Annotated in this window: 49 protein-coding genes, 1 tRNA gene and 1 pseudogene (1 of these 51 running past the window's edge); 36 read left to right on the top strand and 15 right to left on the bottom strand. The window is 69.5% G+C overall.

Going from position 1 to position 44670, the window contains the following annotated elements:
* From ACIPYT_RS16970 to ACIPYT_RS16890, 17 genes and pseudogenes are all read left to right on the top strand, one after another.
* Positions 1–227 (top strand): annotated as a pseudogene (locus tag ACIPYT_RS16970) (hypothetical protein); the annotation flags it as partial.
* On the top strand, positions 228–1265 hold the full coding sequence (locus tag ACIPYT_RS16965; RefSeq protein WP_401076965.1) for an HAD-IIA family hydrolase: 1038 nt from the start codon (positions 228–230) through the stop codon (positions 1263–1265).
* A gap of 57 nt (positions 1266–1322) precedes the next feature.
* On the top strand, positions 1323–1499 hold the full coding sequence (locus ACIPYT_RS16960; RefSeq protein ID WP_401076962.1) for a hypothetical protein: 177 nt from the start codon (positions 1323–1325) through the stop codon (positions 1497–1499).
* Positions 1496–2293: a TlyA family RNA methyltransferase gene (locus ACIPYT_RS16955; protein WP_401076959.1), complete on the top strand. Its 798-nt coding sequence runs from the start codon at positions 1496–1498 to the stop codon at positions 2291–2293. Before ACIPYT_RS16960 ends, ACIPYT_RS16955 begins: the two co-directional genes overlap by 4 nt.
* Positions 2290–3204: an NAD kinase gene (locus tag ACIPYT_RS16950; RefSeq protein WP_401076956.1), complete on the top strand. Its 915-nt coding sequence runs from the start codon at positions 2290–2292 to the stop codon at positions 3202–3204. The genes ACIPYT_RS16955 and ACIPYT_RS16950 overlap by 4 nt, the downstream gene beginning before the upstream one ends.
* Positions 3201–4889, top strand: a complete 1689-nt coding sequence (gene recN, locus ACIPYT_RS16945) for a DNA repair protein RecN (RefSeq protein WP_401076954.1) — start codon at positions 3201–3203, stop codon at positions 4887–4889. The genes ACIPYT_RS16950 and recN overlap by 4 nt, the downstream gene beginning before the upstream one ends.
* Before the next feature lie 17 nt (positions 4890–4906).
* Complete coding sequence (locus ACIPYT_RS16940) at positions 4907–6601, top strand: CTP synthase (protein WP_401076950.1); 1695 nt, start codon at positions 4907–4909, stop codon at positions 6599–6601.
* The gene (locus ACIPYT_RS16935) at positions 6582–7190 is read left to right on the top strand and encodes an NUDIX domain-containing protein (RefSeq protein WP_401076947.1); all 609 of its coding nucleotides are present in this window, start codon (positions 6582–6584) and stop codon (positions 7188–7190) included. Before ACIPYT_RS16940 ends, ACIPYT_RS16935 begins: the two co-directional genes overlap by 20 nt.
* Before the next feature lie 2 nt (positions 7191–7192).
* Positions 7193–8095: a site-specific tyrosine recombinase XerD gene (gene xerD, locus ACIPYT_RS16930; RefSeq protein WP_401076944.1), complete on the top strand. Its 903-nt coding sequence runs from the start codon at positions 7193–7195 to the stop codon at positions 8093–8095.
* 134 nt (positions 8096–8229) lie between these two features.
* On the top strand, positions 8230–9120 hold the full coding sequence (locus ACIPYT_RS16925; protein ID WP_401076942.1) for a ParA family protein: 891 nt from the start codon (positions 8230–8232) through the stop codon (positions 9118–9120).
* Positions 9104–9982, top strand: a complete 879-nt coding sequence (locus tag ACIPYT_RS16920) for a segregation and condensation protein A (protein WP_401076939.1) — start codon at positions 9104–9106, stop codon at positions 9980–9982. Before ACIPYT_RS16925 ends, ACIPYT_RS16920 begins: the two co-directional genes overlap by 17 nt.
* Positions 9972–10583: an SMC-Scp complex subunit ScpB gene (gene scpB / locus ACIPYT_RS16915; protein WP_401076935.1), complete on the top strand. Its 612-nt coding sequence runs from the start codon at positions 9972–9974 to the stop codon at positions 10581–10583. The genes ACIPYT_RS16920 and scpB overlap by 11 nt, the downstream gene beginning before the upstream one ends.
* A gap of 76 nt (positions 10584–10659) precedes the next feature.
* The gene (locus ACIPYT_RS16910; RefSeq protein WP_401076932.1) at positions 10660–11454 is read left to right on the top strand and encodes a pseudouridine synthase; all 795 of its coding nucleotides are present in this window, start codon (positions 10660–10662) and stop codon (positions 11452–11454) included.
* Entirely contained in the window at positions 11451–12620 is a 1170-nt protein-coding gene (locus ACIPYT_RS16905; protein ID WP_401076930.1) for a prephenate dehydrogenase, read from the top strand. The genes ACIPYT_RS16910 and ACIPYT_RS16905 overlap by 4 nt, the downstream gene beginning before the upstream one ends.
* Positions 12613–13332, top strand: a complete 720-nt coding sequence (gene cmk / locus ACIPYT_RS16900; protein ID WP_401076927.1) for a (d)CMP kinase — start codon at positions 12613–12615, stop codon at positions 13330–13332. The genes ACIPYT_RS16905 and cmk overlap by 8 nt, the downstream gene beginning before the upstream one ends.
* Positions 13325–14845, top strand: coding sequence for a ribosome biogenesis GTPase Der (gene der / locus ACIPYT_RS16895; RefSeq protein ID WP_401076924.1), 1521 nt, complete (start codon positions 13325–13327; stop codon positions 14843–14845). The genes cmk and der overlap by 8 nt, the downstream gene beginning before the upstream one ends.
* Before the next feature lie 88 nt (positions 14846–14933).
* The gene (locus ACIPYT_RS16890; protein WP_401076921.1) at positions 14934–15878 is read left to right on the top strand and encodes an NUDIX domain-containing protein; all 945 of its coding nucleotides are present in this window, start codon (positions 14934–14936) and stop codon (positions 15876–15878) included.
* A gap of 167 nt (positions 15879–16045) precedes the next feature.
* On the opposite strand, the gene ACIPYT_RS16885 is transcribed toward ACIPYT_RS16890, so the two are convergent.
* Genes ACIPYT_RS16885 through ACIPYT_RS16860 form a run of 6 tightly spaced genes read right to left on the bottom strand, consistent with a single transcriptional unit; the run spans position 16046 to position 19945 of the window.
* Positions 16046–17542: a DUF222 domain-containing protein gene (locus tag ACIPYT_RS16885; protein WP_401076918.1), complete on the bottom strand. Its 1497-nt coding sequence runs from the start codon at positions 17540–17542 to the stop codon at positions 16046–16048.
* 37 nt (positions 17543–17579) lie between these two features.
* Positions 17580–17966: an RNA-binding S4 domain-containing protein gene (locus ACIPYT_RS16880; RefSeq protein WP_401076915.1), complete on the bottom strand. Its 387-nt coding sequence runs from the start codon at positions 17964–17966 to the stop codon at positions 17580–17582.
* Entirely contained in the window at positions 17966–18652 is a 687-nt protein-coding gene (locus ACIPYT_RS16875) for a lysoplasmalogenase family protein (protein ID WP_401076912.1), read from the bottom strand. Before ACIPYT_RS16875 ends, ACIPYT_RS16880 begins: the two co-directional genes overlap by 1 nt.
* Before the next feature lie 38 nt (positions 18653–18690).
* Complete coding sequence (locus tag ACIPYT_RS16870; RefSeq protein WP_401076909.1) at positions 18691–19146, bottom strand: hypothetical protein; 456 nt, start codon at positions 19144–19146, stop codon at positions 18691–18693.
* Between the two features lie 20 nt (positions 19147–19166).
* Positions 19167–19364, bottom strand: coding sequence for a DNA-binding protein (locus ACIPYT_RS16865; RefSeq protein ID WP_401076906.1), 198 nt, complete (start codon positions 19362–19364; stop codon positions 19167–19169).
* Positions 19361–19945, bottom strand: a complete 585-nt coding sequence (locus tag ACIPYT_RS16860; protein ID WP_401076903.1) for a GNAT family N-acetyltransferase — start codon at positions 19943–19945, stop codon at positions 19361–19363. Before ACIPYT_RS16860 ends, ACIPYT_RS16865 begins: the two co-directional genes overlap by 4 nt.
* 140 nt (positions 19946–20085) lie before the next feature.
* Here ACIPYT_RS16860 and ACIPYT_RS16855 point away from each other — a divergent pair.
* Positions 20086–20162: transfer RNA gene (locus tag ACIPYT_RS16855), tRNA-Pro, on the top strand.
* A gap of 338 nt (positions 20163–20500) precedes the next feature.
* Positions 20501–21340, top strand: coding sequence for a DUF6602 domain-containing protein (locus ACIPYT_RS16850; RefSeq protein ID WP_401076901.1), 840 nt, complete (start codon positions 20501–20503; stop codon positions 21338–21340).
* A gap of 269 nt (positions 21341–21609) precedes the next feature.
* On the opposite strand, the gene ACIPYT_RS16845 is transcribed toward ACIPYT_RS16850, so the two are convergent.
* Together ACIPYT_RS16845 and ACIPYT_RS16840 are read right to left on the bottom strand one after the other, a co-directional pair.
* The gene (locus ACIPYT_RS16845; protein WP_401076899.1) at positions 21610–21996 is read right to left on the bottom strand and encodes a hypothetical protein; all 387 of its coding nucleotides are present in this window, start codon (positions 21994–21996) and stop codon (positions 21610–21612) included.
* 250 nt (positions 21997–22246) lie between these two features.
* Positions 22247–22576 (bottom strand): nuclear transport factor 2 family protein, encoded by a 330-nt coding sequence (locus ACIPYT_RS16840; protein ID WP_401076896.1) that lies wholly within the window; start codon positions 22574–22576, stop codon positions 22247–22249.
* 289 nt (positions 22577–22865) lie between these two features.
* Between ACIPYT_RS16840 and ACIPYT_RS16835 the strand changes: the two genes are divergently transcribed.
* Together ACIPYT_RS16835 and ACIPYT_RS16830 are read left to right on the top strand one after the other, a co-directional pair.
* The gene (locus ACIPYT_RS16835) at positions 22866–23873 is read left to right on the top strand and encodes a zinc-dependent alcohol dehydrogenase family protein (RefSeq protein ID WP_401076894.1); all 1008 of its coding nucleotides are present in this window, start codon (positions 22866–22868) and stop codon (positions 23871–23873) included.
* A gap of 64 nt (positions 23874–23937) precedes the next feature.
* Positions 23938–24270, top strand: coding sequence for a DUF1330 domain-containing protein (locus ACIPYT_RS16830; protein WP_401076891.1), 333 nt, complete (start codon positions 23938–23940; stop codon positions 24268–24270).
* 29 nt (positions 24271–24299) lie between these two features.
* On the opposite strand, the gene ACIPYT_RS16825 is transcribed toward ACIPYT_RS16830, so the two are convergent.
* Positions 24300–25247, bottom strand: coding sequence for a helix-turn-helix domain-containing protein (locus ACIPYT_RS16825; protein WP_401076888.1), 948 nt, complete (start codon positions 25245–25247; stop codon positions 24300–24302).
* On the bottom strand, positions 25244–25834 hold the full coding sequence (locus ACIPYT_RS16820; RefSeq protein ID WP_401076885.1) for a TetR/AcrR family transcriptional regulator: 591 nt from the start codon (positions 25832–25834) through the stop codon (positions 25244–25246). Before ACIPYT_RS16820 ends, ACIPYT_RS16825 begins: the two co-directional genes overlap by 4 nt.
* 93 nt (positions 25835–25927) lie before the next feature.
* Between ACIPYT_RS16820 and ACIPYT_RS16815 the strand changes: the two genes are divergently transcribed.
* Complete coding sequence (locus tag ACIPYT_RS16815; RefSeq protein WP_401076882.1) at positions 25928–26830, top strand: alpha/beta hydrolase family protein; 903 nt, start codon at positions 25928–25930, stop codon at positions 26828–26830.
* On the opposite strand, the gene ACIPYT_RS16810 is transcribed toward ACIPYT_RS16815, so the two are convergent.
* On the bottom strand, positions 26817–27107 hold the full coding sequence (locus ACIPYT_RS16810) for a hypothetical protein (RefSeq protein WP_401076879.1): 291 nt from the start codon (positions 27105–27107) through the stop codon (positions 26817–26819). The genes ACIPYT_RS16815 and ACIPYT_RS16810 overlap by 14 nt on opposite strands.
* 11 nt (positions 27108–27118) lie before the next feature.
* Positions 27119–27778 carry a type II CAAX prenyl endopeptidase Rce1 family protein gene (locus tag ACIPYT_RS16805; protein ID WP_401076877.1) on the bottom strand — a complete coding sequence of 220 codons (660 nt, stop codon included), beginning with the start codon at positions 27776–27778 and terminating at the stop codon, positions 27119–27121.
* A gap of 140 nt (positions 27779–27918) precedes the next feature.
* Here ACIPYT_RS16805 and ACIPYT_RS16800 point away from each other — a divergent pair, with 140 nt between their 5' ends.
* The 9 genes from ACIPYT_RS16800 (at position 27919) to ACIPYT_RS16760 (ending at position 37514) form a co-directional block, all read left to right on the top strand.
* The gene (locus ACIPYT_RS16800) at positions 27919–28497 is read left to right on the top strand and encodes a TetR/AcrR family transcriptional regulator (RefSeq protein ID WP_401076874.1); all 579 of its coding nucleotides are present in this window, start codon (positions 27919–27921) and stop codon (positions 28495–28497) included.
* Positions 28498–28683: 186 nt separating this feature from the next.
* Entirely contained in the window at positions 28684–30237 is a 1554-nt protein-coding gene (locus ACIPYT_RS16795; protein WP_401076871.1) for an MFS transporter, read from the top strand.
* A 62-nt stretch (positions 30238–30299) separates the two neighbouring features.
* The gene (locus tag ACIPYT_RS16790) at positions 30300–30695 is read left to right on the top strand and encodes an N-acetyltransferase (protein ID WP_401076869.1); all 396 of its coding nucleotides are present in this window, start codon (positions 30300–30302) and stop codon (positions 30693–30695) included.
* Between the two features lie 6 nt (positions 30696–30701).
* Positions 30702–31397, top strand: a complete 696-nt coding sequence (locus ACIPYT_RS16785) for a DUF1345 domain-containing protein (RefSeq protein ID WP_401076867.1) — start codon at positions 30702–30704, stop codon at positions 31395–31397.
* A 185-nt stretch (positions 31398–31582) separates the two neighbouring features.
* The gene (locus ACIPYT_RS16780; RefSeq protein WP_401076864.1) at positions 31583–32890 is read left to right on the top strand and encodes a glutaminase; all 1308 of its coding nucleotides are present in this window, start codon (positions 31583–31585) and stop codon (positions 32888–32890) included.
* A gap of 129 nt (positions 32891–33019) precedes the next feature.
* A complete protein-coding gene (locus ACIPYT_RS16775) occupies positions 33020–34819 on the top strand; it encodes an alpha/beta fold hydrolase (protein ID WP_401076861.1) in 1800 nt (599 codons plus the stop codon).
* Between the two features lie 126 nt (positions 34820–34945).
* Positions 34946–35788 (top strand): alpha/beta fold hydrolase, encoded by an 843-nt coding sequence (locus ACIPYT_RS16770; RefSeq protein WP_401076858.1) that lies wholly within the window; start codon positions 34946–34948, stop codon positions 35786–35788.
* 32 nt (positions 35789–35820) lie between these two features.
* Positions 35821–36585, top strand: coding sequence for a MerR family transcriptional regulator (locus ACIPYT_RS16765; protein WP_401076856.1), 765 nt, complete (start codon positions 35821–35823; stop codon positions 36583–36585).
* A gap of 68 nt (positions 36586–36653) precedes the next feature.
* The gene (locus ACIPYT_RS16760; RefSeq protein WP_401076853.1) at positions 36654–37514 is read left to right on the top strand and encodes an alpha/beta fold hydrolase; all 861 of its coding nucleotides are present in this window, start codon (positions 36654–36656) and stop codon (positions 37512–37514) included.
* 5 nt (positions 37515–37519) lie between these two features.
* On the opposite strand, the gene ACIPYT_RS16755 is transcribed toward ACIPYT_RS16760, so the two are convergent.
* Positions 37520–38269 (bottom strand): SDR family NAD(P)-dependent oxidoreductase, encoded by a 750-nt coding sequence (locus ACIPYT_RS16755; protein WP_401076851.1) that lies wholly within the window; start codon positions 38267–38269, stop codon positions 37520–37522.
* Between the two features lie 92 nt (positions 38270–38361).
* Here ACIPYT_RS16755 and ACIPYT_RS16750 point away from each other — a divergent pair, with 92 nt between their 5' ends.
* Positions 38362–38961, top strand: a complete 600-nt coding sequence (locus ACIPYT_RS16750) for a TetR/AcrR family transcriptional regulator (RefSeq protein ID WP_401076848.1) — start codon at positions 38362–38364, stop codon at positions 38959–38961.
* 12 nt (positions 38962–38973) lie between these two features.
* Here the strand turns inward: ACIPYT_RS16750 and ACIPYT_RS16745 are convergent, their stop codons facing one another.
* Complete coding sequence (locus tag ACIPYT_RS16745) at positions 38974–40779, bottom strand: carboxylesterase/lipase family protein (protein ID WP_401076845.1); 1806 nt, start codon at positions 40777–40779, stop codon at positions 38974–38976.
* Positions 40780–40943: 164 nt separating this feature from the next.
* Here ACIPYT_RS16745 and ACIPYT_RS16740 point away from each other — a divergent pair, with 164 nt between their 5' ends.
* From ACIPYT_RS16740 to ACIPYT_RS16725, 4 genes are all read left to right on the top strand, one after another.
* Complete coding sequence (locus ACIPYT_RS16740; RefSeq protein WP_401076842.1) at positions 40944–41417, top strand: carboxymuconolactone decarboxylase family protein; 474 nt, start codon at positions 40944–40946, stop codon at positions 41415–41417.
* A gap of 121 nt (positions 41418–41538) precedes the next feature.
* Positions 41539–42096, top strand: a complete 558-nt coding sequence (locus ACIPYT_RS16735) for a small multidrug efflux protein (RefSeq protein ID WP_401076839.1) — start codon at positions 41539–41541, stop codon at positions 42094–42096.
* 107 nt (positions 42097–42203) lie between these two features.
* Positions 42204–42752: a hypothetical protein gene (locus ACIPYT_RS16730; RefSeq protein WP_401076836.1), complete on the top strand. Its 549-nt coding sequence runs from the start codon at positions 42204–42206 to the stop codon at positions 42750–42752.
* Between the two features lie 362 nt (positions 42753–43114).
* A complete protein-coding gene (locus ACIPYT_RS16725; protein WP_401076834.1) occupies positions 43115–44407 on the top strand; it encodes a sodium:proton exchanger in 1293 nt (430 codons plus the stop codon).
* Positions 44408–44425: 18 nt separating this feature from the next.
* Here ACIPYT_RS16725 and ACIPYT_RS16720 read toward each other — a convergent pair whose 3' ends face one another.
* Positions 44426–44670: the 3' end of a hypothetical protein gene (locus ACIPYT_RS16720; RefSeq protein ID WP_401076831.1), read on the bottom strand. It continues 259 nt past the right edge of the window; 245 of the gene's 504 nt are visible here — the last part of the coding sequence; the start codon falls outside the window, past its right edge; the stop codon is at positions 44426–44428.

The raw sequence follows: 44670 nt of genomic DNA, 5'->3' as shown, positions 1-44670 counted from the left end.
ATGCTGATGCTGATGCTGATGCTGATGCTGATGCTGATGCTGATGCTGATGCTGATGCTGATGCTGATGCTGATGCTGATGCTGATGCTGATGCTGACGCTGTGCGCGAGCCGTCTGTCGAGGACGAGGTGCGCGAGCTTCTCGGCGAGGACGATGAGGTCGCGGACGCGTCCGATGACATCGACCCCGCCGGCTCCACGGAGAGCTCGAGCGAGAAGGACGCCTGAATGGGCCTGTTCTCCAAGAAGCGCGCGTCGCGCACGCCTCTCGACGGAGCGGATGCGGTGCTCGCAGACCTCGACGGGGTGGTGTACGCCGGACCGGGAGCTCTGCCCCACGCGATCGACAGCCTCAACGAGGCCGCCAAGACCGTTCGTCTCGGATACATCACCAACAACGCGTCGCGCACGGACGCGTCGGTGGCGGCGCACCTCAGCAGCCTCGGGCTCGAGGTCGCGCCCGCTGACGTGATCACGAGCCCGCAGGCGGCCATGCGCCTCCTCGCGGGCCTCGTGACGCCTCCGGCGACGCTCCTGATCGTCGGCGGAGACGGGCTGGTCGACGAAGCCGAGAAGGCGGGATACACGGTCACGCGCTCCGCCGAGGATGGCCCCGCGGCGGTCGTGCAGGGCTTCGCGCCCGAGGTCGCCTGGACCGATCTCGCCGAGGCGGCATACGCGCTCAAGGTGCCCGAAGACGAGGGCGGCATCCCGTGGATCGCCACCAACACCGACTGGACCATCCCGCGCGAGCGCGGCGTCGCGCCCGGCAACGGGACCCTGGTCTCCGCCGTGCACACCGCGATCGGTCGTCTCGCGACCGTCGCCGGCAAGCCCGAGGTGCCGATCTTCGAGGAGGCCATGTCACGTTTCGGCGCCATGAAGCCTCTCTTCATCGGCGACCGGCTGGATACCGACATCCTGGGCGCCGTGCGCGCCGGCATCGACTCGGCGCTCGTGCTCACCGGTATCGACCGCCCGAAGCACGTGCTCGCGGCGCCCGAAGGCTCGCGGCCGACGTACATCCTCAGCGATCTCCGCGAGCTGCACGAACCCTATCCCGACGCCACGGTCGCCGACGGCGTGCACACCGTGAACGGCGCCTCGGTGCGTGTGACCGGGGCCGACGTCGAGATCGTCGCCGAGGGCGAGCGGCAGATCGACCTGCTGCGTGCCGGCGCCGCGGCGATCTGGGCCTCGGGAACGCCGGTGTTCGTGCTCCGCGTCCCCGAGCGGCTGTACGACGATCCGTTCCATCGTCCCTGAGCCTCGGGCACGCCGTGGCTCTGCGGCGCTGTCCGCCATGCCGCGTACAGTAGAACCGTGAGCGAAGAGACGACGAACGCACCGACCGACGGTCTGTGGAGTCGCCTGCGCCTGATCGAAGGGCAGCCCCTCGCTGCCAGAGCAGACGCCTACTCCGGCCTGCACGACGAGCTCTCCCGTCGCCTCGACAGCGGCACGAAGCTCGATCAGCGCGACGCGCCGGGCGCCCGATGACGCGGCTCGACGCCGCGCTCGCCTCTCGCGGTCTAGCCCGCTCCCGCACGCATGCGGCGGCGCTGATCGCCGACGGACTCGTGAGCGTCGACGGCCGTCCGGTCGTGAAGGCCTCCACTGCGGTCGACGACGCGGCCGACATCACGGTCGCCGGGGCCGATCACTACGTGGGGCGAGGCGCCCATAAGCTCATCGCCGCCCTCGACGGCTTCTCGATCCCCGTCGACGGGCGGCTCGCACTCGACATGGGCGCATCGACAGGCGGGTTCACCCAGGTGCTCCGCGAGCGCGGCGCCGGCAGGGTGCTCGCGGTCGACGTCGGCCATGACCAGATGGCCCCGTCCGTCGCCGCCGACCCCGGGGTCGTGCTGGTCGAGGGCTACAACGTACGGCACATGACGCCGGCCGGTCTCGCCGAGGCCACGGGGGAGGAGCGAGCCCCTGACCTCCTCGTCGGGGATCTGTCCTTCATCTCGCTCGAGCTCGTGCTGCCGGCGATCGCCGCGGTGGCGGCGCCGGATGCGGATGTCGTGCTGCTCGTGAAGCCGCAGTTCGAGGTCGGCCGCACAGCGGTGCGCGGCGGTCTCGTGACCGATCCGGCAACGCGCGCGGATGCTGTCGCCCGCACCGTGTGGAGCGCCTGGGATGTCGGTCTCGGCATGCTCGGCATCCTTCCCTCCCCAATCCTCGGAACGCACGGCAATGCCGAATATCTCGTGCATCTCGCCCCGGGCCGGGGATCGGATCCGTCAGAATGGTCGGAACGCATCAACGCACTGGCAGGGGGACGATGAACGAGCGCAACATCCTGGTCGTCGCCCACGCGCGTCGTGATGACACCGTCGCCGCGGCACGGCGCGTGATCGACGCTCTCCGCGACGCGGGCGCTCGTCCGGTGCTCGCGCCCGACGAGAGCCTCGACCTGAGCGCCGTCGATCCGTGGTTCTCCGATGTCAGCGTGCTCGGCGAGGCCGTGCGGCAAGAGGACCTCGAGCTCGCGATCGTACTGGGCGGCGACGGCACGATCCTGCGTGCCGCCGAGCTGGTGCGCGGCTGCTCGGCCCCGGTGCTCGGCATCAACATGGGACATGTCGGCTTCCTCGCCGAGATCGATCGCGACGACATGGACGACGCCGTGCGTCGGGTGATCGCCCGCGACTACGAGGTCGAGGAGCGTCTCGCGCTCTCGGTGCGGGTCAAGGACGCCGACGGGGCCGTCGTGTACGAGACGTTCGCCCTGAACGAGGCGACGGTCGAGAAGGCCAGTCGCGAACGGATGATCGAGGTGGTGCTCGAGATCGACGGGCTTCCTCTGTCGAGCTTCGGATGCGACGGCATGGTCGTCTCGACCCCGACGGGCTCGACGGCGTACAACTTCTCGGCGGGCGGCCCGGTGATCTGGCCGAGCGTCGAGGCGATCGCCGTGATCCCGCTGTCGGCCCATGCTCTCTTCGCGAAGCCGCTCGTGGTCAGCCCCGACGCGGCTGTGGCGATCGAGATGCTCGAGAGCGCCTCAGGCTCCGGCATCCTCTGGTGCGACGGACGCCGCTCCCACGACCTCCCGCCGGGCGCGCGTGTCGTCGTGCGGCGCTCGTCTCGACCGGTGCGCCTGGCGCGGCTGCATCCCGCGGAGTTCACGAATCGTCTCGTGCGCAAGTTCCAGCTCCCCGTCGCCGGGTGGCGCGGGCAGGGAGGAGGCGCATGATCGAGGAGATGCGGATGCGGGGCCTCGGCGTGATCGCCGACGCCGTGCTGCCTCTGGGATCCGGGTTCACCGCGATCACGGGTGAGACCGGCGCGGGCAAGACGATGGTGGTGACCGGCCTCGGCCTGCTGCTGGGCCAGCGAGCGGACTCCGGCGCCGTGCGGTCGGGGGCCGACCAGGCGTCGGTCGCCGGAGTGTGGATCGTCCCCGACACGGGTGAGGTCGCCGACATCGTGGCCGAGGCCGGGGGAGACCTGGAGCCGGCGGGCGCCGGATCCGCAGAGCTGTACGTCTCGCGGACGCTGAGCGCCGAGGGGCGCAGCCGGGCGAGCGTCGGCGGTCGCGCGGCTCCGGCCGGTGTGCTCTCCGCCCTGGCCGAGGAGCTCGTCGTCGTGCACGGTCAGTCGGAGCAGCTGCGTCTGCGGTCGGCGGCCGCGCAGCGCGACGCGCTCGACCGTTTCGGCGGTGCGCCGATCGCAGACGCTCTCGAGAAGTACGCCGCCTCCTTCGCCCGGTGGCGGGAGCTGGATGCCGAGATCGACGACATCACGGGCAACCGCGATCGCCGCGCCGAGGAAGCCGCCCGCCTGCGTGAGGCGCTGGCGCTGATCGAGGCGACAGCCCCGGAACCCGGCGAGGACGTCGAGCTCACGGCACGGTCGGAGCGCCTGACGAACGCCGAGGAGCTGCGCATCGCCGCCTCTCTCGCGCACGGCGCCCTGTCGAACGAAGACGGCGACCCCGATGTCACGGCGCTCGTCGCAGATGCACGTCGTGCGCTGGAACGCGCCGCGGACCCGACGCTCACGGACATCGCCGACGGTCTCGCCGACATCGGCTACCGCGTGACCGACCTCGCCGGCCAGTTGTCGGCGTTCCTCGCGGATCTCGACGAATCGGGGCCGCACGAACTCGCGGCCGTCGAGGAGCGACGTGCGGCGCTCGGTGTGCTGGTGCGCGCGCACGGGTCGCTCGAGGAGGCGCTCGCTCTCTGGCAGACGGGCTCGGCGCGACTCGCCGAACTCGACGACGACGACCGCATCGGCCGGCTCGAGGCCGAGCGCGACGCGGCACGGGCCGAGCTCGACGCGTTCGCCGAGGCGTTGACGGCCGAGCGCGCGGCCGCGGCGGCGCGACTCGGCGCGGCCGTCACCGAAGAGCTGCACGCGCTCGCGATGCCGGATGCGCGACTCGAGGTCGAGGTCGCCGCCGGCGCCGAGAGCGCACACGGTCGCGACGACGTCGGCATCCTGCTCGCCCCTCACCCCGGAGCCGAACCGCGCTCGGTATCGAAGGGCGCATCCGGGGGAGAGCTCTCACGCGTCATGCTCGCGATCGAGGTCGTGATCGCCGGCACCGACCCCGTGCCGACCTTCGTGTTCGACGAGGTCGACGCGGGCATCGGCGGCGCCGCCGCGATCGAGGTCGGTCGACGACTCGCCCGACTCGCCGAGAGATCGCAGGTGATCGCGGTCACGCATCTGGCCCAGGTCGCCGCTTTCGCGAACAACCACCTCTCCGTCGTGAAATCCCACGACGGAGCCGTCACGGCGTCGAGCGTCCGTCGTCTGGAGGGGGAGGAGCGCGAGGCCGAGATGGCCCGGCTGCTCTCCGGACTGACGGATTCCGACGCCGCGCTCACCCATGCCCGAGAGCTGCTCAGCCTCGGGGCCCCCGTCTCCTGATAGGATCGAAGCCCGTGATGAACTCTTCTTCTGCGGGGCCCAAGAACGACACGACCAAGCACATCTTCGTGACCGGTGGTGTCGTTTCGTCTTTGGGCAAGGGCCTCACCGCGGCCAGCCTGGGCAACCTCCTCACCGCCCGCGGACTCCGCGTCGTGATGCAGAAGCTCGACCCGTACCTGAACGTCGACCCCGGCACGATGAACCCGTTCCAGCACGGCGAGGTCTTCGTGACCGACGACGGCGCCGAGACCGACCTCGACATCGGGCACTACGAGCGCTTCCTCGACATCAACCTGTCGGAGGCGGCCAACGTGACCACCGGTCAGATCTACTCGCAGGTCATCGCGCGCGAGCGCCGCGGCGAGTACCTGGGCGACACCGTGCAGGTCATCCCGCACATCACCGACGAGATCAAGCGGCGCATGCGCCTGCAGGCGAGCGAGGACCCGCGCCCCGACGTGATCATCACCGAGGTCGGCGGCACGGTCGGCGACATCGAGTCGCAGCCGTTCCTCGAGTCCGCCCGTCAGCTGCGCCACGAGCTCGGCCGCGACAGCGTGTTCTTCGTGCATGTGTCGCTGGTGCCGTTCATGGGCGCCTCGGGCGAGCAGAAGACCAAGCCGACCCAGCACTCGGTGGCAGCGCTGCGTCAGGTCGGCATCCAGCCCGACGCGCTCGTGCTGCGCAGCGACCGGCCGGTGAGCGAGAGCAACCGCAACAAGATCGCGCTCATGTGCGACGTCGACGCCGAGGGCGTCATCAACACGGTCGATCTGCCGAGCATCTACGACATCCCCTCCACGCTCAACGAGCAGGGCCTCGACTCGTACATCGTGCGTCGCCTCGGCCTCTACACGAAGGCCGCCGACGTCGACTGGACGCGCTGGAACAAGGTGCTGCACGCCGTGCACAACCCCAAGCACGAGGTCACGATCGGTCTGGTCGGCAAGTACATCGACCTGCCCGACGCGTATCTCTCGGTCACCGAGGCGCTCAAGGCCGGCGGCTTCGCCCAGGAGACCAAGGTCAACATCCGCTGGATCCCTTCCGACCTGTGCGAGACGCCCGAGGGCGCCAAGGAGCAGCTCGGAATGCTCGACGGCATCTGCGTGCCCGGCGGTTTCGGCATCCGCGGCATCGAGGGCAAGCTCGGCGCGCTGAAGTTCGCGCGCGAGCAGGGCATTCCCACGCTCGGTCTGTGCCTGGGCCTGCAGTGCATGGTCATCGAGTACGCCCGGGACGTCGCCGGCATCGTCGGTGCGTCGTCGAGCGAGTTCGACCCCGAGACGACCGAGCCCGTGATCGCGACGATGGCCGAGCAGATCGAGATCCTCGACGGCGGCGACCTGGGCGGCACCATGCGCCTCGGCCTCTACACCGCCGCGCTGGGTGAGGGATCGCTCGCTCGTGAGCTCTACGATTCGGCGGAGGCGTCCGAGCGCCACCGTCACCGCTACGAGGTCAACAACGCCTACCGCGCGCGCCTGTCGGAGGCCGGTCTCGTGTTCTCGGGTCTCAACCCCGACCTCGACCTCGTCGAGTTCGTGGAGCTGCCGCGCGACGTGCACCCGTACTACATCGCCACGCAGGCGCACCCCGAGCTGCGTTCGCGCCCCACCGACCCGCACCCGCTGTTCCGCGGACTGGTGGGCGCCGCGATCGAGCGTCACCGCGCGAGCGAGCTGTTCGATGTCGAAGCAGATGCCTGAGGCCGAGTTCCGCAGCGCGGCCTTGGAACTCCGCGACGAGCCGTTCGAACCCGAGGTGCTCAGCAGCGAGGTCGCGTTCGAGGGCGCGGTGTGGAACGTCCGCGACGACCGGGTGCACTACGGCGACGGAGAGATCCGCCGTCAATACGTCGAGCACACCGGTGCGGTCGCGATCCTCGCGCTCGACGACGAGGGGCGGGTCCTGCTGATCCAGCAGTACCGGCATCCGATCCGTCACCGCGACTGGGAGCTGCCCGCCGGTCTGCTCGACATCGCGGGGGAGGAGCCCCTCGAGGCCGCCCGTCGCGAGCTCGCCGAGGAGGCCGATCTCGTGGCCGCGCACTGGGAGCCGCTCGTGTCGTCGTGGACCACCCCCGGCGGCAACGACGAGATGATCCACGTCTTCCTCGCGACCGGGCTGTCGGCGGCGCCGACCGCGCATGCGCGAGAGGACGAAGAGGCCGACATCCGCGTCGAGTGGGTCGCGCTGCAGGATGCCGTCGACGCGGTGCTCGACGGGAGGATGCGCAACGGCATCCTCGGGATCGGCGTGCTCGCGGCGGCGCAGAGGCCGCTCGTCCGGAGCTGAGGATGCTCCTCGATCGCGCCGCGGACTCGTATCTGCGTCACGTCACGATCGAGCGGGGTCTGAGCGAGCACACCGTCGCGGCCTACCGTCGCGATCTCGATGTCTACCGCGCCTGGCTGACAGGTGAGGGCATCGCCGACACCGGTGAGATCACGCCCGCGGTGGTCGGCCGGTTCGTCGCGGAGCGTGCCGCCTCCGACCCGCCGCCCGCGGCGACGAGTCTCGCTCGTCTGCAGTCGTCGGTGCGCGGATGGCACCGATTCCTCGCCCGCGAGGGCATCGAGGACGACGACCCCAGCGGGCGCCTGCGGCCTCCGAAGGCGCCGCGACGTCTGCCCAAGGCGCTCACGATCGACCAGGTCGAGAGGCTTCTCGCCGCGCCCTCGGGCGATGAGCCGCTCGGCATCCGGGATCGCGCGCTGCTCGAACTCCTCTACGCGACGGGGGCGCGCGTGTCGGAGGCCGTGGGGCTCGACGTGGACGATCTGTCGCACGGCGACGTGCTGCGGCTGCGCGGCAAGGGGTCGAAGGAACGGATCGTGCCGGTCGGCTCGTACGCACGGGCGGCCATGGACGCGTATCTCACCCGGGTGCGGCCGGGACTCGCCGCGAAGGGGCGCGCCTCGGCTCGCGTCTTCCTCGGAGCCCGCGGAGCACCGCTGTCGAGGCAGAGCGCCTGGCTCGTGATCCGCGATGCTGCCGAGCGCGCGCAGATCACGGCGGAGGTGTCGCCGCACACGCTCCGGCACTCCTTCGCGACGCACCTGCTGCAGGGCGGCGCCGACGTGCGGGTGGTCCAGGAGCTGCTGGGCCACGCCTCGGTCGCGACCACGCAGATCTACACGCACGTGTCGGTCGACACCCTGCGCGACGTCTACGCGACCTCCCATCCCCGCGCACGCTGAGCCGTTCGCGGAGTCGGCGCTGCTGTGCGGCGGATGCAGGCGCCGCGCCCGGGGTCCGGCGCCGCCGCGCGCCGGGGCGCCCTGAGGCGAGCGCCCCGCTACAATCGAGCAAGCACGAAGGAGCAGGAGAAGCGGTGGCTGAGAAAGCGGCGAAGTCCAGGGCGAAGGCACAGAAGGCCGACGAGACACCCCTCGGACCGACCGGACGGCCGTATCACGGGTTCCCGACCCCCGAGCCGCTCGCGTCCCACGGACCGGCGCGCATCATCGCGCTGTGCAACCAGAAGGGTGGCGTCGGCAAGACGACGACCTCGATCAACCTCGCCGCGGCTCTCGCCGAGTACGGGCGCAAGGTGCTCGCGGTCGACTTCGACCCGCAGGGGGCGCTGTCGGCCGGTCTCGGCATCCAGACGCACGACGTGCCCACGATCTACGACCTGCTGCTCGACACGAAGCGCGACGCGCACGACGCGATCGTGCACTCCGGCGTCGAAGGGCTCGACGTGATGCCCGCGAACATCGATCTGTCGGCCGCCGAAGTGCACCTCGTGAACGAGGTCGCCCGCGAGACCATCCTCGCCCGGGTGCTGCGTCAGGTGGCGGGCGAGTACGACGTCATCCTCATCGACTGCCAGCCGTCGCTCGGACTCCTCACCGTGAACGCGCTCACCGCGGCGCACGGAGTGATCATCCCGCTCGAATGCGAGTTCTTCGCACTGCGTGGCGTCGCCCTCCTCATCGAGACGATCGACAAGGTGCGCGATCGCCTGAACCCGTCCATCACGATGGACGGCCTGCTCGCGACCATGTACGACCCCCGCACGCTGCACTCGCGCGAGGTGCTCGAGCGGGTCGTCGAGGCGTTCGGCGACGACGTGCTGGAGACCGTGATCGGTCGCACGGTGAAGTTCCCCGACGCGTCGGTCTCGGGCGTGCCGATCACCGAGTTCGCTCCGGAGCACGCCGCCGCCCAGGCGTACCTGCGGCTGGCGCGGGAGCTGGTCGCCCGTGGCGCCGTCGCCTGACGAGGTCTCCGAGAACGCCGACACGGTCGCGCCCGCCGTCGCGGTCGAGGTTCCCGACGGCATCCAGCCGGAGACCGCCGAGACCGGCTTTCGGGTCTCGCTGGCGAACTTCGACGGACCGTTCGATCTGCTGCTGAACCTCATCTCGAAGCACGAGATGGACATCACCGAGGTCTCGCTCAGCGCCGTCACGAACGAGTTCATCGCCTATCTGGGCGACCTGGAAGACGAAGCGGAGCTCGACCAGGCATCCGAGTTCCTCGTGGTCGCGGCGACCCTCCTCGACATGAAGGTGGCGGGGCTGCTGCCGCAGGGAGAGCTCGTCGACGCCGAGGCCGTCGCCCTTCTCGAGGCGCGCGACCTGCTGTTCGCACGCCTGCTGCAGTACCGCGCGTTCAAGGAGGTGTCGGCGTGGTTCTCCCGGTGCCTGCAGCGCGAGGATCGGCGGCACGCGCGCGCCGTGCGCCTCGACGAGAAGCACCGCGCACAGACGCCGGAACTGGTGTGGACCCTCACCGTCGACGACTTCGCGGCGGTCGCACTCCTCGCCTTCGCGCCGAAGGAGATTCCGCACGTCGGCCTCGATCACCTGCATGCGCCGCTCGTCAGCATCCGCGAGCAGGCCGCGATCGTCGTGACCCTGCTGCGCGGGACCGAGTCGCTGAACTTCCGCGAGCTGGTCGCCGGCATCCGCGAACCGGGCATCGTCGTGGCACGGTTCATCTCGGTGCTCGAGCTGTACCGGCATGCGGCGCTGTCCTTCGAACAACTGGAACCGCTCGGCGAGCTCACGCTGCGCTGGGCAGCCGACTCCTGGTCGGACGAGACACTGGCGACGCTGGGAGCCGACTATGACCGATGACCTGACCGACGAGCACGTCGACGGCGACGCCGTCTCGCTGCCGGAGTCGCCGCTGTCCGAACGCGTCGAAGCCATCCTGCTCATCATCGACGAGCCGATCGGGCTGGTCGCTCTCGCGGCCGCGGTCGGCGCGCCCGTGCCCGCCGTGCGTCAGACGATCGAGGCGCTCGTCGAGGACTACGACGGACGCGGGGCGGGTCCTCGCCGAGGGTTCGAACTGCGTGAGGTCGGCGGCGGATGGCGGCTGTTCGTGCGCGAGGACCAGGACGCGCTGGTCGCGGCGTTCGTGGGCGGGCAGGCACCTGCGCGCCTGTCGCAGGCCGCGCTCGAGACGCTCGCCGTGATCGCATACAAGCAGCCGGTGACCCGCAGCCAGGTGGCCTCGATCCGCGCGGTGAACGTCGACTCGGTCGTGCGCACGCTGCTGGCCCGCGGGCTCATCACGGAGCTGTTCGCGGATTCGGAGACGGGCGCGATCAACTACGGCACGACGGATGCGCTCCTGCAGCACCTCGGCATCAACTCGCTCGACGAGCTGCCACCGATCTCGCCGCTGCTCGACGACGGCGCCGACGGCTTCGATGAGGGCGTCGTGCGATGAGCGCGCTCTGCGCTGGTGCGGGCGGGGCGGGTGGTCTTCAGGACGTGTGCAAGGAATTCGTTGAAGGAGTGGTCCGATGACCGGCTTTTCCCCTGATGGCGCGCCCGAAGGAGTGCGTCTGCAGAAGGTGCTCGCTGCCGCGGGTGTCGCGTCGCGCCGTGTGGTCGAGCAGTACATCGTCGACGGGCGCATCCGCGTGAACGGGGAGACGGTGACCGAGCTCGGCAGGCGTATCGACCCCGATGTCGATCTGGTCGACGTCGACGGCACGGCCGTGCAGCTCGACGTGTCCAAGCGATACGTCATGCTCAACAAGCCCACAGGCGTGGTGAGCAGCATGCGCGACGAGAGCGGCCGGCCCGACCTCCGACGCTTCACAAAGGAGTACAAGGAGCGCCTGTACAACGTCGGACGACTGGATGCCGAGACGAGCGGACTGCTCGTGCTGACGAACGACGGCGAGCTCGCGCACGTGCTGGCGCATCCCTCGTTCGGCGTCACCAAGGTGTACATCGCCAAGGTCGACGGCACGGTCACGGCGCAGACGATCGCGAAGCTGACCAAGGGGATCGAGCTGGAGGACGGACCGATCGCGGCGGACAAGGCGCGGCTGCTCGATTCGTCGCGCGGCTCGAGTCTCGTCGAGCTCACCCTGCACTCCGGACGCAACCGCATCGTGCGGCGCATGATGGCTGCGGTCGGTCATCCCGTCACCGAGCTCGTGCGCCGGCAGTTCGGGCCGCTGCACCTGGGAACCCTCCCGGCTGGGCGCACGCGTGAACTGAGTAAAATCGAACTCGGCGCGCTGTTGACTCTCGCGCGCCGTGATTCCGGTGTCGCCGAGGCGCCAGGCGAGCAGGAGACCCCATGACCGATACGACGAGTGCGCCCAGCGCGGCGCCCTCCGTCGCCGCTGTGCCCTCCGCCGCCGTCGCGCCCTCGCGGGTGGCCGCGAGGCTCTCCGGCACCGTGCGCGTCGTCGGAGCGGGACTCCTCGGTGCGAGCATCGGTCACGCTCTGCGCGCGAAGGGCGTCGACGTCGTGCTCGACGACACGTCGCCCGCGCAACTGCGCCTCGCGATCGACTACGGAGCCGGCCGGGCTTCGGCCGACGGCGATGCCCCGTCGCTCGTGGTGGTCGCGGTTCCGCCGGATGTCACCGCGGACGTGATCGAGGCGGAGCTCACGCGCTACCCGGATGCCGTCGTCACCGACGTGGCGAGCGTCAAGCTCGAGCCCTTCCGCGAGCTGCAGAGCCGAGGCGTGGACCTCAGCCGGTACATCGGGTCGCATCCCCTCGCGGGACGTGAGCGCGGGGGAGCGATCTCGGCCAGGGCCGACCTCTTCATCGGGCGACCGTGGGTCGTCTGCCGCGACGGCGAGACGACTGCGGCCGACCTCGCCCTCGTCGAGGCGCTCGCTCTCGACGTCGGCGCCATGCCGCTGGAGATGACCCCCGAGGAGCACGACCGATCGGTCGCCCTGACCTCGCACGTGCCGCAGGTCGTCGCGAGTCTTCTGGCCTCTCGTCTCGCCGTCGCCGACGAGGGTGCACTCCGCCTCGCCGGTCAGGGCGTGCGCGACACGACGCGCATCGCCGCATCGGCCCCTGAGCTCTGGGTGCAGATCCTCGGCGCCAACGCCGAACCGGTCGTCGAGATCCTCGATGCACTCGCCGACGATCTCCGCGAGGTGTCGGATGCGCTGCGCGCCCCTGCGGCTCCCGGTGCGCGGCGCGTGGTCGCCGAAGCCATCAGGAGCGGCAACGACGGCGTGGAACGTCTTCCCGGGAAGCACGGGCAGAACCGTCGCTTCGAGACCCTCGTCGTGATGGTGGACGACACTCCCGGTCAGCTCGGCCGACTGTTCGGCGAGCTCGGCGAGCTGTCGGTCAACGTCGAGGACCTCCGGCTCGAGCACTCGCCCGGCGCGCAGTTCGGTCTCGCGGAGATCAGCGTCGACCCGGCTGCGCTGCACGGCGCGATCACGGGACTCCAGGAGCGCGGATGGCGGATCGCGGGGAACACGAATGACTGATATGTACTCTCCGTCCTCGTCGTCGTCCGGCGCGACGACCGTGGACTTCATCGCGATCGACGGACCGGCCGGTTCCGGCAAGTCCAGCGTGTCGAAGGCCGTGGCCCGCAAACTCGGGTTCGGCTACCTCGACACCGGATCTGCGTACCGGGCGCTCGCCTGGCACGTGCTCGACCGCGGCGCCGACACGGAGTCGGCAGAGTCGGTGCTCGCCGCGGCATCCGACTTCCCCGTGCAGCTCGGCCTCGACCCCGACGACCGCACCGTGCGGGTGGGCGACATCGACGTGACCGACGCCATTCGCGAGCCCCGCGTGTCCGGCGCCGTCAGCGGCGTCGCACGCGTCCCCGCCGTGCGCGAGCAGGTCAATCGCCTGTTCCGCACGCTCGTGGCTGCTGCTCCGTACCCTGCCGTGGTGGTGGAGGGACGCGACATCACGACGGTCGTCGCCCCCGACGCCCCGGTGCGGATCCTGCTCACTGCCGCCCCCGAGGTGCGTGCCGCGCGCCGCGCCGGCGAGCTCGCGGGCGAGAACGCCCAGGCGGTGGCCGACGCGCTTCACAAGCGCGACGCCTCCGACAGCGCGGTCGTCGACTTCCTCAACGCCGCGGACGGCGTCGAGGTCGTCGACTCGACCGCGCTCGATTTCCCCCAGACCATCGACGCCGTTCTCACGGTGATCGAACGACTCCGAGGAGCACAGCATGGCTGACGACGAATACGAAGGCGGCCCCGACCAGCTCGCCGAGAAGATGGACGCCCTCGACGAGGAGCTCGCCGAGGCGCGCGCGGAGACCCTGCGCCAGGGTCTCGCGGACTACGAGCTCGACGACGAGGATGCCGCGCTTCTCGCCGGCATCACGCTCGGTGAGGACGGCATCCAGTTCCTCCCGGCTCTGCCGGTGGTGGCGATCGTCGGTCGACCGAACGTGGGCAAGTCCGCGCTCGTGAACCGCATCCTGGGCCGTCGCGAAGCCGTCGTGGAGGACACGCCCGGCGTGACCCGCGACCGTGTCACGTACAAGGCCGAGTGGAGCGACCGCCGGTTCACGCTCGTCGACACCGGCGGATGGGAGCCCGACGCCAAGGGCATCGACCGCTCGGTCGCCGCGCAGGCTGAGGTCGCGATCGACCTCTCCGACGTGGTGCTGTTCGTGGTCGACGCCATGGTCGGCGCGACCTCCACCGACGAGCACGTCGTGCGTCTGCTCCGCAAGAGCGGCAAGCCCGTCTTCCTCGTCGCGAACAAGATCGACGACGCGCGCCAGGAGCCCGAGGCCGCAGCACTGTGGAATCTCGGCCTCGGCGAGCCGCACCCGGTCTCCGCGATCCACGGTCGCGGTGTCGCCGACCTTCTCGACGAGGTGCTGAAGAAGCTCCCCGACGTCTCTGCGGTCGCGAAGGCCGAGATCGGCGGACCGCGTCGCGTCGCGATCCTCGGTCGCCCGAACGTCGGCAAGTCGTCGCTGCTCAACAAGGCCGCGGGCGAGGAGCGCGTGGTCGTGAACGACCTCGCCGGAACGACCCGTGACCCGGTGGACGAGATCGTCGAGCTGGGCGGCAAGCTCTGGACGCTCGTCGACACGGCCGGCATCCGCCGTCGCGTCCACATGGCGCAGGGCGCCGACTTCTACGCCTCGCTGCGCACCTCGGCCGCGCTCGAGAAGGCCGAGGTGGCAGTCGTCGTGCTCGACGTCTCGGAGACGATCAGCGAGCAGGACGTGCGCATCATCGACCTCGTTCTCGAGTCGGGCCGCGCGCTCGTGCTGGCGTTCAACAAGTGGGATCGCCTGAACGACATCGACCTCGAGAACGCCGACCGTCGTCGGTATCTCGAACGCGAGATCGAACAGGACCTCGCGCACGTCGCATGGGCGCCGCGAGTGAACATCTCGGCGAAGACCGGTCGTCACCTCGACAAGCTGGTTCCCGCGCTCGAGACCTCGCTGGAGAACTGGGATCGCCGCATCCCGACCGGCAAGTTCAACGCGTTCCTCGCCGAGCTCGTCGCGGAGCATCCGCACCCGCTGCGCGGAGGCAAGCAGCCGCGCATCCTGTTCGGCACCCAGGCGTCGACGCGTCCGCCGACGTTCGTGCTGTTCACGACCGGATTCCTGGATCCCGGCTACCGCCGCTTCATCCAGCGCCGCCTGCGCGAGCTCTACGACTTCGAGGGGACTCCGATCGTCGTCAACATGCGTGTGCGGGAGAAGCGCCAGCGCTGATGTCTGTTCGGCGGTCCGGGGTCACCCGGTGTTCCCGCGTGTGACCGTGCACGGTGCCGATCTCCGGATGCTATGAAAGGCTGAAGGGGTGACTGTCGTACCTCCCGCCACCGGTGAACCGCGTCGCCCCGACGGGCCACGCAATCCCGGCGATGCCTGGGTGGTCGCGCCGTCGGGCGAGAAGTACTGGGGGCGCTTCGGGGCCGCGGGTCTCCTCGCTGTCGACGCCGAGCGCGGCATCCTGCTGCAGCATCGGGTCGCGTGGAGTCACTTCGGCGGCACCTGGGGTCTTCCGGGTGGGGCGCTGCACGAAGACGAGACCGCGATCGTCGGCGCCGTGCGCGAGGCGCAGGAGGAGGCGGGCGTGCCGGACGGCTCGGTGCGACCGCGGTTCACGAGCGTCCTCGATCTCGGGATCTGGTCGTACACGACGGTGATCGCCGACGTCGTGATGCCGTTCGAGCCCGTGATCAGCGACCCCGAGAGCGTGGCTCTGGAGTGGGTGCCGTTCGACGAGGTCGATGCGCGTCCGTTGCATCCGGGCTTCGGGCGAGCGTGGCCGGCGCTGCGCGAGCTGCTGCACGTGCGTCCGACCGTGGTCGTGGATGCCGCGAACGTCGTCGGATCGGTGCCTGACGGGTGGTGGAACGACCGCGCCGGGGCCGCGCGACGACTCGCTGAGCGACTCAGGGGACTGTCGGTGCACGGGGGAGAGGTCGCACTCGGCGGAGACGCCTGGTACCCGTCGATCTCGCTCGTCGTGGAAGGCGCCGCGCGCGGAATCGACGCGCCGGAGACCGACGTCGAGGACTTCGCGGACCTGCGCCTCGGTGGTGACGTCTCGGTCGTCGACGCGGAGGCCGCCGGCGACGACGCGATCGTCGCGGAGGTCGAGCGACAGGTGCGGGCCGGACGATATGTCGTCGCGGTGACGAGTGACAGGGAGCTGCAGGGGCGGGTGGTGTCGGCCGGCGCCGCGCAGGTCCGTTCGTCGGGATGGCTGCTCGGACTGCTCGACGCTGCGAGACGATGACCGGGAGCAGGAACCTCACGGCTTGCCCGTAGTCGGCACGGTAGCGCTCCAGCCGGACGGTGTCCGTGACGTTAGGTGAGGCGCGAGCCGCGCGAGCGCACCCCCGCACCGCCGCACCCCCGCACCGCCGCACCCCCGCACCGCCGCACCCCCGCACCACGTGCGCCTCAGACGAACATCACTCGTCGTCGCGGGTGGTCGGAGTAGGTGCGCCCGAGAGGGCTCGTCCACGTGACGTCACCACCGGGACCCTGGTGCGCGGTCCATCGATAGCGATCGTCGATGTGCGGATGCTTGAGTGTGTGATGCGACCGGCAGAAGTGACTCAGATTGTCGGTGCGGGTTCTTCCGCCGAGGGCGTGGTCATGGTTGTGGTCGATGTCGCAGCGATGCACCGGCATCCGACACCCGGGAAAGCGGCAGTGCTGGTCGCGCGCGCGGAGGAAGCGTCGCATCTGCTCGGTGGGCGTGTAGGTGTCGGTGTCTGTCACGAGCCCCTCGCCATCGAGGAAGAGACGTGACCAGCCGGAGTGGTGGCCGGCCAGTGCGCGGGCGATATCAGGATCGAGGGGGCCGTGGCCGTCGAGTTCGGCCGGGCGATCGTCTGCACCGAGGAGAGTGGTCGCCGCGACGGTGACCTGGATGCGCGGCTGGATCGCACCCAATCCAGAGCCGAGAACCTCGCTCGGCTCTGCGGCCAAGAGCAGATCGGCGAAGAGGTCGGCGCGCACCTGGTCGATCGTGCGCTCGTCGTTGCGGGCCTGCTCGTCGGTGGGGTCTGTGTGTGCAGCGGCGTGCTCGTCGAAGAGGTCGGTCGGTGCAGCGGCGTGCTCGTCGAAGAGGTCGGTCGGTGCAGCGGCGTGCTCGTCGAAGAGGTCGGTCGGTGCAGCGGCGTGCTCGTCGGTGAAGTCTGTCTCTGCAGTGGCGTGGTCGTCGGTGAGGTCGGCGCTGGCAGCGGCGTGCTCGTCTGTTGTGCCACGACTCACCGGCTCGTCGCCACTGCGTGTGCGGATGACCTCGCGAGCCATGCGGGTGAGGCGGTCGGCGATCGCGACGGCGAGCCACTCCGGCAGAACGGCCGTGAGCAGAGCGAGGCCGTCGTCGACGGATCTCACGCTCACGCATCGCTCATCCACGGCGCGCCGATGCCGCTCCACGACCGTCTCCTGCACGAGCGCGGCGGCGACCTGGCGAGCGTGGGCGCGGGTACGGGAAGCGGTGTCGTGTTCGGCGACTTCGAGCACCGCCTGCTCGAACAGGCCCAGCGTGTCGGCATCCACTCTCCGGTTACGCACCGCTTCGCCGACGATCCCGCTCGCGCGTACGATCTCCCGCACGTGGGCGACGGTGATCGTACCGGCGGTGAAAGCGGCCTGCACAGCGGGTAGGTCTCGGGACAGGGTGCGGGCTTCGGTGAACGAGTGCTCAACGGTCCAGGCGGTCAGGTGTGCGGCGGCGGCGTACTCGGCGATCATCGACCGATAGATCGCGTCGCGGTGGAACGGGCTTTCGGCGACATCCCGATCGTGCACGGCGATCCGGTCGACCAGCAGGTCTGACGCGTGGGCTTCGAGAGCCGCGATCTGCCGTCGCGTCTGCACCCAGTCATCGAGCAGGCGACACCGCTCCTCGTGATCGAGGTCGAAGTCGGTGTGCTGCGTCATGCCTCTATTTTAGAACAAATGTTCTAAAATAAACCGCTCACTCACGGAACATACCGGTATCCTCGTCGCCCCGACCGCGCAGCCGATCGATGTCGCGTCGTTCGCGCTTCGTCGGTCGGCCGGCACCGCGGTCGCGCACGCCGATCATCGCCTGCGGCTCTCGCGGAGGAGTTCTGTCTTCGAAGGCCAATGCCGCGAGCGGGGCGCCGACGCGCTTGACGAGGATCTGCCGCACGATCATGATCCGGTCGAATCCGGCGATGCGCACGCGCAGCTCGTCGCCGATCCGCACCTGTTGCGCGGCCTTGACCTTGTCGCCGTTCAGGCGTACATGCCCCGCACGGCATGCGGTGGTCGCCGCCGAGCGGGTCTTGTACACGCGGACGGCCCACAGCCAGCTGTCGATCCGTGCGGCATCCACCATCAGGCGTCCTTCCGTCGTGCGGCGAGAGGCGAGCGCAGGGTGATGAGGGCGCCCGCGACGATCAGGCCCTGGCCGAGCGTGTACGTGAGCATGACCGCGGGGCTGCTCCAAGAGGGAAGTGAATCCGGCAGGAACAGGCGCAGCGCGAGGATCGTGTCGCTCGCGAGGAAGAACGCGCCGCCGATCGCGACGAGCGCGTGACACCGGGCCGAGAACGCAGCGGTGGACCCGAGCACGAGTCCGTAGATCGCGACCGCGATGAGCAGGCTGCCGACGTGCGGCCCGAGTCCGAGCATCATCGTGATCCACCATGCTGCGTACACGAGCGCCCACCACGGCATCCGGCGTACCGAGAGATGGCGGACGAACAGCGCGATGTATGCCAGATGGGCCATGCCGAAGAACAGCAGCATGAGCGGCAGTTCGGGTGCGGCGGGGAAGAAGGCTCCGGCGCCGTCGCCGAGCCAGGAGAAGAGCAGCGCCGTGAGCAGGAGCACGAGGCCGGCGCGGCTGCAGATGCTGCGGGCCGAGAGCGCGACCGGAAGAGCGAGCAGCGGCAGGAGCAGCAGCTTCGTCGGTCCTGCGGCGGGGCTGTCGACCGCCAGGAGGGTCACGTGCGCCGCCGAGATCACCGCGAACGGGAGAAACGCCCAGGTCAGCGGCGGGGGAGCGGGGCGACGCGGCATCTTTCCATCGTATGGGCGCGCGTGAGCCCGCATGCCGTTCAGGATTCGACGGTGACCTGGGTGATCTGACCGTCGGCGCCGAGGTGCAAGGCGGGCCAGTACCCCTCGGGGAAGTGGTCGCCGCACGTGTCGATCAGGTGCAGCACGACCGTGCCGTCGGCAGAGGCCTCGATCGTCTCGAGCACGAGATCGAATGCCGCGGCGTCAAGGTCGGCGGGCTCGGGCGCCCCTTGACTGAACGCCGAGACGACGGCATCCGTGGCGACTCGCCGCAGTCCGTCGAGAGCGGCGATCGTCTCGTGCACGCGCGGGATCAGCGCCTGCGCTTCGTCGGCGGAAGTGCCCTCGAGCATGAGCTCGAGCTCGGCGTCGTCGATCACGACCGTGCCGGCGTACCAGTCGTGCGTGAGGACCGTGCCGTCGGAGAGTTCGGTCGTCGCGCGAGCGAGGGTGCCGAGGTCGGGGTCGTCGATGATCGGATGCTGGTCGCTCATGTCTCCACGCTAGCGGCGTCTCAGGGTGCGAGCGATCGCCCCGCGGAGGCGAGATCCTCCTTCAGGATGCGGATGGCTTTCGGTCCGACGCCGTGGATCGCGAGGAGCTCGCGCTCGGAGATGCCGTCGAAATGGTCGAGGTGCGTGAACCCGCGGAGGGAGAGCTCGCGTCGAGCGACCTTTCCCATCGCGGCGGGGAGCTCGGAGTCGTCGCTCATGCGGCGAGGTCGAGTGTCACGAGCGGACGCCCCGGTTTGAGTTCTCCGGTCTCGGAGAACCCGCTCGCGAGGAACGTGCTCAACGTGCCGTGGAACAGTTCGTTGCTGTGCTGCTTCGCGCCGCGGGTGTCGACCGGATACCCCTCGATCAGTCGCGCGCCGGATGCCCGCGCGAAGTCGACCGCAGCGTCGAGCAGCACTCTGTTGAGACCCGTCCCGCGGTGCTCGCGTCGCACGACGAAGCACGACACCGCCCACACGCTCTCATCGTCGAACGGCTCGGACGTCGCGGCCGCGATCGTGCGGGTGTACGCGAGTCGCAACTGGCGCGGTCGGGGGCCGATGCGCACCCACCCTGCGGCCTCGCCGTCGACGTACGCGACCAGACCCGGCGGTGGGCCGTCTGCGATCTCGTCGCGGAACATCTCGGTGCGCTGCGGAGTGGTGGTCTCGTTCCAGTCCTTATTGCGCAGCATGGGCCAGATGCACTGGCAACTGGCCCCGTCGCCGCCGCCCGTGAGCGCGTGCTGCACGTCGCGCCACCGGGCCGTCGTCGCCACCTCGGTCGTGATCGTCACCATGCACGCGACGCTACGCCGGGCCTCCGACACTGTGCAATGACCACTCGAGCGCCGTGCAACGCCCGGCGGGCGGCCGGTTCGCGGAGGCGCCACGAGTCAGGCTAAGATGGGTGAGTTGCCTGCGCGAGAGTGCAGAACAACGGGCTGTGGCGCAGCTTGGTAGCGCACTTGACTGGGGGTCAAGGGGTCGCAGGTTCAAATCCTGTCAGCCCGACCATCAAGCCCCGGAGAACCGCGGAAACACGCGGATCTCCGGGGCTTTTTCATGCCCGGAGCGAGCGCGACTCGCCGAGCTCACATTCGTCTTATGTGACCTTGACCGGAGCCGCTCGCGGGTTGTCGCTGGCCTGGCATCGTTGTTTCGCTCATCGATGTCCCTCTGCGCGATGCCTACGACGGGATCGTGGGCGGAAAGACCATGCCGGAGGGTAACTCGGTTGACCCCGATGATCTCACTGATTCGGAATCCGAGCGCTGGGCGAATGCGGGAAGCAGGGGGGATTCGCTCGAGACGAGGAAGTCCACGCAAGGCCGACATTGCGGCACCATAGATGCATGGTGGAATCATTTCCCGATGCGGAGGTCGCAGCACGACTTTCCGCTTCGTTTGCAGCGCAGGAAGCTCGGCTACAAGCGACCCTCGCCGCTGCTCGAGCAGAGATGGAACACCGGGGGCTCCGCGGGGACGCTGTTGAGCGGGGCGTCCGGGAGTTTCTGTCTAAGCACATGCCTCGGAGGTACACGGTTGGCACAGGCGAGATAATCGATCGATTCGGTCATCGAAGCGCCCAGACTGACGTGCTGCTACTAACCGACGAGCAGCCATTCGTGAACGAGGCAGACACGAGTGGTCAGTATCTAGTTGAGGGCGTCGGAGCGGCGGGAGAGGTCAAGACCGTTCTCAATTCGTCGGAATTGGACGACATCCTGGACAAGGGGGCGAAGCTACGGCAGATACGACCAACGCTCTCGAAGGGCGCGGAGGTGCAAGCCCTGCCGAGCGACATGCCTCGGTTCGTTGACTCGCTACCGTTCTTCGCGTTGGCAATGGAGTCGCGACTCAAACCCGAGACGCTTCTGCAGAAGCTTAACGACGCGGAGGAGGTGCTGAATTGGAATGGTTCGAGGGTGCCGAAGCTCGATGCGCTGTTCGTGGTCGACGGCGGTGTCTACTACAACTTCGGAGACGGGCGCGGTGCGCAACGATTCATGTACTCCGACGGTTCGAACGGCGTGGGATGGATTGGCCCGTTCACTGACGGCGCGTTGGTGTCAGTGTTCATATGGCTTAATGCCACGATCCCACGTGTAAGGCATGCGTCGACGATCGTGACCCCTTACCTCACTCCCACGAACCTGCGGAGCTTTCCGGGGGCTGACACGTCGGCTCGGTGAGAACTGAGCAATGTGTCCGAAGTGTCCCGCGTCTCTGTCACGCTGCGCATGACCCGGACCGATGATCGAAGCCCTGCCGTTCCGGTGGGGATTTTGTTCTAGCCTGTGACCCTGCCTGCCCGCGCGCACATCCCTCTACAGAGCGACGTCGCTATTGCTACCTCGCGTTGACACTCCCGTTTACAATCGCATCGACTTTAGAACTAGAGGCCGAAGAACATCGGACCATGCACACTCTGAAGCCGTGACGCACGGCAGGGTGCAGTCCTTCACCAAGCTCCCAGCGCGTCCAGTGCGAGCGCAAGCACGCCGATCACGGATCCCCAGAGGAGCACCCACTGACGTCGGACATCGACGCGGCGAACGGGTTCCGGATCGAAGCTGCGGTCGAACATGTTCCACGTGCCGAGGTCGGGGTCGATGCCGCTCTGCTCAAGTAGCATGGCACGCCGCTCGTTGAGCCCGTTCTGTTGCTTCGCGATCTCCTCGTTAGAAAGGTCGCCCTCGTAGAGTTTGCCTGTCTCGGCGTGCTGCCACTGCTCGAGCCGTCTGTATACCCGCGCGGTGTGATCTTGGCGTGCGTACTCGGTGAGGGCAGAGAAGCAGACATAGAGCGACGCGACGATAGGCGCGACCGCGGCGACATAGACGAGCATGCCGCCGAGCGTAGCGGGGGCGTGGGCCAGAGTCCGTGCTTGTCGGTGGAAGTCGCGACGCGCGTCGCGAAAGCTTCGGTGAAGCAATGGGGGTTGGTGTCCGTGAGAGAGCCTCCCCTCTTCGCCGCCGCTTGACCGGTCAAGGGGTCGCAGGTTCAAATCCTGTCAGCCCGACCAAAGGGAAGGGCATCTGCTTCGAGCAGGCGCCCTTTCTCTTTCCCTTCCACGTCGGGCCGTGCGCAGAACCCGGCTACCCGTTCAGCATCCGACCGAAGCGCAGGTCGATCGACTGGATCACCCAGCCGGCGTCCGTGCGGGTATAGGTCAGGTTCTCCTTCTGGAACACCTCGTTGCCGCCGATGCCCACCCAGAGGAGGAAGCGGGCCGACGCGGTGTCGCCGTCGATGTCGATGTCGGGGTTCGTGAAGCTGTGCATCGCGAAGTCCAGGGCGGGAGGGGCGCTCGACAGGTTGCGGACGATCTCGTCTCGCCCATGCCAGGTGACACCGCTCGAGGTCGAGTACCAGGTGGCGTCTTCGGCGAAGATCTCGCTGAGCGCCGCGGCGTCGGGCTCGTCCATCTAGTCCGAAATTCACGCTGCGGACGTATCGGGCCGTGAGCTTCTGGATCGCGGCCAGATCTTCGAGTGCTCGGATGCGATCTTCCAGTGACTAAGCCATCTCCTCAGGCTAATCGGGTCCCGCAGGGCGGGCTCCGCGAGGCGCCCGCACTCCCTCATCCGCCGTGGCACTTTCCTTGCGGAAGCTGGCGTTGATGCCACTGGTGGGCCTCTTCCGGCCATGGGATTCTCGTGGAGCTCGACCGCACGTACGGGTCGGGCATCCAGGATCACGATGAGGAAGACAGAGATGACCGACACCATGAACGCCGTAGTGCTCGCCCGATTCGGAGGGGTGGACGCGTTCGAGCTGCGCGACGTCGTCGTGCCGGAGGTCGGGCCGCGCCAGGTGCGTGTCCGCGTGCACGCCACGGCCATCAACCCGCTCGACTACCAGATCCGCAGGGGCGACTACGTGGAGCACGTCCCGCTCCCTGCCATCACCGGACACGACGTCTCGGGCGTGATCGAGCAGATCGGCGCCGAGGTCACCGAGTTCGCCGTGGGCGACGAGGTGTACTACACGCCGCAGATCTTCGGCGGCGACGGATCGTACGCCGAGCAGCATGTCGCCGACGTCGATCTCGTCGGCCGCAAGCCGCACAACATCAGCCACCTCGAGGCGGCCAGCCTGACCCTCGTCGGCGGCACCGTCTGGGAGGCGCTCGTGACGCGCGCTCAGCTCACGGCGGGCGAGACGATCCTCGTGCACGGAGGAACGGGAGGCGTGGGCACCATCGCGATCCAGGTCGCGAAGGCCCTCGGCGCGCGGGTGATCACGACCGCACGCGGCACCGACCACGAGTTCGTGCGCTCACTCGGCGCGGACGTGGCGATCGACTACACGTCGGCCGACTACGTCGAGGTCGTCTCCGAGGCGACTAACGGCCAGGGGGTCGACGTCGTGCTCGACACGATCGGCGGCGACACGCTCACGCGGAGCCCGCTCGTGCTCGCCGACGGCGGACGCGTGGTCAGCATCGTCGACATCGCACAGCCGCAGAACCTCATCGAGGCATGGGGGCGGAACGCCGCCTACCACTTCGTCTTCACGCGGCAGAACCGTGGCAAGCTCGACGCCCTCACCGCACTCGTCGAGCGTGGCGACATCAGGCCTGTGATCGGCGCGGTGCTGCCGCTCGCCCGTGTCGGCGAAGCCCACGAGCTGCTCGAGAACCGGCGCGACTACACGCTGCACGGCAAGGTCGTGATCGACGTCGCCGGGCAGACCGTGCAGCTCCCGCCGCGCGCCGCGTGACCCGCGCGACGCATCCGTCGCATCACTCGCACACCACGATCACTCCCTACGAAGGACGGATCCCATGACCGCGTACATCGTCTTCCAGCGAGAGCGCACCGACGACCAGGAGGCGCTCGACCGCTACGCCGCGCGCGCGGACGCCACGTTCGACGGCCACGACGTGCAGGCGCTCGTCGACTACGGCGCGTACGAGGTGCTCGAGGGTCCTCCCGTCGAGGGCGTGGTCGTGCTGGCCTTCCCCGACCGGGCGGCGGCGAAGGCCTGGTACTCCGGCGACGCATACCAGGAGGTTGTGAAGGATCGCTTCCGCGGGGCGACTTACCGGGCCGTGCTCGTCGACGGTGTCGAGGATGCAGGTGTGGAGGATGCAGGTGTCGAGGATGCCGGCGCGTGACGTACCGCATCGGGCGGGTCTGACAGCGGTCAGGCCCGCCCGGTGAACGTGGCGCGGTACTCCGACGGCGACACGTCGAGCACCCGCCGGAAGTGCAGCCGGAGGTTCGCCCCGGTGCCGAGCCCGACGCGGTCGGCGATCTGATCCACCCCGAGGTCCGAGCTCTCCAACAGCTCCCTGGCGCCGTCGATGCGCGCGCGGAGGATCCACTGCAGCGGCGTGACGCCGGTCTCCTCCGTGAACCGGCGCAGGAACGTGCGCCGCGACATGAGCGCATGAGCCGACAGCGAGGCGATCGTCAGCTCCTGGTCCAGACGCTCCAGCGCCCATTCCCGCGTCGCCGCGAGCGTGTCGCCGTGCGCGACCGCGGTCGTCTTCGGGAGGTACTGCGCCTGTCCGCCGGTGCGGTACGGCGCGGTCACGAGGCCTCGCGCGATGTCGTTCGCGGCCCGTACGCCGAGGTCGCGCCGCACGATGTGCAGGCACAGATCGAGCCCCGCCGCAGCACCAGCCGAGGTGAGGATGGATCCCTCGTCGACGAACAGCACGTTCGGCTCGACCGTGATCTGCGGATGCCGCGCGGCGAGCTGCTCGGCGGCATCCCAGTGCGTGGTGGCGCGCAGGCCGTCGAGGAGGCCCGCGTCGGCGAGGGCGAAGGCTCCGTAGCAGATCGAGGCGATGCGCGTGCCGCGGGCCGCGGCGCTGCGGAGCGCCTCGCAGACCTCCTCGGGGATCGGGCGTCCGGCCGGGGCATACCCGGGGACGATGATGGTGTCGGCGTCGTTCAGCGCCTCGAGCCCGCGGGGCACCGCGAAGCCGAAACGGCCGTCGGCCGGCACGGTCCCGGCGGTCACGCCGCACGTGGACACCTCGTAGGGGAACCCGGTCTCGGGGTGGAAGACCTCGGCGGGGATGCCGACGTCGAGCGGTCGGGCGCCGTCGAGGACGAGCACCATGACCCGGTGCGTGCGGGTCATGATCGCTCTTCGCCCGGGACGGCGGGCGTCACCCGGCATCCGATGAGCAGGCGCTCCACCATCGCCTGCGCCTCCGCGCGCTGGTACCCCGGACCGAGGATGCTGAGGTTGCCGATCGCCCGCATCAGGGTATGGGCGTCGACGGCCGCATCGAGCTCGCCGGCCTCGGCCCCCGCGGCGAGGAGCGAGGCGCACGCGGGCACGAGCTCGTCGAGCATCAGCGTGTGCAGGCTGCTCAGGCTCGGGTCTTCGGACTGCAGTGCGGCGCCGAGCCCGTGCTTGGTCACGAGGAACTCGACGAAGGCGGCGATCCACCGCTCCAGGGCCTCGACCGGAGGGATCCGCTGCTCGAGGAGCGTCACGGCGAGCGACGCGCACTCCTCGATCTGGTGGCGGTAGACCGCCGTGACCAGATCGGCTCGGGTGGGGAAGTGGCGGTAGACGGTGCCGAGGCCGACGCCGGCGCGCCCCGCGATGTCGCGGATCGGCGCGTTGACGCCCTGCTCGACGAACACCGCGGCGGCCGCGTCGAGAAGGGCGGCGCGGTTGCGCTCGCGGCCGGCCTGGCGCGCTCCGATGGTCTCCACAGGCACTCTCCTTGAAAGCGGAACAATGTTCCGCTAAAGTGATGGAACAGTGTTCCGTCAAGTATGACAGGTGTCCCAGAAGGAGTCAGCACCATGACCGACCCCACGCCGCGGCCGATCGTCGCCGTCAAGCCCATCCGTGTCGACTCGCCCGGCCGCAGCGTCGTTCTCGAGGTCAGGGTGACCGCCCCGGTCTCCGGCGGCGTGCTGCCCGTCATCGTGTTCTCGCACGGCAACCAGTGGTCGCTCGACGGCTACGCACCGCTCGTCGACCGCTGGGCCGCGGCGGGATTCATCGTCGTGCAGCCCACCCATCTCGACTCGCGCCGCCACGGCATCGGGTTCGACGATCCGCGGTTCGGCGACATCTGGCGGGTGCGCATCGCCGACCTCCATGCGATCCTCGACGGTCTCGACGGCATCCTCGATCGCGCCGCCCCGATCGCTGCGCGCGCGGATCACGCGAGGATCGCCGTGGTCGGGCACTCGTGGGGAGCGCAGACCGCAGGTGCCGTGCTCGGTGCCGGGGTGTTCGGCGCCGACGGCCGCGCGGGGGAGACCTTCGCGCATCCCGCGGTCGCTGCCGGGGCTCTGATCGGGGTCACGGGCACGGGGGATTCGCTCACCGAGTTCGCGCAGACGCATCTGCCCTTCATGCGACCGGACTACTCGACCATGACGACGCCCGCCCTGGTGATCGCCGGCGGCGAGGACCGGTCGGGGCTGTCGACGCGCGGACCCGAGTGGTTCACCGACGCCTATCACCTGAGCCCCGCGCCCAAGACCCTGATCACGATCGCCGACGCCGAGCACACGTTCGGTGGCATCGCCGGGGAGAAGGTGGCCGAGACCACCGACGACGACCCGGCGCGGGCGGGCTTCGTCGCCGATGCGGTCGCCGCGTACCTGCGTCGCGCGCTCGACGGTGACGGCGACGCGTGGGCCGCCGTCACCGCCGAGGCGGGGACGGGTGTCTACGACGTCACGGGTTCGTGACCCCGATGCCGTCGGCGGCTCGGACCGGAGGTCCTGGCGCCGTGATCGGCCCGTCGCCGCGTGTGCGCAGCCACACGATCGCGAGGATCGCGACGAACGCCAGGATGCTGGGGATGATCAGTGCGGGCGTGACGGACCCCGGGACGCGGACGAAGCGATCGCTCAGATCGGCGTGCAGGACGAGCCAGTAGAGCAGCGTGACGGTGTTGACCGCGGCGTGGATGACGACGGCGATCTCGATGCCGCCGGTGCGCCATGTGACGAGTGCGGTGGTCACCGAGAACGCCACTAGAAGACGTTCCACCACGGGTCCGCGGCGGTGTGGATCACGGCGAACACCGCCGCCGAGACGACGATGCCCAGCAGGAGCGAGCCGCGCCGGCCCCGCGTCCAGCTCCCCGCGACCCGGAAGACGAGTCCGCGCAGTCCGTACTCCTCGCCGGCCGCCTGCAGGGGCACGAGCAGCATCACGACGAGGAAGAACGCGATGATGTCGATCTTCGACCACGGGGTGGTCGTGTGCGTGTCGACGATCTCGGTGACGGCCAGGGCGACGACGAAGAGCGGCACCACGACCAGCACCGCTCGGCCGAAGACCCCGAAGCGGAAGCCGTTCACGACCGAGTGCAACGACGGGCCGCGTACCCCGTACAGCCACCGCTGGATGACCATGCTCCACGGGATCATCAGGGCGGTGGCGACCGTGCTCGTCGCGAACGATACGGGCGAGAACACCTGCGTCTCGGCGCTGCCGATGCCGAGGAGGCGATCGAGCTGCTCTCCCAGCAGGTAGAAGACCTGGATCGCACCGAAGAGGCCTCCGAGCAGGAGGAGGATCGCCAGGATCCCTCGCCCGATCCGACGCTTCTCGCCGGCGAGCACACGGTGGTACTCGATGCCGACGGACTCTGCGGCGCTGCGCGGCGAGCCCGCACTCAAGATGTCCATGATCATTCTCCTTGCGTTCTGTTCTACCGACCAATCGTGCGGTACCGTAGCACGAATCATGTGGCAAAGTTCTGGCCGTCCGATCTGCGGGTACGATCGACCGGATGGTCGGCATGACCGTGTCGAGAGGCGGAGGACCCATGGCTGAGCGACAGACCCGCAACACCGAGCGCACCCGACGTGCCGTGCTGGATGCCGCGACGCAGGCCGTTCTGGAGCGGGGGACCGGCGTGACTCTCGCGGAGATCGCGTCGAGCGCCGGCGTGTCGAAGAGCGGCCTGATCCATCACTTCGGCACCCGCGATCAGCTGTTCGTCGCCGTCGTGGTCGACATGTCCGATCGGCTCCGCGACGCCGTGCTGGCCGAGGTCGACCTCTCGGAGAACCACCCCGGCAAGCTGCTGCGCGCGTACGTCCGCGCCCTGTGCCGCGGCGGCGCCGAGGCGGCCGCGACGCGCGACTTCACGACGGCATCGAACTGGAACGGGCTGTACGCGATCCCCGCGATCGCTGCGCGCTTCGAGGAGTACGACGCCTGGTGGGCCGAGCAGCTCGCCGCCGACGGCCTGAGCGCAGAGCGCATCCAGATCGTCCGTCGGGCCGCCGAGGGCGTCGCGACCGCGGCGCTGCAGGGGGCGGAGACCGAGGAGAGCATCGCGACCGCGCGACGTCTGCTGCTCGAGCTCGCCTCGGACGGCACGTTCCGCACGCCTCTCTGAGGCGGATGTCCCGCATCACTCCGACCGCGCCGCGCCTCCGCCGGTGCGGTCATCGGCGCACCCGCGCCGCCGGCATCCGAGTGCGACGAGCGCACTCACTCGGGAATAACCGACTAATTAGTCTGTTAGGTTAAGCATCAGATATCCGAAAACCGTCTACAAGCACGGATGAACGAGGAGATGCTCATGAGTACCGCCGCCCCCACGGCCACCCCGAGAACCTGGTTCGGCCTCGCCGTCCTGGTGCTGCCGCTGCTGTTGATCACGATCGACGGCACCGTGCTGATCCTGGGCCTGCCGGCCATCTCGGCCGATCTGCGCCCGACCGGGGTGGAGCAGCTGTGGATGATCGACGTGTACTCGCTCGTCCTCGCCGGCCTGCTCGTCGCCATGAGCACCGTGGGCGACCGCTTCGGGCGTCGGCGCAACCTGCTGATCGGGGCCGTGGTCTTCGCCCTCGCCTCCGTGAGCGGCGCGCTCGCCACCGAGCCCTGGATGCTGATCGCCGCACGGGCGCTGCTCGGAGTGGGCGGCGCGATCATGATGCCGTCGACGCTCTCGCTCGTGCGCAACATGTTCCTCGACCGCCAGCAACGGCGCTACGCCATGGCGATCTGGGCGGCGATGGCCTCGGTCGGCGCCGCCGCCGGCCCGATCCTCGGCGGCTGGATCATCGAGACGTTCAGCTGGCAGGCCGCGTTCCTGATGAACATCCCGGTCATGGTGCTGCTGCTCGTGCTCGGACCGCTGCTGCTGCCGGAGAGCCGCAACCCCGACCTGCACCGCATCGACATCCTCAGCATCGTGCTCTCGTTCGCCGGGATGCTCGGGCTGGTCTACGCGATCAAGTCGCTGGCCGGCGGCAAGGACTTCGCCCTGGGGCTGGTCGCCCTGGTCATCGGTGCGGTCGCGATCGTGCTCTTCGTGCGTCGACAGCTCGTGCTCCCGACGCCGCTGATGGAGGTGCGCCTGTTCGCCGTGCGGTACTTCCGCGGGGCCGTGGTCTCCGACCTGCTCGCCATCTTCGCGATGGTCGGCGCGCTGTTCGCCCTCGTGCAGCACCTGCAGCTCGTGCTCGGGCTGAACCCCCTCGAGGCGTCGCTGTGGCTGATGCCGCAGGCGGTGCTCGCGGCCGGCGCGGCCTTCGTCGCGGCGACGCTCGTCAAGCGGGTGCTCCCCGCGTACGTGATCGCCGCCGGGCTGACGATCGCGACGGTCGGCTTCGGACTCACGCTGTTCCTCACGCCGACGTCGAGCCCTGCGCTCATCGCCGGGGCGCTCGCGCTGGTGTCGCTCGGCGCGGGCATGGCGCTCGCCCTGAGCAACGACATCATCATGAGCTCCGTGAAGCCGGAGCGCGCGGGGCAGGCCGCCGCCACGTCGGAGACCGCCTACGAGATCGGCACGACCCTCGGCACGGCGGTGCTCGGCAGCGTTCTCGTCGCCTGGTACTCGCGGGCGGTGTCGACCGGGGCGAGCGCCATGGACCTGGCCTCGGACGTCGTGGATCGCGCATCGTCGACCATGGCGGAGGCGCTGCTCGTGGCATCCGAGATCGGCGGAAGCGCGGGGGCCGCCCTGCTCGACATCGCGCAGCACGCGTTCAGTGAGGCCATCACCGTCACGGGTATCGCGGGAGCGGTCATCATGATCGTCGCGGCCGTGTGGTCGGTCGTCACGCTCCGAGGGGCGGCGGCCGACGCCGACCTCGCGGTCGAGCACGAGGATGCGCTGCACTGACCGTGTTGACCGTGTTGCCGCCACACGGTGTGTACTGAGGCTCCGCTGAGGAAAGGGAGCGCATGACACTGCAGTGGACGGACAAGGCCGGAGCGCCCGTCGCGATCAGCGTCGAGCGCTCCGGTTCGGCGGGTGCCTACGTGGTCGCCCTCGCCGACGGGTCGGTGGCCGGCAGGGCCGAGTTCGTCGGAGGCCCGGCCGGCGTCGACGCCGAGAGGATCTTCTTCCACACGGAAGTCGATCCGCGGTTCGGCGGACGCGGGCTCGGAAAGGTGCTGGTGCGAGAGGCGCTGCTCGACAGCATCCGCGTCGGTGTCGGAGTGGTGCCGGTGTGCCCGCTGTTCGCCGCGCACCTCAAGGCGCACGGCGTGGAGTTCCTCGCCGACGGCGGCACGTTCCGGCGGCCGACCCCCGACGACCTCGCCCTGGTGTCGCGGCACGTGCATCGCGGCTCCTGACGCCGGATGAGCGACCTCACGCGGGCGAACTGGAGCTCGCTGATCTCCTGCGTGATCGGCGCGGGAGGTGCGGCGCTGTTCGTCGCGGCGGGCGATCATCCGGCGCCGCTCGACGCCTCGACCGTGCTCATCGCGTTCTACGTGGTCGCCTGGCCGGTGTTCGTGGCGGTGTATCTGTCGTGGACGCACCGTGCCTACGCGCTGCGGGGTCCACGCGCCCTCGCCTCGGCGGCGCGGAAGGAGTCCCGCGCGATGAGCCGCCCCTGGATGCGGGCGCTCGGCTACGGCGGCGCATCGAACTGGGCGTTGATCGGCGCGATCGTGGCGGTGGCCGTCACGATCGTCGTCGCGCAGAACCCGGCGTTCCGCGGCGGGTGGCTGTTCGTGGCGCTCGGGCTGCTCACCGTGGCCGGCTCGTGGATCCTGATGGTGTACTCGTTCGCGCTCGAATACCTGCGGCTCGCGTCCGAGACCGAGCGGGGAGCGCCCGGCATCGACCTCGACATCGAGGGTCCGCCGCGGTTCTCCGACTATCTGACGCTGGCGATCCTCCTGTCGACGATGGCCGCGACCGTTTCGGCCTCCATCCGCTCCCGCCGGGCGTGGACCCTGGTGCGCATCAACGTGCTCTTCGCCTTCACGTTCAACACGGTCATCGTCGCGATGATGGTCTCGCTGCTGTTCGGCGGGATGCTCGGCTGAGGCCGCCGAACGCGAGGTTGACCCGGTCGTGACCACATGGTCTGTCCTGGACGCATCATCATCACATCCCCCTCTACGAGGCCCTGTCCCGCCGACGCCCCGCGGCGCGACGCTCGCAGCGCGCCGGCGGATGAGAGGCTCGACACGACCGGCATCCCCCTCCCGTCGACCAGAGCGGAGCGCTCATGAGATCCGTCGTCCCCGACTACCTGACCGGCGCGCTCGCCGACGTCGAATCCGACACCTCCGGCGACCCCGCAGGCTACATCCCCGAGCTCGCCTCGGCCGATCCCGATCGGCTGGCCGCCGTGTTCGCGACCGTCGACGGCGAGGTCCACGGCGCGGGCGACACGGATGTCGAGTTCACGATCCAGTCGATCTCGAAGCCGTTCGTCTACGCGATGGCGTTGACCGATCGCGGATTCGACGCCGTGCTCGCGAAGGTCGGCGTCGAGCCGTCGGGTGAGGCGTTCAACGAGATCTCGCTGGAGGGCCGTACCGGGCGCCCGCGCAATCCCATGATCAACGCGGGAGCGATCACTGCGCACTCGCTCGCCGGCGCGCCCGACCTGTCGCCCGCCGAACGCGTCGAGCACGTCGTCCGCGGTCTCTCCGCGTTCGCGGGCCGCGAGCTGCGGGTCGACGAGAAGGTCTGCGCCTCGGAGATGGCCAGCGCGCACCGCAACCTCGCCATCGCGCACATGCTCCGCAGCCACGGCATCCTCGTCGACGACCCGCGGGAGGTCGTCGACGGCTACATCCGGCAGTGCTCCGTGCTGGTCACCACGCGTGACCTCGCGATGATGGCGGCGACCCTGGCCAACAACGGGGTGAACCCGCTCTCGGGCGCGCAGGTCGTCGACCCGACGGTGCTGCGCCAGGTGCTCAGCGTCATGGCCACATGCGGCATGTACGACGCGGCGGGGGACTGGGCCACGCAGGTCGGCATCCCCGCGAAGAGCGGCGTTGCCGGTGGCCTGATCGGCGCGCTTCCCGGCCAGCTCGGCATCGCGACCTTCTCGCCCCGCCTCGACGAACACGGCAACAGCGTGCGCGGCGTCTCGCTGTTCGAACGGTTCTCGACCGACATGGGCCTGCACGTGATGGAGGTCCCGCCGACGGCGCGGGCCGTCGTGCGCTCGCATCGCACTCGGGGGCAGGGGGCCGAGGCGATCCGCGTGCTGCGGCTGCAGGGCGGCATCCGTTTCGCCGGGGCCGAGAGGTTCGTGCGCGAGATGGTGGACCACCCGCCGACCGAACCGCGAGTCGCCTTCGACCTGGCGCTGGTGTCGTCGATCGACGATGTCGGCCGTCGGATGCTCCTCGAGGCCGTGAAGAGGCTGTCGCGGGAGGGGCGGGAGGTGTTCCTCGTCGATCCGGAGGGTATGGTGCCCGACCCCGATCCCGGCGCGGGAGCGCGGGTCACGGTCGTGTCCGATCTGGCCGGCCTGGTCGACCTCGACGCCCCCGTGACGGACTGGCACCGCTCCTGATGTGAGCCGGGGTGCGATCCGCCCGGGGTTTGACAGTGTGGTGACGACACAGGGTGGGCTTGCTTCTGACGGAGACAGCGAGTGCCGAGCCGATCGTGCGGCGGCACTCCGACCGAAGGGAGTGCCGACGTGACCGAGCAGGATGCACGAGGACCGAACGCAGGAGGGCCGGGCGCAGACCGCTCGCGACGACGGAGGATGCTGCGCATCGGCATCGCCGGGGCGGCCGTGGTCGCCGTGGTCGTGGCGGCGGTCGCGATCGCCACCGCGAACGGCGGCGATGTCGAGACCGCGCCGAGCAGTCCGCAGCGGACGACGCCCGACGTCGTGGCGCTCGCGGGCGATCTGGCCGACCAGGAGCTCGTGTGGGAGCAGTGCGACTTCAACGACGACGGGGCGCCCATCCCCGGGGCGGACGTGTCGAACGTCGAGTGCGCGACGATCACGGTACCGCGCGACTGGACCGATCCCGACCCCGAGCTCACCTGGGACGTGCGCATCTCGCAGGCCAAGAACATCGAGCCGAGCGATCCCGACTACCACACCACGATCATCGCCCACCCCGGCGGCCCGTACACCTCTGGTCTGTCGTACAGCACCGCGGTGCAGCTCTACACACCCGAACTGCGGCCGACGACCAACTACGTGAGCTTCGACCAGCGCGGTCTGGGCAGGTCGAGCCACGCGGAGTGCGAGTACGAGTACGACCCGGCTGACGGTCCGGCCGCGGCGTCGAAGGCGATCGGCGAAGCCTGTTCGCAGAACGAGGACGTCGCCACCATGACGACCGAGCAGGCCGCGTACGACATGGACTTCATGCGGCACCTCCTCGGCCTCGACACGGTCACCTACGTCGGGTACTCGTACGGCACGTGGCTCGGCACCTGGTACGGGTCGCTGTTCGCCGAGAACATCGAGCGGATGCTGCTGGACTCGTCGGTGGACTCGACCCAGGAGTCGATCCAGACGCTGTACGACTCGGCGCACGAGGGCCGCGACCGCCAGTTCCGGCTGCACCTGCTGAACTGGATCGCGCGCAACGACGCGACGATCGGCCTCGGCACGGATCCCGAAGCCATCTGGGAACGGTACTTCGCCGCGACCGAGGAGCCCGAGAAGGCCACAGCGGCCCAGTACGCCTGGAACGCCGCGAGCGGCTCGCTCGCCTTCTCCGCCCCGGTGGCGTACCCCCTCGCCGCGAGTCTGATCTCGGCCGTCATCGGCGAGGCCGAAGCCGCGAGCGGGGAGATCGACCCCGCGGCGCTGGCCGCACGGATCGTCGAGCGCACCCAGCTCCCCGAGACGCTGCGGCCCGTCGCCCAGCAGCGACTGGCACAGCTCAGCGCCCCGGTCGACACTGCGCCGGGGGAGACGATCACCGCCACGCACGACTACGTGATCGAGTTCACGGCGTGCACCGACGGGCAGTGGACCCAGGGGAGCGAGCACTGGGACGAGTTCTACGAGGAGACGGCGGAGGTTGCGCCGCTCACCGCGCAGTTCGGCCTGCTCGTCACCCCGTCGTGCGCGTTCTGGCCCACGGACTCGACCAAGCCGCCGCTCGACGACAGCTTTCCCGAGACCCTCGTGGTGCAGAGCGAGCTCGACTCGATGACCCCGTACGAGCAGGGCTGGGCCGCCGGCACCGAGCTGCCGAACACGAGCCTCATCGTGGTCGACAACGAGAGCATCCACGGGGTGTTCCCGTACGGCACGGATGCCGTCGATCGCCCGGTGATCGAATTCCTCCTCGGGGGAGACCGGCCCTCGGAGATCATCGTCGCCCCTGGCAAGCCGCTCCCGCTGGAGAGCGTCACCTACGAGTCCTGGACCCCGCTCGACGGCGACGGCCGGCACTCCGGCGATCCGCTCTTCACCGACCCGGCCATCCCGGCGGAGACGGCCGAGCTGACGGTGCCGCAGGGGTGAGAAGACGGGGCCCGGATGCTGCGGCATCCGGGCTCCCGAGAATTCTGTTGACCCTGTCGTGGCCACACGGTGTCTGCTGATCTCAGCGGCCGCGCTGGACGGCCGAAGTGGGAAAGGACCACGTTCATGGGTTACATCACCGTCGGGAATGAGAACAGCACTCCGATCGAGCTGTACTACGAGGATCAGGGGTCGGGTCAGCCGGTGGTGCTGATCCACGGGTATCCGTTGAACGGTCACAGCTGGGAGCGTCAGACGCGGGAGCTGCTCGCGCAGGGGTACCGGGTGATCACGTACGACCGCCGCGGGTTCGGGGCATCGTCGAAGGTGAACACCGGGTACGACTACGACACGTTCGCGGCCGACCTGAACACGGTGCTGGAGACCCTCGACCTGCGCGACGTCGTGCTCGTGGGGTTCTCGATGGGCACGGGCGAGCTGGCCCGGTATGTCGCGACGTACGGGCATGAGCGGGTCGCGAAGCTCGCGTTCCTCGCCTCGCTCGAGCCGTTCCTCGTGCAGCGCGACGACAACCCCGACGGGGTGCCGCAGGACGTGTTCGACGGGATCCACGCCGCCGCATACGGTGACCGGTACGCCTGGTTCACGGACTTCTACCAGAACTTCTACAACCTCGACGAGAACCTCGGCACGCGGATCAGCCAGCAGGTCGTCGACGCGAACTGGAACCTCGCCGTCACCAGCGCCCCGGTCGCCGCCTACGCGGTCGTGTCGAGCTGGATCGAGGACTTCCGCGGCGACGTCGAGGCCGTCCGCGCCGCCGGCAAGCCCACCCTCATCCTGCACGGCACGAAGGACAACATCCTCCCCATCGACGCCACCGCCCGCCGGTTCCACCAGGCCGTCCCCGAGGCGGACTACATCGAGGTCGACGGCGCCCCACACGGGCTCTTGTGGACCCACGCCGACGAGGTCAACACCGCCCTCAAGGACTTCCTCGCCAAGTAAGACTCAGCCCCGCCATCGCAGAGGAGCCGGTCGTGGCATGGAGCACGCGCGAGCTCGCCGAGCGCGCCGGGACGACGGTCAACACGATCCGTCACTACCACCGTCTCGGGCTGCTCGAGCAGCCCGAGACGGAGTACAACGGATACAAGCAGTACGAGGTGCACCACCTGGTGAGCCTGCTGCGCATCCGTCGTCTCGCCGACCTCGGCGTGCCGCTCTCAGAGATCCACGCCGTGCGCGCCGGAGCCGACAGCACGCCGCAGACGTTGCGTGCGCTCGACGCCGAACTCGAGGAGACCATCCGCCGAGCCGAGCGCGCCCGAGCCGACATCGCCGCGATCCTTCGCGACGAGGTGCCCGCCGACACCCCGGCCGGTTTCGAAGCGGTGGCGGGGAGGCTGTCCGAGACGGACACGTCGATCCTGCACATCTACACCCAGCTGTACGACAAGACGGCCCTCGCCGACATCCAGCGGATCGCCGAGGACGTCGACGACGTGTCGGCCGACCTCGACCAGCTGCCCGCCGACGCCGATGAGGCGACCCGCGAGCAGCTCGTCGCCAGACTCGCGGTCAGCCTGGCGCGCAACCTCAGGGACTACCCGTGGTTGAACGATCCAGCGTCGCACCTCGCCCGGCGCCCCGCGGTCTCGTCGCAGACGATGATCGAGGCGCTCCAGGAGCTCTACAACCCGGCCCAGCTCGACGTTCTGGGGCGCGCGCACATCGCCGCACGTGAACTGGTGCAGCCGGACGCGAAGACGGTCACGGACGCACCGCATGACGCAGACGGATGACGACCGTCGCGCACGCAGACCATCGCACGCAGACCATCGCACGCAGGACATCGAACGAGGAGGACATCATGGTCAGGGTTCATCACAGGACGGCCACCGTGCAGGGGCTGGACGTGTTCTACCGCGAGGCGGGGCCGAAGGACGCCCCGGTGCTGCTCCTGCTGCACGGATACCCCACGAGCTCGCACATGTTCCGGCATCTCATCCCGGCACTCGGCGAGAGGTACCGGGTGATCGCCCCCGACCACATCGGCTTCGGGCGCTCATCCGCGCCGTCCGTCGACGAGTTCTCCTACACGTTCGACGCCCTCACGGAGGTCACCCGCGGGCTGCTCGCCGAGCTCGGCGTCTCGGCGTTCACGGTCTATACGCAGGACTACGGCGCGCCGATCGCGTGGCGGCTCGCCCTCCACGACCCCGATGCGGTCGAGGGCGTGATCTCGCAGAACGGGAACGCCTACGAAGAGGGGTTCGTGCCCGAGTTCTGGGCGCCGATCTGGGCGTACGGCGACGACAGGTCGCCCGAGAACGAGCGCGCGCTGCGGCCGGCGCTGGAGAGGGATGCCGTCGAGTGGCAGTACCTGCACGGCGTGCCCGACCCGTCGCTCGTCGACCCGGACGCCTGGGAGCACGATCTCGCACTCCTCGCGCGGCCGGGGTCGGACCGCGCGCAGCTCGCCCTGTTCGCGGACTACGCGTCGAACCGGCTCCTGTACCCGCGGGTGCACGACTGGCTGCGTGCCTCCGGAGTTCCCGTGCTGGCGATCTGGGGTCGCAACGACGAGATCTTCGGCCCTGCCGGCGCCGAGGCCTTCCGCCGCGACGCGCCACACGCGAGGGTCGACCTCCTCGACGGCGGGCACTTCCTGCTGGAATCCCATCTCGACGAGGTGGCCGACGCGATCCTCGAGTGGCGCGCCGCGTTCTGAGGAGGTCAGACCTGGTTGGCGCCGCCGTCGACGAGCACGTTCGAGCCGAGCATGAAGCTGCTGTCGGACGAACCGAGGAATGCGACGACGCCCGCCATCTCCTCGAGGCGTGCCGTGCGACCGATCGGGAGCGTCGCGGCCAGGCTCTCGTTGTAGGCGACGACGTTCTCGGCGCCGACGAGCTCGACGACTCCGGAGGTGTCGGTGGGGCCGGGGGAGATCGCGTTGACGCGGATGCCGCGGTCCTTGAGCTCGTTCGCCCAGGTGCGGGTGAAGCTGCGCAGAGCGGCCTTGGAGGCGGCGTAGGCGCCCATGCCCGCGACGCCGCGGTCTGCGGAGGTCGACGCGTTGATGATCACCGAGCCGCCGGGGTTCAGGTGGGGGATGGCCTTCTGCACCGTGAGCATCGTGCCGACGACGTTGATGCCGAGCACGAACTGGAGGTCGTCTTCGGTGAGTTCGTCGATCGGCGCGAACGTCGCGACGCCGGCGTTGGCGAACAGGACGTCGAGGCCGGCCCCGCGCGCCTCGACCGCGGCGTACAGACGATCGAGGTCGGCGCTGTTGCGGATGTCGCCGGCGATCGCGGTGACGCCGGGCCCGATCTCCGCGACGGCCTGGTCGAGCTCGTTCTCGCGGCGTCCCATGATGAAGACGTGCGCGCCCTCGGACACGAGCCGAGCCGCGGTCGCCCGGCCGATCCCGTTGGTCCCGCCGCCTGTGACGACCGCTGTCTTGCCCTCGAACCTGTTCATCGTGAATCCCTTCGTCTCTTTCTGCACCGATCGGTGTTTAAGTAACCCTAGCAGTTCTGCATCGATCGGTCTCGAAGTGGTAGGATCGGCCTGTGGAACAGACGAAGATGGGGCGACCGCGGGAGTTCGACGCCGACGATGCGCTCGAGAAGGCGCTCCTGGTGTTCTGGGAACACGGCTACGAAGGCGCGAGTCTCTCGTTGCTCACCGAAGAGATGGGCATCTCCCGCAAGAGCATGTACGCCGCCTTCGGCAACAAGGAGGACCTCTTCCTGAAGGCCCTCCAGCGCTATGAGCAGGGGCCGGGATCCTATGTGCGCGATTCCGTCGGGGCGGCGACGGCGCGCGAGGTCGCCGAGACGTTCCTGTACGGCGCGGTCGCCGCCGGGACGCAGCCCGGCCGTCCGCCGGGATGCCTCGGTGTGCGGGCCGCTCTCGCGGTGGGCGTCACGGGAGCGACCGTGCAGGAGATCCTCACGGCCTGGCGCGCCCAGCGCCACGTCGACCTGCGCGAGCGCTTCGAACGAGCTCTCGCCGACGGCGACCTCCCGGAGGGGTCCGACCCCGACCTGATCGCGCGCTATCTCACCACGGTGGCCGACGGCGTGAGCGTGCAGGCGACCGAGGGCGCGTCGCGCGAATCCCTCCGCAGCGTCGTCGACGCCTCGATGCGGCACTGGCCGCCGATGTGACGTCGGGGCCGATCACGCGATCGGCCCCGGGTAGGCGACCCAGAAGTCGATCGCTGCGGGGCGCGGACGATCCGTCATCCGACTGCCCTCCGCTCCGAACTCCATGACCTGCTCGGGCTCGGCCTCGGCCGTCGGCCACGACGGCAGCAGCGGATCCCGAGGGGCCCCCGTGGCTGCGAACGACACCCAGTATCCGCTCATCTGGTCGCGCAGCAGCCGGTCGGCATCCGTGTAGTCCGCATCGTGGTCGGCGCCGAGGTTGTCGAACGCGTACGCGATCTCCGCCCCGTGGTAGGCGCCGAACCTCTCCAGCCCCTTCTCCGGGGGTGTGTGGGTGAAGAAGTACAGATAGGCGGGCGCATCACCTGTTCGCGACTGCGCCCGTGACCAGACCAGCATGCCGCGGGTCATGACCCGGTCGGTCTGCGCCTGCAGGGTCGACTGCAGCGCCTCCTCCGGAGTGTCCGCCGGATAGAGCGACAGGTAGTCGTCGGCGAGGTCGCCGTACGTCTCGCGCGCGGTCGCCTCGTACTCGTCGACGTCGATCTCGGGTGGCGCCGCGAGCGCGAGCGATGCCTCGTCAGCGGTGCTCCCCACGAGGATCGGGACGTCGTGCTGTCGGCCCTCCGCGTAGATCTCGGCGGGGGAGTCGGGCAGCACGTATCCGTCGACCGACGGCCGCCAGTGCGCGCCGAGATCGGCAGCCGCCTCGACGATGCGGTCGACCGGCATCGCGCGCATCTCCTCGATCGTCGCGCCGCCGAGCCGGTCGCTCAGCAGCATCCCGGCATCCTCAGCGGACTCGCGCGTGTCGTACTGGTCGCCGCGCTCCGTCGAACCCGTCGTGCCCATGCACGATCCGCTGCCGCCGATGATGCCGGAGATCAGGTCGGCCGAGAGCGGACTCGCACCGAGGATGCACACGCTCTCGCCTCCGGCGGACTCGCCGGCGACGGTCACGCGATCGGGATCGCCGCCGAACGAGGCGATGTTCTCGTGCACCCAGCGGAGAGCTGCGACCTGATCCTGGATGCCGTAGTTGCCGGAGGCTCCGCCCACGCCCTCGTCGGCGAGGTCGGGATGCGTCAGGAACCCCAGGACGCCGAGGCGGTAGTTGACCGTGACGGTGATCACGTCGCCGCGGGCGGCGAGCGACTCGCCGTCGTACAGCGGCAGCGCCCCGGATCCGGTCTGGAAGCCGCCGCCGGGGATGTACACGATCACGGGCAGGCGGGCGGAGGTTCGGCCGGTGCTCCGCCAGACGTTGAGGGTCAGGCTGTCCTCGCTCACCTGATAGGGGTTCAGGAGCGTGCCCTCGAGCGGAGCGTCGACGATCTGCGACAGCGCCCGGCTCGCGAACCGTGACGTCGGCTGCACCGGGACCGGCGAGAAGCGGTCGGCGACGAACAGGCCGTCCCGCGGCAGCGGCGCCTCGGGCGCCCGCCAGCGCAGGTCGCCCACCGGCGGTTGCGCATAGGGGATGCCGGCGAAGATCTCGACCGTTCCGGGGTCGTTCACGACGCCCCGCACCGGACCCTGCGCGGTGGACACCACGGCGGAGGCGATCGGTTCGTCACCCCCGGCAGGCCGGGTGCCCGGCGGCGGGTAGGAGATCACGATCGTCGCGCAGACGATCACCCCGCCGAGGAGACCTGCGCCGAGGCGGAGCAGGCGTCGACGGCGGCGGAGGGCGTGGAGGGCTGCGGCGAGCGCGATGAGCAGCACCGCGGCGAGCGCCCAACCCCACCACGGCGTGCGGTTGAGCCAGCCGAGCACGGCCGTCGGCACCGCGATGAGCAGGGGGAGGATCACGGGCATGGATGCAGTCGAACAGCCGTTCCCGGCACAGGGTCAAGGCGGTGCGCGAGCGATCGAGGCGCGGCGGGTTGACCCTGTGCCGAGAACACGGTCTGGACTGACATGACACGCGGTCGTGGATGCTCGGCGCGACCGCACCGGATGCACGGCGGAGACGAGGACACATGCGGCCCTACCTGGACAAGACGAGCCCCGCGGCGTGGCAGGCCTCGGTCGCGCTCTCGACGGCCGTGCGCGCGGCTGCCGCGGACGGCGGTCTCGCGGCGCAGGAATCCGAACTCATCAAGGTGCGCGCGTCGCAGCTGAACGGGTGCGCGTTCTGCCTCGACCTGCACTCGCGCGAGGCCCGCCAGGCGGGGATCACGCAGCAGCAGCTCGATCTGCTGCCCGCCTGGCGGGAGACCGCTCTGTTCGGCGAGCGCGAGAAGGCCGTGCTCGCGGTGGCGGAGGCGGCCACGGTGCTCCCGGTGGACGAGGAGCGCTCGGCCGATCTGGAGTCCGCGCGAGCGCTGCTCGGTGACGAGGCGTTCTCGGCCGCCGAGTGGGTGGCCGTCGCGATCAACCTGTTCAACCGGATCTCCATCCTCAGCCAGCATCCGGTGCGTCCCCGCGACGGCGCCGGGGCGCTGATCCGGTGACGGCCCCGCAGGCGGAGGTGCCGCACCTGGACTCGCCGGTTTGACTCTGTTCTGAGAACACGGGGTCTACTGGGCGTCGCGGACGACAATCGCTCCGCATCACCCGAGAGGAACCGGAGAAGTGAACCCGATCGAACAGCTCGTCCGAGGCTTTCAAGACCTCGTCGCCTACGTCCCCGAACTGGTGCAACCGTTCGTGATCCTGCTCGCCGGAGCGATCCCCTTCGTCGAGGGGGAGGTGGCGTCGATGGTCGGCGTCGTCGGCGGTGTGAACCCGATCATCGCGGGCATCGCCGCAGCGGCGGGCAACTTCATCAGCGTGCTCCTGATCGTGATGCTCACCTCCCGCGCGCGCACCGCCGTGGTCGATCGGCAGAACGCCCGTGTCGCGGCGACCGTCGGCGGCGGCTCCGCTGAGACCGCGGCCGCGGTCGCGCCCGAGAAGCCGGAGTCGAAGGGCCGCGTGAAGTTCAAGCGGTGGCTCGTGCGGTTCGGCGTGCCGGGAGCCAGCATCCTGGGCCCGCTCGCGATCCCGACGCAGTTCACGTCCGCCATCCTGGTGGCGGGCGGCACGCCCCGCGGCTGGGTGCTTCTGTGGCAGGGTGTGGCGATCGTTCTGTGGACGACCGTCGGCACCGTCTCGGTGTGGGCGGCGTTGACCTTCCTGGTCGGCGTCTGAGGCCGGTGTGTCGCCGCTCCGCGGAGCGGCGACACACGCACGCGAGCGATCCCACGGATGTCGTACCCTTCCGCCACGATGGGCTGGTACCCACCGAAAGGATCCCCATGGGACTGTTCAGCCGTCGCAAGAAGCCGTCGGAGCCCACCCCGCCCGCTGCCACCCCGCCCGCTGCCGAGCCGCAGCCGTGGAAGGACGAGATCCCGTGGGGCACTCCCTACGGCGGGCGTGAGCTCGGACTCCCGGCTCCGCTCGCGGTCGAGTCGGCTCCGGTCATCGCCGAGTGGTTCGTCGGCATCTTCGCGGACGACGACGATGTCGACCTCGACTTCTCGGTGCGGAGCATCGCCGACGTCGACAGCATCCTCACGCACTTCGAGGAGCGCGGCAGCGAGCGCACCGCCGAGGTCACGGCAGCATCCGGGTTCTACGTCGGCGAGGTCTTCGTGCGTCACCTCGGATTCCGGTGGGTCGTGGCGAACGACTTCCCGCACCTCAACGTCCCCGAGGCGCTCAACTTCGCGGTGGTGAGCCCGACCAGCGGTGCCTACAACATCGTCAACAAGGCTTTCAAGCGGGTCGAGAACGGCGACGAAGACAGCCTGGCGTTCTTCGCGCAGTACATCGTGGCGAACGAGAGCGCTGCTCGCGGCTGATCGTCTCGCCGCACCCCGTCGTCTCGGCGCCTGAGCGCGTCGGGCGGCGGGGTACGTGTTTCGCCGTCCCGAAACCTTAAGAGCCACCCGAACGCCGCCCGCGGAATTCCGCTTCAGGCGTCCCGAAATGCTCCGAATCCCTTCTCCTGGCTTGGATCGCGCCGCGATATCCCGGAAGACTGGTGGCAACGAAGGGGAGTAGCTCCGGGTCGCGAGGCCCGAGGGTGCATCGACATGCTGACGTTCACGACGATCGTCCGGTGCCCCGTCCCGATCCGGGATGAGCGAGACCTTCGGCCCTCTGTGTGGCCGGAGCTCCGCTGTGTCGTCTCTTCGGTCATGCCCGACCGAAGGGAGAGCGCGTGCCCCGCGCCCTCATCACCCGCATCCTGCTGTGCCTCACCATCGCAGCCCCCGCCGTCGTCTTCCGGATCCTCGGCTTCCACCCGCATCCCGTGATCGACCTGCTCGTGTTCGGCGCCGCCGTCGTCGCCGCGAGCTTCCTGCTCGCGTGGGCTGCAGAGGCCGCGCAGAAGGACATCTCCGGCGCCCTCGCGATCGCGATCCTCGCGCTCATCGCCGTGCTGCCCGAATACGCGGTCGACCTCTACTACGCCTTCCGATCCGGATCCGATCCGGAGTACGCCCAGTACGCCGCCGCGAACATGACGGGCTCGAATCGCCTGCTCCTCGGCTTCGGATGGCCGCTCGTCGTGATCGTCGCGCTGCTCGTCGCCAACCGCGGTCTCCGTCGCGGCGACCGGCGACGCGTGTCGAGCCTCGGCCTGCCCGTCACGGCGCGCCTCGATGTCGGCTTCCTCGCGATTCTCGCGGTGCTGGCGTTCGCGATCCCGCTGATCGGCAGCATCCCGATCTGGTTCGGTCTCGTGCTCATCGCCGGGTTCGTGCTGTACCTGTGGCGTGCGAGCCGCGTCGAGGACGATGGCGAGGAGGAGTTCGTGGGTGCCGCCGCCGACATCGCCGGTATGCCGACGGGGGCGCGTCGCGCCACGGTGATCGTGATGTTCGTCGTCTCCGCTGCGATCATCCTCGCCTGTGCAGAGCCCTTCGCCACCGCGCTCGTCGACTCGGGCACCTCGCTCGGCATCGACAGCTACTTCCTCGTGCAGTGGCTCGCGCCTCTCGCGTCCGAGGCTCCCGAGTTCATCATCGCCGTGCTGTTCGCTATGCGGGGCATGGGGGCGGCGGCGATCGGCACGCTGATCGCATCGAAGATCAACCAGTGGAGTCTGCTGGTCGGCTCGCTCCCGGTCGCGCACGTCTTCGGTGGGGGCGGAAGCGGTCTGCCGCTCGACGCGCGCCAGATCGAGGAGTTCGTGCTGACCGGTACGCAGACGGTCATGGGCGTCGCCGTCATCATGGCGCTGCGCTTCCACTGGCGGTCGGCGGTGGCGCTCGCGGCGATCTTCGCCGTGCAGTTCTTCGTCACCGACACCACCGGTCGCTATGTGCTGTCGGGGATCCAGGTCGCGATCGCCGTGGGGCTGCTCGTGCTGCACCGCCGTGACATCCTGCCGACTCTGGCCGCGCCGTTCCGTCGCGCGGTCCCCGCGGCGCATTCCGTACCGGCGACGGGTGCGGCGGCGGCGGATGCGCCGACGGCCGACACCGGCTCGGTGCCCGTCGCGCGCTGAGTGACGGCGGGCGGGGCTTCAGCTCTCGGGATCCAGCAGGAAGGCGAGCTCGATCGTCCACGCGGTCTTGCGCTTCTCCCGGCGGGGGTCGGTGCGGAGGATCTCGAAGCGCCCCGCCCACGCTCCGGTGGCGGGATCGGCGTCGAATCCTCGGTCGTTCTCCGGAACCCACGCCAGCAGGCTCTTGTTCGCGGTCATCGAGCTGCCGCGATAGGCGAGAACGCCGTAGTCGCCCGCGGGCGCCTCGCCGACGCGCACGCGGT

It is taken from the genome of Microbacterium sp. NPDC089695 (genome assembly GCF_044749085.1).
GTDB lineage: Bacteria > Actinomycetota > Actinomycetes > Actinomycetales > Microbacteriaceae > Microbacterium.
Note: the sequence above shows the minus strand (reverse complement) of the source record. Positions and strands in the feature narration are given on the sequence as shown.

Coding starts and splice junctions, on each gene's coding strand:
- recN (WP_401076954.1), top strand. CDS start 3,201: ATGATCGAGGAGATGCGGATGCGGGGCCTCGGCGTGATCGCCGACGCC.
- ACIPYT_RS16865 (WP_401076906.1), bottom strand. CDS start 19,364: ATGAGCGACGACTCCGAGCTCCCCGCCGCGATGGGAAAGGTCGCTCGA.
- ACIPYT_RS16740 (WP_401076842.1), top strand. CDS start 40,944: ATGCGGCCCTACCTGGACAAGACGAGCCCCGCGGCGTGGCAGGCCTCG.
- cmk (WP_401076927.1), top strand. CDS start 12,613: ATGACTGATATGTACTCTCCGTCCTCGTCGTCGTCCGGCGCGACGACC.
- ACIPYT_RS16910 (WP_401076932.1), top strand. CDS start 10,660: ATGACCGGCTTTTCCCCTGATGGCGCGCCCGAAGGAGTGCGTCTGCAG.
- ACIPYT_RS16950 (WP_401076956.1), top strand. CDS start 2,290: ATGAACGAGCGCAACATCCTGGTCGTCGCCCACGCGCGTCGTGATGAC.
- ACIPYT_RS16785 (WP_401076867.1), top strand. CDS start 30,702: ATGAGCGACCTCACGCGGGCGAACTGGAGCTCGCTGATCTCCTGCGTG.
- ACIPYT_RS16840 (WP_401076896.1), bottom strand. CDS start 22,576: ATGGACGAGCCCGACGCCGCGGCGCTCAGCGAGATCTTCGCCGAAGAC.
- ACIPYT_RS16795 (WP_401076871.1), top strand. CDS start 28,684: ATGAGTACCGCCGCCCCCACGGCCACCCCGAGAACCTGGTTCGGCCTC.
- ACIPYT_RS16885 (WP_401076918.1), bottom strand. CDS start 17,542: ATGACGCAGCACACCGACTTCGACCTCGATCACGAGGAGCGGTGTCGC.
- ACIPYT_RS16940 (WP_401076950.1), top strand. CDS start 4,907: ATGAACTCTTCTTCTGCGGGGCCCAAGAACGACACGACCAAGCACATC.
- ACIPYT_RS16800 (WP_401076874.1), top strand. CDS start 27,919: ATGGCTGAGCGACAGACCCGCAACACCGAGCGCACCCGACGTGCCGTG.
- ACIPYT_RS16875 (WP_401076912.1), bottom strand. CDS start 18,652: ATGCCGCGTCGCCCCGCTCCCCCGCCGCTGACCTGGGCGTTTCTCCCG.
- ACIPYT_RS16830 (WP_401076891.1), top strand. CDS start 23,938: ATGACCGCGTACATCGTCTTCCAGCGAGAGCGCACCGACGACCAGGAG.
- ACIPYT_RS16805 (WP_401076877.1), bottom strand. CDS start 27,778: ATGGACATCTTGAGTGCGGGCTCGCCGCGCAGCGCCGCAGAGTCCGTC.
- ACIPYT_RS16760 (WP_401076853.1), top strand. CDS start 36,654: ATGGTCAGGGTTCATCACAGGACGGCCACCGTGCAGGGGCTGGACGTG.
- ACIPYT_RS16860 (WP_401076903.1), bottom strand. CDS start 19,945: ATGGTGACGATCACGACCGAGGTGGCGACGACGGCCCGGTGGCGCGAC.
- ACIPYT_RS16835 (WP_401076894.1), top strand. CDS start 22,866: ATGACCGACACCATGAACGCCGTAGTGCTCGCCCGATTCGGAGGGGTG.
- ACIPYT_RS16850 (WP_401076901.1), top strand. CDS start 20,501: ATGGTGGAATCATTTCCCGATGCGGAGGTCGCAGCACGACTTTCCGCT.
- ACIPYT_RS16955 (WP_401076959.1), top strand. CDS start 1,496: ATGACGCGGCTCGACGCCGCGCTCGCCTCTCGCGGTCTAGCCCGCTCC.
- ACIPYT_RS16825 (WP_401076888.1), bottom strand. CDS start 25,247: ATGACCCGCACGCACCGGGTCATGGTGCTCGTCCTCGACGGCGCCCGA.
- ACIPYT_RS16745 (WP_401076845.1), bottom strand. CDS start 40,779: ATGCCCGTGATCCTCCCCCTGCTCATCGCGGTGCCGACGGCCGTGCTC.
- der (WP_401076924.1), top strand. CDS start 13,325: ATGGCTGACGACGAATACGAAGGCGGCCCCGACCAGCTCGCCGAGAAG.
- ACIPYT_RS16845 (WP_401076899.1), bottom strand. CDS start 21,996: ATGCTCGTCTATGTCGCCGCGGTCGCGCCTATCGTCGCGTCGCTCTAT.
- ACIPYT_RS16880 (WP_401076915.1), bottom strand. CDS start 17,966: ATGGTGGATGCCGCACGGATCGACAGCTGGCTGTGGGCCGTCCGCGTG.
- ACIPYT_RS16755 (WP_401076851.1), bottom strand. CDS start 38,269: ATGAACAGGTTCGAGGGCAAGACAGCGGTCGTCACAGGCGGCGGGACC.
- ACIPYT_RS16965 (WP_401076965.1), top strand. CDS start 228: ATGGGCCTGTTCTCCAAGAAGCGCGCGTCGCGCACGCCTCTCGACGGA.
- ACIPYT_RS16905 (WP_401076930.1), top strand. CDS start 11,451: ATGACCGATACGACGAGTGCGCCCAGCGCGGCGCCCTCCGTCGCCGCT.
- ACIPYT_RS16770 (WP_401076858.1), top strand. CDS start 34,946: ATGGGTTACATCACCGTCGGGAATGAGAACAGCACTCCGATCGAGCTG.
- ACIPYT_RS16935 (WP_401076947.1), top strand. CDS start 6,582: ATGTCGAAGCAGATGCCTGAGGCCGAGTTCCGCAGCGCGGCCTTGGAA.
- ACIPYT_RS16870 (WP_401076909.1), bottom strand. CDS start 19,146: ATGAGCGACCAGCATCCGATCATCGACGACCCCGACCTCGGCACCCTC.
- ACIPYT_RS16790 (WP_401076869.1), top strand. CDS start 30,300: ATGACACTGCAGTGGACGGACAAGGCCGGAGCGCCCGTCGCGATCAGC.
- scpB (WP_401076935.1), top strand. CDS start 9,972: ATGACCGATGACCTGACCGACGAGCACGTCGACGGCGACGCCGTCTCG.
- xerD (WP_401076944.1), top strand. CDS start 7,193: ATGCTCCTCGATCGCGCCGCGGACTCGTATCTGCGTCACGTCACGATC.
- ACIPYT_RS16780 (WP_401076864.1), top strand. CDS start 31,583: ATGAGATCCGTCGTCCCCGACTACCTGACCGGCGCGCTCGCCGACGTC.
- ACIPYT_RS16815 (WP_401076882.1), top strand. CDS start 25,928: ATGACCGACCCCACGCCGCGGCCGATCGTCGCCGTCAAGCCCATCCGT.
- ACIPYT_RS16730 (WP_401076836.1), top strand. CDS start 42,204: ATGGGACTGTTCAGCCGTCGCAAGAAGCCGTCGGAGCCCACCCCGCCC.